This is a genomic window from Pseudoalteromonas sp. SG45-1 (assembly GCF_014164135.1).
Lineage (GTDB): Bacteria > Pseudomonadota > Gammaproteobacteria > Enterobacterales > Alteromonadaceae > Pseudoalteromonas > Pseudoalteromonas distincta.
The window spans coordinates 25,123-82,793 of the sequence record NZ_JACJEP010000011.1 but is presented as its reverse complement, the minus strand read 5'-3'; the positions used below and the strand labels follow the sequence as shown (position 1 = coordinate 82,793).

The 57,671-nt window shown below is 38.2% G+C and carries 55 protein-coding genes and 1 tRNA gene (1 of these 56 running past the window's edge); 35 read left to right on the top strand and 21 right to left on the bottom strand.

Going from position 1 to position 57,671, the window contains the following annotated elements:
- The 6 genes in view from ccmE to H5117_RS11250 are tightly spaced (at most 9 nt apart) and all read left to right on the top strand, a layout consistent with a single transcriptional unit that may run on beyond the window.
- A protein-coding gene (gene ccmE, locus H5117_RS11275) for a cytochrome c maturation protein CcmE (protein ID WP_002959283.1) crosses the window boundary here: on the top strand, positions 1–330 show its 3' portion. The gene continues 150 nt to the left of window position 1, outside the view; only the last 330 of its 480 coding nucleotides appear in the window; the start codon falls outside the window, past its left edge; the stop codon is at positions 328–330.
- 2 nt (positions 331–332) lie between these two features.
- Positions 333–2,303, top strand: coding sequence for a heme lyase CcmF/NrfE family subunit (locus tag H5117_RS11270; RefSeq protein ID WP_002959282.1), 1,971 nt, complete (start codon positions 333–335; stop codon positions 2,301–2,303).
- A complete protein-coding gene (locus tag H5117_RS11265) occupies positions 2,300–2,869 on the top strand; it encodes a redoxin family protein (RefSeq protein ID WP_182737861.1) in 570 nt (189 codons plus the stop codon). The genes H5117_RS11270 and H5117_RS11265 overlap by 4 nt, the downstream gene beginning before the upstream one ends.
- A complete protein-coding gene (locus tag H5117_RS11260; RefSeq protein ID WP_002959280.1) occupies positions 2,869–3,330 on the top strand; it encodes a cytochrome c-type biogenesis protein in 462 nt (153 codons plus the stop codon). The genes H5117_RS11265 and H5117_RS11260 overlap by 1 nt, the downstream gene beginning before the upstream one ends.
- A complete protein-coding gene (gene ccmI / locus H5117_RS11255; RefSeq protein WP_182737858.1) occupies positions 3,331–4,584 on the top strand; it encodes a c-type cytochrome biogenesis protein CcmI in 1,254 nt (417 codons plus the stop codon).
- A 9-nt stretch (positions 4,585–4,593) separates the two neighbouring features.
- The gene (locus tag H5117_RS11250; protein WP_182737846.1) at positions 4,594–5,325 is read left to right on the top strand and encodes a VacJ family lipoprotein; all 732 of its coding nucleotides are present in this window, start codon (positions 4,594–4,596) and stop codon (positions 5,323–5,325) included.
- 147 nt (positions 5,326–5,472) lie between these two features.
- Here the strand turns inward: H5117_RS11250 and H5117_RS11245 are convergent, their stop codons facing one another.
- On the bottom strand, positions 5,473–6,699 hold the full coding sequence (locus tag H5117_RS11245) for an EAL and HDOD domain-containing protein (RefSeq protein ID WP_004335679.1): 1,227 nt from the start codon (positions 6,697–6,699) through the stop codon (positions 5,473–5,475).
- 331 nt (positions 6,700–7,030) lie between these two features.
- Between H5117_RS11245 and putP the strand changes: the two genes are divergently transcribed.
- On the top strand, positions 7,031–8,509 hold the full coding sequence (putP, locus tag H5117_RS11240; RefSeq protein ID WP_149602304.1) for a sodium/proline symporter PutP: 1,479 nt from the start codon (positions 7,031–7,033) through the stop codon (positions 8,507–8,509).
- Positions 8,510–8,782: 273 nt separating this feature from the next.
- Here putP and H5117_RS11235 read toward each other — a convergent pair whose 3' ends face one another.
- On the bottom strand, positions 8,783–9,100 hold the full coding sequence (locus H5117_RS11235; RefSeq protein ID WP_004335683.1) for a YebG family protein: 318 nt from the start codon (positions 9,098–9,100) through the stop codon (positions 8,783–8,785).
- A gap of 314 nt (positions 9,101–9,414) precedes the next feature.
- Here H5117_RS11235 and H5117_RS11230 point away from each other — a divergent pair, with 314 nt between their 5' ends.
- On the top strand, positions 9,415–9,711 hold the full coding sequence (locus tag H5117_RS11230) for a helix-hairpin-helix domain-containing protein (RefSeq protein ID WP_165723515.1): 297 nt from the start codon (positions 9,415–9,417) through the stop codon (positions 9,709–9,711).
- A 24-nt stretch (positions 9,712–9,735) separates the two neighbouring features.
- On the opposite strand, the gene H5117_RS11225 is transcribed toward H5117_RS11230, so the two are convergent.
- Complete coding sequence (locus H5117_RS11225) at positions 9,736–10,038, bottom strand: DUF6170 family protein (RefSeq protein ID WP_024595348.1); 303 nt, start codon at positions 10,036–10,038, stop codon at positions 9,736–9,738.
- Between the two features lies 1 nt (position 10,039).
- A complete protein-coding gene (dsbB, locus tag H5117_RS11220; RefSeq protein WP_024595347.1) occupies positions 10,040–10,558 on the bottom strand; it encodes a disulfide bond formation protein DsbB in 519 nt (172 codons plus the stop codon).
- Between the two features lie 530 nt (positions 10,559–11,088).
- Here dsbB and fadR point away from each other — a divergent pair.
- On the top strand, positions 11,089–11,802 hold the full coding sequence (gene fadR, locus H5117_RS11215; protein WP_004335692.1) for a fatty acid metabolism transcriptional regulator FadR: 714 nt from the start codon (positions 11,089–11,091) through the stop codon (positions 11,800–11,802).
- A gap of 362 nt (positions 11,803–12,164) precedes the next feature.
- Entirely contained in the window at positions 12,165–12,770 is a 606-nt protein-coding gene (locus H5117_RS11210; RefSeq protein WP_007378637.1) for a peroxiredoxin, read from the top strand.
- A gap of 87 nt (positions 12,771–12,857) precedes the next feature.
- Here H5117_RS11210 and H5117_RS11205 read toward each other — a convergent pair whose 3' ends face one another.
- Both H5117_RS11205 and smpB read right to left on the bottom strand, forming a co-directional pair.
- Positions 12,858–15,449: a TonB-dependent receptor gene (locus H5117_RS11205; RefSeq protein WP_182737844.1), complete on the bottom strand. Its 2,592-nt coding sequence runs from the start codon at positions 15,447–15,449 to the stop codon at positions 12,858–12,860.
- A gap of 425 nt (positions 15,450–15,874) precedes the next feature.
- On the bottom strand, positions 15,875–16,354 hold the full coding sequence (gene smpB, locus H5117_RS11200; RefSeq protein ID WP_004335699.1) for an SsrA-binding protein SmpB: 480 nt from the start codon (positions 16,352–16,354) through the stop codon (positions 15,875–15,877).
- Positions 16,355–16,500: 146 nt separating this feature from the next.
- Here smpB and H5117_RS11195 point away from each other — a divergent pair, with 146 nt between their 5' ends.
- Both H5117_RS11195 and H5117_RS11190 read left to right on the top strand, forming a co-directional pair.
- Positions 16,501–16,941: a type II toxin-antitoxin system RatA family toxin gene (locus H5117_RS11195; protein WP_182737841.1), complete on the top strand. Its 441-nt coding sequence runs from the start codon at positions 16,501–16,503 to the stop codon at positions 16,939–16,941.
- Positions 16,938–17,261: an RnfH family protein gene (locus H5117_RS11190; protein ID WP_138488725.1), complete on the top strand. Its 324-nt coding sequence runs from the start codon at positions 16,938–16,940 to the stop codon at positions 17,259–17,261. Before H5117_RS11195 ends, H5117_RS11190 begins: the two co-directional genes overlap by 4 nt.
- Before the next feature lie 132 nt (positions 17,262–17,393).
- Here the strand turns inward: H5117_RS11190 and H5117_RS11185 are convergent, their stop codons facing one another.
- Positions 17,394–17,753, bottom strand: coding sequence for an outer membrane protein assembly factor BamE (locus H5117_RS11185; protein WP_004335706.1), 360 nt, complete (start codon positions 17,751–17,753; stop codon positions 17,394–17,396).
- 107 nt (positions 17,754–17,860) lie between these two features.
- On the opposite strand from H5117_RS11185, the gene H5117_RS11180 reads away from it, so the two are divergent.
- Entirely contained in the window at positions 17,861–18,190 is a 330-nt protein-coding gene (locus H5117_RS11180) for a GIY-YIG nuclease family protein (protein ID WP_024594786.1), read from the top strand.
- 94 nt (positions 18,191–18,284) lie between these two features.
- Here H5117_RS11180 and H5117_RS11175 read toward each other — a convergent pair whose 3' ends face one another.
- Positions 18,285–20,204, bottom strand: a complete 1,920-nt coding sequence (locus H5117_RS11175; RefSeq protein WP_182737838.1) for a methyl-accepting chemotaxis protein — start codon at positions 20,202–20,204, stop codon at positions 18,285–18,287.
- A gap of 192 nt (positions 20,205–20,396) precedes the next feature.
- Positions 20,397–21,869, bottom strand: coding sequence for a ketol-acid reductoisomerase (ilvC, locus tag H5117_RS11170; RefSeq protein WP_004335714.1), 1,473 nt, complete (start codon positions 21,867–21,869; stop codon positions 20,397–20,399).
- Positions 21,870–22,007: 138 nt separating this feature from the next.
- Between ilvC and ilvY the strand changes: the two genes are divergently transcribed.
- The 6 genes from ilvY to H5117_RS11140 all read left to right on the top strand — a co-directional run bounded on the left by ilvY (position 22,008) and on the right by H5117_RS11140 (position 27,652).
- Positions 22,008–22,913 carry an HTH-type transcriptional activator IlvY gene (ilvY, locus tag H5117_RS11165; protein WP_024594947.1) on the top strand — a complete coding sequence of 302 codons (906 nt, stop codon included), beginning with the start codon at positions 22,008–22,010 and terminating at the stop codon, positions 22,911–22,913.
- 116 nt (positions 22,914–23,029) lie between these two features.
- Positions 23,030–24,076, top strand: coding sequence for a GGDEF domain-containing protein (locus tag H5117_RS11160; RefSeq protein WP_024594946.1), 1,047 nt, complete (start codon positions 23,030–23,032; stop codon positions 24,074–24,076).
- A gap of 401 nt (positions 24,077–24,477) precedes the next feature.
- Entirely contained in the window at positions 24,478–25,290 is an 813-nt protein-coding gene (locus H5117_RS11155) for a MipA/OmpV family protein (protein WP_182695458.1), read from the top strand.
- Position 25,291: 1 nt separating this feature from the next.
- Positions 25,292–25,672 carry a DUF3019 domain-containing protein gene (locus H5117_RS11150; protein ID WP_024594944.1) on the top strand — a complete coding sequence of 127 codons (381 nt, stop codon included), beginning with the start codon at positions 25,292–25,294 and terminating at the stop codon, positions 25,670–25,672.
- Positions 25,673–25,686: 14 nt separating this feature from the next.
- On the top strand, positions 25,687–26,379 hold the full coding sequence (locus tag H5117_RS11145) for a response regulator (RefSeq protein WP_024589922.1): 693 nt from the start codon (positions 25,687–25,689) through the stop codon (positions 26,377–26,379).
- Between the two features lie 25 nt (positions 26,380–26,404).
- The gene (locus H5117_RS11140) at positions 26,405–27,652 is read left to right on the top strand and encodes an ATP-binding protein (RefSeq protein ID WP_182695457.1); all 1,248 of its coding nucleotides are present in this window, start codon (positions 26,405–26,407) and stop codon (positions 27,650–27,652) included.
- A 91-nt stretch (positions 27,653–27,743) separates the two neighbouring features.
- Here the strand turns inward: H5117_RS11140 and H5117_RS11135 are convergent, their stop codons facing one another.
- Both H5117_RS11135 and H5117_RS11130 read right to left on the bottom strand, forming a co-directional pair.
- Complete coding sequence (locus H5117_RS11135) at positions 27,744–27,965, bottom strand: DUF3820 family protein (protein ID WP_024594942.1); 222 nt, start codon at positions 27,963–27,965, stop codon at positions 27,744–27,746.
- A gap of 350 nt (positions 27,966–28,315) precedes the next feature.
- Positions 28,316–29,890, bottom strand: coding sequence for a cation:proton antiporter family protein (locus tag H5117_RS11130; RefSeq protein ID WP_004335737.1), 1,575 nt, complete (start codon positions 29,888–29,890; stop codon positions 28,316–28,318).
- A 266-nt stretch (positions 29,891–30,156) separates the two neighbouring features.
- On the opposite strand from H5117_RS11130, the gene H5117_RS11125 reads away from it, so the two are divergent.
- Together H5117_RS11125 and H5117_RS11120 are read left to right on the top strand one after the other, a co-directional pair.
- Positions 30,157–30,900 (top strand): sporulation protein, encoded by a 744-nt coding sequence (locus tag H5117_RS11125; protein ID WP_004335740.1) that lies wholly within the window; start codon positions 30,157–30,159, stop codon positions 30,898–30,900.
- A gap of 69 nt (positions 30,901–30,969) precedes the next feature.
- Positions 30,970–31,419, top strand: a complete 450-nt coding sequence (locus tag H5117_RS11120; RefSeq protein ID WP_004335742.1) for a GNAT family N-acetyltransferase — start codon at positions 30,970–30,972, stop codon at positions 31,417–31,419.
- Between the two features lie 78 nt (positions 31,420–31,497).
- Here H5117_RS11120 and H5117_RS11115 read toward each other — a convergent pair whose 3' ends face one another.
- The 6 genes from H5117_RS11115 to H5117_RS11090 form a co-directional block, all read right to left on the bottom strand.
- Positions 31,498–32,853 carry a sodium-dependent transporter gene (locus tag H5117_RS11115; protein ID WP_138488731.1) on the bottom strand — a complete coding sequence of 452 codons (1,356 nt, stop codon included), beginning with the start codon at positions 32,851–32,853 and terminating at the stop codon, positions 31,498–31,500.
- A 204-nt stretch (positions 32,854–33,057) separates the two neighbouring features.
- Positions 33,058–34,350, bottom strand: coding sequence for a HAMP domain-containing sensor histidine kinase (locus H5117_RS11110; protein ID WP_024597093.1), 1,293 nt, complete (start codon positions 34,348–34,350; stop codon positions 33,058–33,060).
- Between the two features lie 19 nt (positions 34,351–34,369).
- Positions 34,370–35,074, bottom strand: a complete 705-nt coding sequence (locus H5117_RS11105; RefSeq protein WP_024597092.1) for a response regulator transcription factor — start codon at positions 35,072–35,074, stop codon at positions 34,370–34,372.
- Positions 35,075–35,098: 24 nt separating this feature from the next.
- On the bottom strand, positions 35,099–35,482 hold the full coding sequence (locus H5117_RS11100) for a DUF3019 domain-containing protein (protein ID WP_024597091.1): 384 nt from the start codon (positions 35,480–35,482) through the stop codon (positions 35,099–35,101).
- Positions 35,472–36,254, bottom strand: a complete 783-nt coding sequence (locus H5117_RS11095; RefSeq protein ID WP_259395072.1) for a MipA/OmpV family protein — start codon at positions 36,252–36,254, stop codon at positions 35,472–35,474. Before H5117_RS11095 ends, H5117_RS11100 begins: the two co-directional genes overlap by 11 nt.
- Before the next feature lie 478 nt (positions 36,255–36,732).
- Positions 36,733–37,536, bottom strand: a complete 804-nt coding sequence (locus H5117_RS11090; protein ID WP_182737836.1) for a hypothetical protein — start codon at positions 37,534–37,536, stop codon at positions 36,733–36,735.
- Positions 37,537–37,648: 112 nt separating this feature from the next.
- Between H5117_RS11090 and H5117_RS11085 the strand changes: the two genes are divergently transcribed.
- A complete protein-coding gene (locus tag H5117_RS11085) occupies positions 37,649–38,803 on the top strand; it encodes a serine hydrolase (protein ID WP_182694255.1) in 1,155 nt (384 codons plus the stop codon).
- Entirely contained in the window at positions 38,800–39,300 is a 501-nt protein-coding gene (locus H5117_RS11080; RefSeq protein ID WP_002963152.1) for a histidine phosphatase family protein, read from the top strand. Before H5117_RS11085 ends, H5117_RS11080 begins: the two co-directional genes overlap by 4 nt.
- An 82-nt stretch (positions 39,301–39,382) precedes the next feature.
- Here H5117_RS11080 and yhbY read toward each other — a convergent pair whose 3' ends face one another.
- Complete coding sequence (gene yhbY, locus H5117_RS11075) at positions 39,383–39,679, bottom strand: ribosome assembly RNA-binding protein YhbY (RefSeq protein ID WP_002963153.1); 297 nt, start codon at positions 39,677–39,679, stop codon at positions 39,383–39,385.
- Positions 39,680–39,767: 88 nt separating this feature from the next.
- On the opposite strand from yhbY, the gene rlmE reads away from it, so the two are divergent.
- From rlmE to H5117_RS11035, 8 genes are all read left to right on the top strand, one after another.
- Complete coding sequence (rlmE, locus tag H5117_RS11070; RefSeq protein WP_002963155.1) at positions 39,768–40,397, top strand: 23S rRNA (uridine(2552)-2'-O)-methyltransferase RlmE; 630 nt, start codon at positions 39,768–39,770, stop codon at positions 40,395–40,397.
- A 66-nt stretch (positions 40,398–40,463) separates the two neighbouring features.
- Positions 40,464–42,407, top strand: a complete 1,944-nt coding sequence (ftsH, locus tag H5117_RS11065) for an ATP-dependent zinc metalloprotease FtsH (RefSeq protein ID WP_033013425.1) — start codon at positions 40,464–40,466, stop codon at positions 42,405–42,407.
- Between the two features lie 79 nt (positions 42,408–42,486).
- Positions 42,487–43,332, top strand: coding sequence for a dihydropteroate synthase (gene folP / locus H5117_RS11060; protein ID WP_154903580.1), 846 nt, complete (start codon positions 42,487–42,489; stop codon positions 43,330–43,332).
- Positions 43,332–44,681: a phosphoglucosamine mutase gene (gene glmM, locus H5117_RS11055; RefSeq protein ID WP_002962765.1), complete on the top strand. Its 1,350-nt coding sequence runs from the start codon at positions 43,332–43,334 to the stop codon at positions 44,679–44,681. Before folP ends, glmM begins: the two co-directional genes overlap by 1 nt.
- A 71-nt stretch (positions 44,682–44,752) precedes the next feature.
- Positions 44,753–45,502, top strand: coding sequence for a triose-phosphate isomerase (gene tpiA / locus H5117_RS11050; protein ID WP_002962767.1), 750 nt, complete (start codon positions 44,753–44,755; stop codon positions 45,500–45,502).
- A 1-nt stretch (position 45,503) separates the two neighbouring features.
- Positions 45,504–45,857, top strand: a complete 354-nt coding sequence (gene secG / locus H5117_RS11045) for a preprotein translocase subunit SecG (RefSeq protein ID WP_002962769.1) — start codon at positions 45,504–45,506, stop codon at positions 45,855–45,857.
- 80 nt (positions 45,858–45,937) lie between these two features.
- A tRNA-Leu gene (locus tag H5117_RS11040) sits at positions 45,938–46,022 on the top strand.
- Positions 46,023–46,231: 209 nt separating this feature from the next.
- Positions 46,232–47,857: a methyl-accepting chemotaxis protein gene (locus tag H5117_RS11035; protein ID WP_024594860.1), complete on the top strand. Its 1,626-nt coding sequence runs from the start codon at positions 46,232–46,234 to the stop codon at positions 47,855–47,857.
- A 188-nt stretch (positions 47,858–48,045) separates the two neighbouring features.
- On the opposite strand, the gene H5117_RS11030 is transcribed toward H5117_RS11035, so the two are convergent.
- The 3 genes from H5117_RS11030 to H5117_RS11020 form a co-directional block, all read right to left on the bottom strand.
- Complete coding sequence (locus tag H5117_RS11030; protein ID WP_182732702.1) at positions 48,046–48,453, bottom strand: phosphate ABC transporter substrate-binding protein; 408 nt, start codon at positions 48,451–48,453, stop codon at positions 48,046–48,048.
- 12 nt (positions 48,454–48,465) lie between these two features.
- Positions 48,466–49,596, bottom strand: a complete 1,131-nt coding sequence (locus tag H5117_RS11025; RefSeq protein WP_182737115.1) for a porin — start codon at positions 49,594–49,596, stop codon at positions 48,466–48,468.
- A 320-nt stretch (positions 49,597–49,916) separates the two neighbouring features.
- The gene (locus tag H5117_RS11020) at positions 49,917–50,507 is read right to left on the bottom strand and encodes a LuxR C-terminal-related transcriptional regulator (protein ID WP_182737832.1); all 591 of its coding nucleotides are present in this window, start codon (positions 50,505–50,507) and stop codon (positions 49,917–49,919) included.
- Between the two features lie 408 nt (positions 50,508–50,915).
- On the opposite strand from H5117_RS11020, the gene H5117_RS11015 reads away from it, so the two are divergent.
- The 4 genes from H5117_RS11015 to H5117_RS20690 form a co-directional block, all read left to right on the top strand.
- Positions 50,916–53,138 carry a TonB-dependent receptor gene (locus H5117_RS11015; RefSeq protein ID WP_182737830.1) on the top strand — a complete coding sequence of 741 codons (2,223 nt, stop codon included), beginning with the start codon at positions 50,916–50,918 and terminating at the stop codon, positions 53,136–53,138.
- A gap of 265 nt (positions 53,139–53,403) precedes the next feature.
- Complete coding sequence (locus H5117_RS11010) at positions 53,404–54,525, top strand: 4-phosphoerythronate dehydrogenase (protein WP_024594856.1); 1,122 nt, start codon at positions 53,404–53,406, stop codon at positions 54,523–54,525.
- Positions 54,526–54,573: 48 nt separating this feature from the next.
- The gene (locus H5117_RS11005) at positions 54,574–55,590 is read left to right on the top strand and encodes an aspartate-semialdehyde dehydrogenase (RefSeq protein ID WP_024594855.1); all 1,017 of its coding nucleotides are present in this window, start codon (positions 54,574–54,576) and stop codon (positions 55,588–55,590) included.
- A 354-nt stretch (positions 55,591–55,944) separates the two neighbouring features.
- The coding region (locus H5117_RS20690) for a FimV/HubP family polar landmark protein (RefSeq protein WP_310737172.1) at positions 55,945–57,671 on the top strand (1,727 nt) is incomplete at its 3' end.

The following is a 57,671-nucleotide window of genomic DNA, read 5'->3' as shown; positions in this document are numbered from 1 at the left end:
AAAGAAAAACCACATATAGGTCAAAAGTTACGTATTGGCGGCATGGTTGTGCCAGGCACGGTTGAGCGTAATGAACAAAGCTTACAAGTAAGCTTTAAGCTAATAGATACAGGCCCATTAGTGACTGTGCGTTATCAAGGCATATTGCCAGACTTGTTTCGTGAGGGGCAAGGCATTGTAGCGCAGGGCGTATTAGTCGAGCCTAATGTTATTGAAGCATTTGAAGTGCTTGCAAAGCATGACGAAGAATATATGCCAGCAGAAGTTGCAGAGGCAGTTAAAGGTATTAAGCACGAAAAACCAAAATACAACTTAGATAGTGGTAATTAGCTATGATCCCAGAAATTGGTTATTTTTCTTTAACGCTTGCTATGGTGCTAAGCGTTTTACTGTGTATTTTTCCTCTTTGGGGCGCGCATACTGGTAATCTTCGGTTAATGCGTGCGGCTCCATCTTTAGCAATAGGCCAGTTTGCTTTTGTACTAATCTCTTTTGCTGCACTTATTTATGCAAGTTTAACAGACGACTTTACCGTATCTTACGTAGCGTATCATTCAAGTAGTACGCTGCCTTGGTACTATAAAATCACCTCTACGTGGGGCGGTCATGAAGGTGCTATTTTATTATGGTTAGTAATGCAAGCGGGTTGGACTGCTGCTGTAGCAGCGCGTTCTAAATCATTACCTTGGGTATTACGTGCTCGCGTACTGGGTGTACTTGGTTTTTTAGGTGTAGGTTTTATGATGTACACCTTACTGCTTTCAAGCCCGTTTGAGCGCCTACTTCCTTATTTTCCGGTAGAAGGGCGTGACTTGAATCCGCTGCTTCAAGATCCAGGTATGATTATTCATCCACCATTACTGTACATGGGTTATGTGGGGCTGTCGGTTGCTTTCTCTTTTGCTATAGCTGCATTGTTAACAGGTAAACTTGATAACACATGGGCTAAATGGTCACGCCCGTGGACGATGACTGCGTGGGGTTTCTTAGGTTTAGGTCTTACTATTGGTAGCTGGTGGGCGTATTCAGAACTAGGCTGGGGCGGCTGGTGGTTTTGGGATCCAGTAGAAAACGCAGCGCTTATGCCTTGGCTTGTTGCAACCGCATTACTGCATTCATTAAGTGTGACAGAAAAGCGCGGTATATTTAAATCATGGACCGTATTACTCGCAATTGCAGCATTCTCTTTAAGTTTGCTAGGTACGTTTATTGTACGCTCGGGTATTATTGTATCGGTACATGCGTTTGCTACAGACCCCGATAGAGGCTTATTTATACTCGCCTTTTTAGGCATCGTTGTCGGTGGTGGCTTGGCGTTATATGCAATGCGTGTGTCACAAGTTCACAGTGAAGGACGATACAAGCTGGTATCGCGCGAAGTGGCGTTATGGCTCAATAATATATTTTTAGTTGTTGCTACATTAATTGTTATGTTAGGTACATTGTTGCCAATGGTTCATAAAGAAATGGGCTTAGGTAGCATTTCTATTGGCGAACCGTTTTTTAATAAGATGTTTGCAATAATTTTAGTACCATTTGCTATTTTGATGGGTATCGGACCACTTTTACGTTGGAAGCAAAACAAGTGGGCTTTTTTGCAAAACAAAATATTAATGGGCGTATTAGCAAGTGTTGTGATTACCTGCGCTTGGTTATTCTCAAGTTACGATTTAGTAAAACCACTTACGTTATTAGCGACAACACTGGCGGTTTGGATTGCAATATCAACAGGGATTGATATTTACACCAAAGCAGCTGTGCACGGGAGCTTAAAAGAAGGCTTAAAACGCTTTACTGTAAGTTACTGGGCTATGGTACTTGGGCATATTGGTATTGCATTTATTATTGCGGGCGTAACACTTACCTCTGCTTATTCAGTAGAGCGAGATGTATCGATGAAACCGGGTGAAATAGCACAGCTTAATGAGTATGAATATCGCTTTGATGGCGTTAAAACTATTCGTGGGCCAAACTACAGCGGTCATGCGGGCGTTGTATCTGTGCTTAAAAATAATGAGCTAGTAACACGTTTACACGCCGAAAAACGTAAATATGACATTGGTATGCAGTTTATGACTGAGGCGGCAATAGATGCCGGTTTTAAACGTGATTTATATTTAGCATTAGGTGAGCAATTAAGTGGTGATGCATGGTCACTTCGCATTTATCATAAACCATTTGTACGCTGGATATGGATTGGTGGCGTGCTTATGTCATTTGCAGGTTTCATGATTTTGTTTGATAAACGTTACCGTACATCAGCTAAAACAGCCCGTAAAGATGTACCGGAGAGTGTTTTATGAACCGTAAAATTTTAGCTATTGCGCCGCTTTTAGTGTTTGCTTTTGTGTGTGTATTTTTATACCAAGGTCTTTTTGCCAACCCTCGTGAAATTCAAACAGGGCGGATAGGTCAAGAAATGCCAGCGTTTAATTTACCTGATTTAATGCAAGACAATAAGCAGTGGGCCAACGAGTCGTTAAAAGGTGAAGTTTACTTATTAAATGTATGGGGTACGTGGTGCCCAACATGTTTAGTCGAACTTGGTTATTTAACTAAGTTACGTGAGCAAGGCGTTAAAATTATTGGACTATATTACGTACAAGGTTACGACTCTGATTTTGATGGCCCGTTTGATATGCAATCACTTCGCAGCGAAGTCACTGATATGCTGCAACGTGCAGGTGACCCTTACCAATTTAATATTTTAGATTTACACCGTACTTTGTCGTTGGATTTAGGCGTGTCGGGTGCGCCAGAAACTTTTTTAGTCGATAAAAACGGCACTATTTTGTTACATCACACCGGTGATATAAATCCGCGAGTATGGCGAGCTAAATTTGCGCCAATTATGCAGGAGCTTAAATAATGAAGTGGTTACTACTTACGCTTAGCCTTTTTGTAAGCATGGGTGCGTTTGCACAGCAAGATCGCTATCAATTTGATAACAACAAACAAGCAATATTGTTTGAAGAGTTAACCAAAGAGCTACGTTGCCCTAAGTGTCAAAATCAAAACATTGCGGACTCCGACGCTGTTGTTGCTAAAGACTTGCGCGATAAAGTACTCGTATTGGTTAAAGAAGGTAAAAGTAAAGACGAAGTGATTGATTACATGATAGACCGCTTTGGTTATTTTGTTCATTACGACCCACCTGTTACACCCGCTACTTTAGTACTTTGGGTATTACCTGTATTAATTGTAATTGTTGGCTTTGGCTTTATTGTTATTCGCCAACGAAAAGCATCAGTAAAACAAACATGGAGCAGCGACGATGAAATGCTGCTAGCGAAGCTAATTGAACAAAATAAACGTCAGGAGCAAAGCTAAATGATTTTAATGTGGGCGTGTTTTGCCTTACTCACACTGGTTGCTCTTAGCTTTGTTATGATACCTTTTTTAAAAAAAGAGCGCGTTCAAACAATTACTCATAATGCCAATGCTGAGCTAATTAGCATTTATGAGCAGCGTTTAGTTGATTTACAAACTGATTTAGATAATCAACGTATTGATGGCGTAAACCACGCAGAATCAATTGTTGAATTAAAACGTCGCTTATTGAATGAGTTATCACCAGAAAAATCACTAAACAGCAAAGGTAATAACCGTATTTTTGCTTTAACAGGCGGTGCATTTGTTCTTGCACTTACAGGGATTTTTTATAGTTTTACAGGCAGTCAGCAGCAAATTTCGGCTTGGCATGACGCAATGGATAATTTAGCTGAATATGGCGAGCGTGCTGTAATGCAAAAAGGTGAGCCGCTTAGTCAAAATGAGCTGCAGGCTTTTGCATTGGCGCTTCGTACTAAACTTAGCCGCTCTGGCGATGATGAAGTTGCTTGGATGCTACTTGGTCGAGTGGCTATGTCGCTTAATGAATTTGACATGGCGCAGCAGTCATTTGATAAAGCACTACGTATGAACCCTGATAATATGCAGGTTCTTATTAGTTACAGTCAGGTTTTATTACTTGAAGGTAGCGAAGCTAATATGACTCGCGCGGCAGGTATGCTTTCAAAAGTGCTAAACGTTGAGCCTACTAATTTAGATGCTATTTCGTTACTAGCGCTGATAGCGTATGAGCGTAAAGATTGGCCGCAAGCTAAAACTGCATTTGAAGTTTTATTGGCGAGCATGGAAAAAAATGATTCACGTTATAACATGATCTCAGAACGTATTGCTGATATTGAGCAACAAATGCAAAGTGAAGGCTCAGTTATGCCAGTTACTACTACAACGGGTGCTATTGCAGTTACAGTCGACATTGCAAAAGAGCTTATTGATAAACAGCCAAAAGACGGTATTTTGTTTATATTTGCAAAAGCTGCAACTGGCTCACCTATGCCATTGGCTGCTGTTAAGCTTACTAAATATTCATTTCCAATTACAGTTGAGTTGAGTGATAGTAGTGCAATGGTTGCAGGGCTTAACCTATCTAGTGCAGAAAATATTATTATTTCGGCGCGTATTTCTATCGATGACTCTGTTATGCCAAGCTCTGGTGAGCTAGAAGGTTATTCACAGGCGTTAAAGCGTGAAAGTGTAAGTGACTACCAACTTCAAATTGATACATTAATACCTTAAGGACGTTAGATGTTAAAACACAGTTTTACTTTTTTATGTTTATTGATACTAGCCGGCTGTGCTCAAGTCCCTCAAAGCAAAGTAGATGAAAGAGATCCGCTGCAAAGTATTAATCGTCCATTATATGACTTTAATATGGATGTACTGGATGCTTATTTGTTGCGCCCAGTTGCTGTAGGTTATGTTGAAGTAACGCCTGTACCGGTAAGAAACGGTATTGTTAATTTTACAGGTAATATCACCGCACCTGTAGATATGATCAATGCGGGTTTGCAAGGTAAACCGGGTAATGCAAGCGTGAGCTTAGCACGCTTTTTAATTAACTCTACTGTCGGTCTTTTTGGTATCTTTGATGTTGCAAGCTCACTAGGTCTTGAAATAGTCGATGAAGACTTTGGGCAAACGTTGGGTGTATGGGGCGTAGGTGATGGCGCCTATTTAATGCTACCAGGTATGGGGCCAACAACAGCACGTAACCTGACCGGTGATGTAGTCGACAACTTTGTATTACCTGAAGTTGCGCTAACGACTCCACAAACTATTTTAGTATTTGTTTTAAAAGCAGTTGAGGCGCGTGCATCTTTAATACCACAAGAAGGGCTATTAAATGATTCACTTGATCCGTACTTATTTGTAAAAGATATTTACTTCCAGCGTCAAATTTATGAGCTGTACGATGGCAATCCACCAGTTAAAGAAGAGCCAGCTGATTTTGATGAAGACTTTTTAGAAAGTTTATAATTGAAGCCACTAATAAAAACGCCAGCTAAATGCTGGCGTTTTTATTTACTGTTTATATAGAATCTGAACTTTGGCTAGAGAAAAATAAACTTAGATATCATTATGATTCAATATATTAGTAAATGTTTTAACCAGAGTTCGGGTTACTTATTTTTCGTTAACTATTAACTGCATTTGCTCATTAACCCAAGTCAGTGCTTCATGATAGGCATCAGGAACTTTTTCACCTAGGTTTAGTTCTTTCGTTAATTCGTTTGCGGCTGACCAGTTAGCTTGTTCATAATACTTAACTAAGTTTAAATATTTTGCCAGCAAGCCTTCATCGTTTAATAACGCTGCTTTTATGTCATTCGAAAGTGGAAGCTTTTTCATAACGCTTTCCATACTCTCATCTAAAATAGCATCCATAAGAGACATCATACCGGTTAAAAATGCCATGCCGGTATCTTTAAATTGTCCATGGGATATAGCGAGTAACTCACCAAAACGAGCGCGCGTAAGCGATAGCCTAATTAGCTCTACAGGTTTATCTGCTGATACTTGCGCTGCAAATAATAATGATAATAGTTTTTTAATTTCGTTAGCACCAAGCACTATAAGGGCTTGCTTAATGGTACTTATTTCAGCACGCCTTGCAAAGGCAGCAGAATTTGAATACCTAAGTAATTTGTAAGATAGGTTTACATCACGCTCAAACACATCAGTGATTTTTTTAAGATCCATATCAACGCTTGATGTTTCGTAAAGTAATTCAGCTAATGCCATTTCTGAAGGCGGTAGAGCCTTACTTTGTACCATTTCCGGTTTGGAGAAGAAAAATCCTTGGAAATAATCAAAACCAAGCTCTAGAGCTTGTTGGTAAATTTCATAGGTTTCTACTTTTTCGGCAAGTAACTTAATATGCGAGTGCAGTTTTAAATCATTAAGAACCGTTTTTATTGTATCTATATCAGATGCTAAAAAGTCTATTTTAATAATATCAATAAATGGATAAAAGTGGCGCCAAACAGGCTGATGAATATAGTCATCAAGAGCAATAGTGTAACCTTTATCTTTTAGATCTTTCACTATGGCTAATAATCGCTTCCCAGGTTGCACAGTTTCAAGGATTTCTACAACTACAGTATCTTTGCCCAGTAGTGTTGGGTAGCCCTTTGATAGCGTTTCTAGGGTGAAATTTATATAGGCGGGTTTATTGTCGGTTAAATCTTCTAAGCCGAAATTAAACTGACTACCTTCAATTAGTCGTGTAGTTGCCTCGTCACCGTCTATATCGGGAAATACGTTATCAACGCCATCGCGAAATAAAAGTTCATATCCGATGAGCTTTTTATCTCTGTCTAAAATAGGTTGGCGTGCAGCGTAAAAATACATAAACAGTTCCGTAAGAGTAATCTAATTAGTTATTGTAATAATATATGGCAAAAGACTCAAAATAGCATTACGTATATTTGCTAGATTAATAAATTATCATTAAAAATTAAGGTCTTTCTAGTATTTAATTTATTATATTTCACCAATTCGCTTTAAAATTATTCAACATGAGTATTTTTGTATCAGGTGAGGGCAACAAGTTGGAGATTTTATTATCAAGCATGATATAGTCAGCGAGAATGGTTTTTACCCCAATAGTGTCTTAACTATAAAATTTTAAGAGTCATTATTTGGATTAAAGCCTATTATTAATAATTATGCGGAGGCTAATTTGGAAACAGGAATGATTATTTCACTAGCATTATATTTTATTGTAATGTTAGGTATCGGACTATATGCATATAAGCAATCTACTGACGATGTATCTGGTTACATGTTAGGTGGACGAAATCTATCTCCAAGTGTAGCTGCACTGTCTGCAGGTGCATCTGATATGAGTGGCTGGATTTTAATGGGCCTACCTGGTGCGATGTTTGTTACTGGTTTTAGTAGTACATGGATAGCAATTGGCTTGGTGATTGGTGCTTGGTTAAATTATCTGTTAGTTGCACCGAGATTACGTGTTTACACTGAAAAAGCAAATGACTCTATAACCATCCCAGACTACTTTTCAAATCGCTTCAATGATAAATCCAACCTATTACGTGTTGTATCAGCTGTGGTAATTATTGTTTTCTTTACTCTTTATACTTCATCTGGTGTTGTCGCTGGTGGTAAATTGTTTGAAAGCTCATTTGGTTTAACTTATGAAATGGGTTTATACATTACAACGGGCGTAGTTGTTTTATATACCTTGTTTGGTGGTTTTTTAGCTGTAAGCTTAACTGACTTTGTGCAAGGTTGTATTATGTTCATTGCACTTATTCTAGTACCAACGGTTGCATACTCTTTGCTTGAACAACCTTTAGAATCAACTTTACATAGCGTAAATCCAGATATGCTTAACTGGATTGGTGCAGGTTCTGCATTAGGTATTATTTCTGCAATGGCTTGGGGTTTAGGTTATTTTGGCCAACCACATATCATTGTTCGTTTTATGTCGGTACGTAGTGTTAAAGATATGCCTAAAGCACGCCGTATTGGTATGACATGGATGATTGTTGCTGCCATTGGTGCTGTTGGTACTGGTATATTTGGTGCAGCTTATACTTATGAGAACAACATTGTAGTTGAAGACCCTGAAACAATTTTCTTAATTCTTTCTGAGTTGCTGTTCCATCCACTTATTGCTGGCTTTTTACTTGCTGCAATTTTGGCTGCGATTATGAGTACTATCTCATCTCAATTATTGGTTAGTTCAAGTTCATTAACAGAAGATTTCTATAAAACATTCTTACGTAAAGATGCCAGTGATAAAGAGCTAGTTGCTGTTGGCCGTATTAGTGTTGCCGTAGTTGCTATGTTCGCTATTTATTTAGCTTACGACAGAGATAGCTCTATTTTAGACCTAGTAAGTAATGCGTGGGCTGGCTTTGGTGCTGCGTTTGGACCTCTTGTATTGTTTAGCCTTTATTGGAAACGCATGAACTTTGCTGGTGCGTTAGCTGGTATGTTAGTAGGCGCATTTACTGTGCTAATTTGGATATATGGACCATTTACTATCAATGGTGAAAGCTTAAGTAGCTTTATGTACGAAATAGTACCGGGCTTTATTTTAGCGAGTATTGCAATTGTTGTTGTTAGCTTAGTAACAAAAGAGCCTGAGCAAAACATCACTGCTTTATTTGATGAAGTAGAAAAAGAGCTTTAATTAGCAATTACTATTTATTTTAAAATGAGTAGTAATTAATACCAATCCGCAATAATACTTAATCATTTTGCGGGGCTAAACGTGTTGCTACCGGCGTTAAAAAATTCTCATTTAGAACAACTAAATATCGAATTTTTGCCTAGCTATCAACACGTTTTTCCACCCTCAAAGAGATCATTTAATTAAGCGAATTGGTATAATAAAAAAGGGAGCAACTTAGTTGCTCCCTTTTTTATTTAGTTTGTCCCGTTCGAGGAGGGAGCATTCTATGAATTAACTTACTTTTTTATCGTTGTTATCTTCAATTGATGCAACGTTATCTGACTTTTTACTTTTTGCTGGCGCTTTGGTAACAGCTGGATCTTTGCCACCTTTTAATATGGTCATAAAATCATCTTTGCTTTTCGCTATTTCTAAAGCAAGTGATTCAATTTGTTGCTCACTAAGCGGTACGTCTACCTTTTCTAGCATCAGCTCAAGTGATTCTGCTATATCGAGCATCTTGTCATAAGCATCCGCTTCTTTTTTGGTAGTAAACGTCATACGCTCGACTCCGTTTCGTTCTACAACATATTTAACAACAACAGCCATGATTTCTCCTGCAAAATTGCTTGGCACCGTGGTTTTTAAAAAACCATTAGATTACTGTTTTTATGTACAGTAATGGTTTGTAAGTAAATTTGCAAGCGCGAAGTATTAATTTTTAGGTGTCTTAAATTTGACAAAAAACGGTAACTTTACTTTAGTTAAGCAATCACTTTGTTGTACCAGCTGCATTTTCAGGATTTCGGATCATAGTGATAATGCGTTTAGGTACACTTTAAGTGATGAACTTTACAGTTCCTTATTTATTGATTTCCTGAGCAATACTCAAAATTAAGAAAAGAAGAATAAGGGCAAGTTTAATGAAAACGTTAAAAAATTTACTCATCATAAGTTTATTATGTTTACTACCCGCGACTACCGCGTATGCACAATTATCAGAAGTAACTAAGCAAATGCCTCAAGCTGAGACAATTAGTATAAATAATGCTGATGCAGAGATGCTTGCTAAGTTACCTGGTATAGGTAAGAAAAAAGCGCAGGCAATTGTGGATTATCGTGAAGAAAATGGCGAATTTAAAAGCGTTAGTGATTTATCGCAAGTTAAAGGGATTGGCAAAAAACTTTTAGCTAAATTAGAGGGGAAACTTTCACTTTAATATTTCTAAAAAGTAATCAGGGTGCTAGGCGCCCTGATTAAATTGTTTTAGCGCATCGCTTAAGTGCTTTTTAGCAAAGTTAATTTCAATAGGTGTAGTTAATAGTGGATAGCACAATCCGCCAAGTATCAAAAATGGTATTAATATCCAACCTTTAAATACAGTGAATATTAAAAATAGTGGGCTAAGTAATAGCAACTTTATAATACGCAATAGAACTTTATCAGTTGGCGATAGCTGACTTAATGCAAGCGCAATTACGTCTTGACGCTGGCGTACTTTTAAATGCTTAAGCTGGTCTAATTGGCTTGAAAAAAATGTAAACATATCAAATCGACTTTTTAATTGATAAACGGGCAATAATTATAATAAATAGCGTTAGTGAGAAAATCCCAAATATCACTTCCATCCAAGCAGGCATGCTCATGCCAACAAACTGCCAATCTATATTTCCACAATCCCCGGTAGCTTGAAAAAAGCTAGGTATCCATTCATGTAGTGGCATAAATGATGGGAAATTTGGTTCAAACTCGCAGCTAAATGCAAAAGGGTCTGTGGTGGTCTGCATATCAATATGTTCGCGAGCAATTAAGTATCCCCAAACACTCGATATTCCCCAAATAACATACGCTATCATACGCACAGTTTTACTTTGTGGTTTACTTGAGCCTACAATCCCTGCGCCTAATAACCCCAATACTGCAGTGCGTTGATATATACACATTATGCAAGGCGCTAACCCCATTTTGTATTGAAAGAAAAGAGCGGTAACTTCAAGTAAAAAAACGATAGCTGTAAATAAAAGCCACGGGGTTCGTTGGGTAGGTAATTGTGCAAGCCAGTTCATAAAAATTCCGCGTTTTAATAGGACGTTAGATTATGACGTAGGATAAAGTATGCAGCAACAAAAAGGAAAAAAAAGCTACCGAAGTCGCTTTTTATAAGATGAAATTAATGACTACTCAATTCAGCCTTAGCAAAGGTTAAATGACGTTCTATTATTTTCCCATCGATACATAAGCTCAGTTATATTGCTTACTTATACTAAGGTGATGCATCATCTAAAGAATTTTTTATGGTTGCACTTTTTTGTACTTTTTCTTATGGCAAGTGCGGGATAAGTTAATTAAGCTCAGGCGCTGCGTAAATAAAAATATCTCCATAATAACAATGTACCTACAATGAATATTACTCTAGATATTCATGCATTGTAGCTAAATTAGAGAAACCCAAATTTAATTATTTATTAATTTTAAATTTCTACCCATTTGCTTTATTAATATATATTACTTTACTTGTTAGTTGTGCTTCGTCTGGTACAATCAGTCAGTTATTCGTGTAAAACGATGAGTGTTGATTAATTCGAGTGGGAACTGGATGAGAATTTTTAAAGCGAAAAGCCCAGCAGGATTTGCTGAAGAATATATAGTTGAGTCCATTTGGAACGGCGATTTCCCTCCAGGTTCAATTTTACCTGCCGAGCGAGAACTTTCAGAGTTAATTGGTGTTACAAGAACAACCTTGAGAGAAGTACTACAGCGTTTAGCGCGTGATGGTTGGCTAACAATTCAGCATGGTAAACCTACTAAAGTAAATAACTTTTGGGAAACGTCTGGCTTAAACATTCTTGAAACATTAGCGCGCTTAGATGAAGACAAGATGCCAGAGCTGACAGATCAGCTTTTATCTGCACGTACTAATATTAGTGCTATTTATACACGTGCTGCAATTAAGTTAAATCCTGAACGCGTAATTGAAATTTTATCACAAAGCCATGAGCTAGAAGACACCGCTCAAGCATTTGCCGACTATGATTATAAAGTGCATCACGAATTAGCCGTTGCGGGTAATAACCGTATTTATGTATTAATACTTAATGGTTTTAGAGGCTTTTATTCAAAGATTGGTTGTCATTACTTCTCTGATGCCGGAACTCGTGAACTTGCTCGTCAGTTTTATAAAGATTTAACCATTTTGGCAGAAAATAAAGAGCATGATGGTGCTATTTCGATGATGCGTAAATACGGTCATCAAACAGGTGAGATTTGGCAAAAAATCCGTGGTGATATGCCCTCAGATATAATGGACTAAGTCTAAGCGAGAAACCTGCATTTGCAGGTTTTTTTATATCTATAAAATTTAGCGCCACCGTATATGAAATTCTAAAAAGTTTAATGTATAAACCACTTCGATATTTTTAAAATTTCTACTTAGTTACAACGCAACTTACCCTTTAAAATAGACCTATTATTTAAGCATATTAGTGCAAGTTGCAAGTGTTCGTTATTTTCGATTGCTCACATCGTTAAATGCGATTGTTCTTTTGCAGTGAATAACTTTAGAATGCCAATTAATTATATGTATGCGCTATTGGTTTTTAATTTTTAGCGCCCATATAAGTACCAGCATTGCGAAAGCAATTGAAAACAAACTCAAAATATTTGGAGAATAAAATGGGTGTATTAGTAGGCCGCCAGGCACCAGACTTTACCGCTGCAGCTGTTCTTGGTAACGGTGAAATTGTAGATAGCTATAACCTTCATGAAACAATTAAAGGTAAAAAAGCAGTTATCTTCTTTTACCCACTAGATTTCACGTTTGTATGTCCTTCTGAACTTATTGCATTTGATAAGCGTTTTGAAGAGTTTCAAAAGCGTGGCGTAGAAGTAATTGGTGTTTCTATCGATTCACAATTCTCACATAACGCATGGCGTAACACTGCTGTTGCAGACGGCGGTATTGGTAAAGTTCAATACGCACTAGTTGCAGACGTTAAACACGAAATTTGTAAAGCATATGACGTTGAGCATCCAGAAGCGGGTGTTGCGTTCCGTGGTTCTTTCTTAATTGATGAAGAAGGTAACGTACGTCACCAAGTAGTGAACGATTTACCACTAGGTCGTAACATAGACGAAATGCTTCGCATGGTTGACGCGCTAGCGTTCCATACTGAGCACGGTGAAGTATGTCCTGCTGGTTGGACTGAAGGTAAAAAAGGTATGGACGCAAGCCCTGAAGGCGTTGCTAAGTTCTTATCTGAAAACGAAGGCGAGCTATAATTTAGCCCTTAGTTTTAAATAAAAAAACCGCCAATTGGCGGTTTTTTTATTTGTAGCGTTAGCTCACTTTAAAATAAGCTCGCAAAGTTAAAACGAGAAACTAACTTTAGTGTAGAAGTATCGGCCTCTAGGGTTGTGTACACCTGAGGCATAACCGTATAGATCAGCGTCGCCATCACCAATTGCAAATGGTGGCTCTTCATCAAATAAGTTATTTACACCTAGCGATACTTTAGTTGAGTCAGTAACACGATAAGATGTTTGTAAGTCTACCAATGTTTGCGAATCAATCATACGTGATGTATTGCTATCAAAGTCTAAATTACCGTCAAAATCAATATCAGGGGTATCTTCAAACTCACCTACATAACTGATGTTTACGTTTGTATTAAACTCGCCAATTTCCCAGTTTGTAGAGAAAATCCAGCGGTGCTCTGGATAGCCATACTCACCGGTGTAATCGCGGCCATCTTTTTCAAATTTATTTTGGTATGCCCATTCTAAATTAAATTTCAATAAACCTAAGTCATCAAGTGAGTGATTGTAGTTAGCTGAAACATCAACTCCAGATACTTCTTGCGAAGAAACGTTTTCAAATGTGCTGTAAATTTTTTGAATTGTTCCTAAGCTATCGCCACCTGTAGGTGTTAAGCGCACACATACAGTACTATCTTGGTTATTACACTCAGAGTTATAAATTGGACCAAACTCTTGCTCATCAATTTTGTTATCTTGAGTGATGCTCCACACATCGACACTTAAACCAAACTCAGCAGAAGGCGCCCAAATAAAGCCGACATTCCATGATTCTGATTCTTCAGCTTCAAGGTCAGGGTTACCAGCAAATTCAATGTTGTAATCAAGTGCATCACAATCAAGGCCCGTTGCTTCACATCGGTATGTATCTACAAAGAATTGGCTTTCTTGAGATGGACCTAAACCAACTTGTGCCAAAGAAGGCGCTCTAAAGCCTTGTGCCCAAGAGCCACGCACTGTGATTTCATCAGTAGGCGCCCAGCGAAGAGCTACTTTAGGGTTTGTTGTTGTACCGAAGTCACTGTAGTCATCGTAACGGCCAGCAAGTTGTAGCTCTAAATTATCAGCAAGAGGGATAGAAAACTCGACATAGGCTGCGTATTGTTCACGATCTGCAGATGCAGATACAGACTCTGTGCCAAATATTAAACCACGTTGAAATTGATCATCTGGAATGTCATTAACGTCTTCTTCACGGTACTCAATACCTGCAGCCATCATTACTACATCATCGCCAAAACTAAATGCTTCACCTGTAATGTTTGCATCAAAGGAAGTCATGTGAGACTCACCACGACGCACTAAGCTTGTTGTAATACGATCAATTACAGCAGGGTCGTTGTATGTGCCACCAAATGGATTGTAGTTTCCTGCATCAATTTCTTGTTGTAAGAAATCAGTACGCACCCAACCTTGTGTTCTATCACCTGTTTGCAAAGATTTACTTCGGCCTTTTTGTACAGCGGTTTCCCAACTCCAGTCATTAAACTCACCTCTAAGCCCTGCAACAAAGCGAAGAGTATCTGATTCAATATCCCACTGGCGTGCGCCAGCATCAACTGTACGGTAACGACCAATTTGAATGTCTTCACCAAATGGATTGTTAGGGTGGCTAGCTGGGACAGTTAAGCCTGCATCTTCATCAAGTGGAGTAGGGGCTCCGGCCGCAACAGACGTATTGTGCTGTACTGCCATTTCTAAAAAGCCCGTAATGCCATTATCAAAGTTATATTCAAATTGAGAAATAGCACCCACGCGTTCAGACGCTGGTGCGATATAACCGTAGGGGCCGTAATCAAATAAACAACTGCCGCTTGAAGTTGCATTTTCAGCAGGACAAGCCGGATCAATTGTTTTAACACCGTCTACATAAAAATATCCAGGGAAGCCACGAGATGAGCGAAAATCTTCACCACCATAAGGTGATTGATTTGCTGTACCTAAGCTGCCCATTTCATCAGAAGAAAGAGATGTATTTTTAAAGTAATCGATAATAACTGATGCGCTACTTTTCTCGCTAGTAGTACCCCATACTAAACTTGCTGTTGTTTCTTCATAATTGGGACCATCAGTACCACCGTAGCCCAAATTAACTTCAACACCGTCAATGTCTTTTTTCAAGATAACGTTTACAACACCCGCTACTGCGTCTGAGCCGTAGATAGCTGAAGCACCATCTTTTAGTATATCGATTCGCTCAATGGCAGAAACTGGGATACTGTTAATATCTACAAATGAGTTTGTGATACCTTCGGCAAATGCACTAATAGATACACGACGGCCATTGATTAGTACGAGCGTAGCATCAGCACCTAAGCCACGTAAACTAACAGCAGCAGACCCATTTGCAGTTGAATCTTGGTTGTTACCACGTGTTGAGAAAGTACCGCTACCCGCGACAGGCATTCTTTCGAGGAGTTGTTGTAGGTTGTCATAACCCATGTTCTCAATATCAGCTCTTGCGATTGATTGAACCGGAGAAGGTCCTTCGATATCTGAACGTTTGATTCGTGAGCCAGTTACTTCAATGCGCTCTACTTTTTTAGCTTCTTCAGCAGCGTAAGTTGTTGTTGTAAAACCTGCTGAAAGTGCGATTGTAGCACCTGCAATTAAGCTAGGTGTAAATGCAGTTGATTGCTTCATCCTTAAGTCCTTGTTGATATGTTATAAATTTAGTTGCTCTATACCAATCCTTTTTAAATTGTTAAATAAATCCCATATTTAAGCGGATTGATATAACAAGCGACGACATTAATATCATGTAACTTAAGTGTTAGCAATTAGACTGAAATGTGATTTTAGTATGGTTTTTTGTGTGTTTTTGGATGATTTTAAAACAGATGTTATGCGCTGAAGAAGGTTGAAATAGGCGCATATGCTTTATTTTGGAAATAACAAATACAGCCTAAATGCGAGTAATAATTAAATTAATTAATTCACAATAAAATTGTAATAAATTATTTACATGTATATTCTGAATGAATAGTAATCTTGTTGTATATTAATAAAACAAATAATAGTTGGTTTTTTAATAAAAAAACGCCTAACTTGTTAGTTAGGCGCTGTGCTTATACTTTGTGTTTCATTAAACGTTCTTTTTCGCGAGACCAATCTTTATTTTTCCCGTCGTCACGTTTATCGTGCAACTTTTTACCTTTTGCTAGATGAAATTCAAGTTTTACCCAACATTTTTTCCAGTACATAGCTGTAGCTATTAATGAATAGCCATCTCGCTCTGTTGCACCGAGTAGACGGTCAAGTTCGCGTCTGCTTAATAGTAACTTACGATAACGCAACGGATCGCAAATTACATGGGTTGATGCACTATTAAGTGGCTGGATTTGCGCGCCAAGCAAAAATGCTTCGCCATTTTTAAGATGAATATAAGTTTCGGTGATGTTTACCTTACCTGCTCGGATACTTTTTACTTCCCAGCCTTGTAGTTCAACACCTGCTTCAAACTTATCGTGTAAAAAATACTCATGTCGCGCTTTTTTGTTTAGCGCGATGGTATTACTTGTCGATTTTGATGAATTTTTCTTAGCCATAGTGCCCTATAATATACGTAATGTGAGATGTTTTACATCGATTTTTTAATAATGCTTTTAAAAATTAAGCTTTAATTTAAGCAGCATGAAAATTTGGGGAAACGCGCAAAGCTTGCTAAAATTCGCCCACACAGTTGGGAGTGAGTATGCCACAAATAGAAAAAAGTGCGCTGGTTATGTACAGCACTAAAGAGATGTTTGATCTAGTTAATGATGTAGAAGCTTATTCGCAGTTTTTACCAAATTGCTCAGACTCAAGAATTGTTTCACAGCATGATAATAACATGACCGCGAGTTTAGAAATATCCAAGGCGGGTATAAAAAAGTGGTTTACCACCGAAAACACCTTTGTTGATGAGCAAACAGTGTTACTAAGCCTTGTTGATGGACCATTTAAGATGTTAAAAGGACGTTGGCACTTTCAAGAGCTTGACGCCAAAGCATGTAAAGTTCACTTGCAACTAGAATTTGAATTTTCAAGTAAGTTAATAGAGCTTGCCTTTGGTAAGATTTTTAACGATGTTGCAAAAAATATGGTGAGTGCATTTACTCAACGTGCAAAACAGGTTTATGGAGCGAGAGCATGATTAATGTTGAGGTGGTATTTGCATTACCAACCACGGCCACGTGTTTATCAATTGAAGTGCCACTAGGGACTACAGTCGAGCAAGCTGTTATTCAGTCAGGTATTATACAAAAGTGCCCTGAGATAGATGCTACATCGCTAACTTTAGGTGTGTGGAATCGAACTGTAAAAGCTAACTATGAGTTAAAAGACGGTGACCGTATAGAAATATATCGTCCATTAATTGCAGATCCTAAAGATGCGCGTAGAAAGCGTGCAGAAAAAGCTAAAGAAGAAGGGCGTGCAAATAAAATAACGGGTGGCCGCCCACTCGAAAAGTAACGAAAATCGATATAAACGTGGAAAATTTAACGGATTAAATCACACGCTGACGTTGTTTAAAATGGTAAAAGCTTTTAAATAAACCAATAAAAAAGGTGAGCCATGCTCACCTTTTTTTACCACTTGAGAAATTTATTGCTCGAGCGGTGTAGTAAAGTTTTCAGGTTGGTCATAATCACCTGAAATTGAAACTAACTTTTCATTTTCAAAGTTAATTACTAACTCTTTATTTTGCTCGTTTTTACGGCCTTTATTGAAGCTGTAAATATAACGCCAAGTATTGTTATCAAAGGCGTCTTCGGCAATAGGTCTGCCTAATACGTAAACAACTTGCTCTCGAGTCATATTTACACGAAGTTTTTCAACATCCGATTGCTCTAAAAAGTTGCCTTGTGGGATGTTAATTCGGTATACCCAGCTAGAGCAACCTGCTGCTGAGCTAAGTGTTAAAGCAACGATAAGCCAAAGAGAAAAAGTTTTTAACGACTGCATTGTTAGTTGTGATCCTTATTTTTTATAATCTGCATGATACCGATTAGTCACTGAAGGTAAAACCCTTTTAAGCAATTGTTTTATGTTAAGGGCGTTAAGGTAATGTTTTGACCATAAATAATGAAAAAAGTTTACAGCACATCGAAACGAATATTTTAAAAACGGAGTCTACTTGGTTTTTATATATAGTTGAGACACGATTTGGTCATTGGTACACAGGGATCACGACTAATGTTGAAAAACGCTTTGCAACTCATCAAGCCGGCAAAGGGGCCAAAAACCTTAGAGGGAAAGGGCCGCTTTTACTTATTCATCAACAACAAGTTGGTAATAAAAGTGAAGCAAGTAAACTTGAGTATCAATTAAAAAAGCTCCCTAGAGCCAAAAAAGAAGCATACGTTTTAGCATTTAATACCGGCGACACTAAAATCATTTAGTTAATTTATTTAGATTAAACCGTATTCGCTGTGGGCAAAAGCTAGCTTTTAATATAGCTTTTGCTCACAAAGGAAATATAGCAGTTATAGCTGCTTAGCGATGTTTTTCAAAGGTAGCGACAAGTGCATCGAGTGTTTGAGCGCTGTTTGCCAAGTCACGAATAGCTTGCTCTGTATTGATTTGCTCGCTCATTGCTTTATCGCTAATTTCACTTATTTGCTCTATGTTACGACCTACATCAGCAACCACATTACTTTGCTGCTCAGTTGCAGTTGCAATAAGCGTAGCCATATCGTTTATTTGATTAGCTGTTTCGGCTATCGCATCGAGTAATTCTACTGAGCTTTGCATGGCTCCAACGCTTTGCTGCGCTTTATCTTTTGATTGGCTAATATCGTTAACTACATCATCAGATATTCTTGTAAGCTCTTCAATCATAGATTGAATTTCGGTGGTTGATTGCGATGTACGGTTTGCCAGAGCGCGTACTTCATCAGCAACAACAGCAAAGCCTCGGCCGTGCTCACCTGCGCGAGCAGATTCAATTGCCGCGTTTAAAGCAAGTAGATTAGTCTGATCCGATATCCCTCTAATTGAATCCACAATACTTGCTATATCAACCGTTTTTTTAGAAAGCAAAGTAACTTGCTCTGTTATGCCATCAATATCGCTAGCTAGGGCTGAGATAGTTGCCTGGCTTTGTAATACTTGTTTGTGGCTTTGAATGGTGTTCTCACGGCTGTTATCGGTTAACTTAGCTGTATTCGCTGCGCTTTGTGCTATTTCTTGCACTGTAGCGCCCATTTCGTTGATAGCTGCTGCGACAGATATTGTTTGCTCTTTTTGATTATCAATTGCTTGCGAGTTTCGTTTTGCCTGTTCAAATACATGATCAGAACTTTGGCGAATATCGTGGCTTTCACTGGCAACTTGAGTAATCGCTGTTTCTATTTTATTTATAAACTGGTTAAAGCCATTGCTTAGATTGTTGAGCTCTGGTTGGCTTGATTCTGGTAAGCGGTACGCTAAGTTTGCATCGCCAGAGCCTAAGCGTGAAAATAACTCAGCCATTTTAGAAAGTGGAGATGAAAGAGAGCGAGCAAGTAAGTAACTAATCAAGCTAGCAACTAACGCGGTAATTACTGTAAAAGTAAATATTTGCCATTGTAGGGTGTTTACACTTGCGAATACTTCACTTTTTGGTACTTGAGCTACAACATATAAGTCAGTGTTTTTAATTGGGGTTGCAGCTATAAGAGTAGGTTCGCCATTTAAGCTAATTTCTTCTAGTGCAAAGCCATTACTATTAAATAGTTGGCTGTGAATATTTGCAGTATATAAATCGTCAATATTTGCTTTTGCTACTTTATTTGCATCTTTATGAAGTTGAATTAATCCATTTTTATCTGCAATAAATACAAAACCTGTTTGCTCAATTTTAAATTGCTGTAATAGCTTTTGCATATCAGTGATGCTTTTTGCAAGACCTGCTAAACCAGTACCATTAGCTTGCTGATGATTTACAAACATTTTCACATCATTGGCTGACTCTTGATAAATACTGATAGAATAAGGTTGTTTTGATTGTTTGAACGCAAAAAACCAGCCATCAGCTGTATCGTTTTTTAACACACGCAAAAAACCATTTTGGTTCCAGTACTGTGCAGTGTCTCTATTTGCCCAAGATGCTGTTGCTAAATCGTATTGCTGGGCAACACGATTTAATTCTTTTAATAATAAAGTGTCGTCTTGATTACTAGACTGAGCCCATTGTAAAACAAATTCGTTTGATGATAGTTGCTGAGCAGCACCAAGTAACTCGTTAATTTCACCGCCTATATGATTACTGATTGTTTGCAGTTTACTAGGTAGCTCTGACTCGATCATACGTTGCTCAATTATGTCTTTAGAGCTGTATAAAGAGGTCAAGCCAATCAGTGCCGCTACGCATATAGCAATAACACTGCCTAAAGCTGTGATTTTTTGAGTAATAGAAAGGTTTTGTATCGTCATGATATTAATTAATTTTACAACTGAGTAGAGGACTATACTAGCACATTATTTATTTAGAGCTAGATATTGCCTACTGTGAAATGAATAGAAGGTAGCGTGTTATGGTTAAAATTTTATGGATATGCATAAAAAAGCCCATAAGCAAAGCATATGGGCTTGGTTTCTAACAAGCGAAACATTTATCGTTTAGGGTTAAACAATCTTTTTCATTGCTGACATGTAGCCACGTAATTTAGCACCTACTTTTTCAACTGGGTGTTCACGAAGGGCGGCGTTAATTTGAATTAATGTTTGGTTATCAACTTGGTTACTGTGCTCGCCAAGGCCTTTACCAATAACATCTGTATCAATTTTTTTCATAAAATCTGCAAGTAATGGTAAACATGCATGGTTATATAGGTAACATCCATACTCTGCAGTGTCAGAAATTGTACGGTTCATTTCAAAAAGCTTTTTGCGTGCAATAGTATTAGCAATTAATGGCGTTTCATGTAAAGACTCGTAGTAAGCTGACTCTTCAATAATACCGGCTGCTGTCATGGTTTCAAAAGCAAGTTCAACACCTGCTTTTACCATTGCTACCATTAAAATACCGTTATCAAAAAATTCCTGTTCTGAGATTTCTACATCGCCAGCAGGGGTCTTTTCAAAGTTAGTCTCTGCTGTTTCAGCGCGCCATTTAAGTAAGTTTACGTCATCGTTATTCCAGTCTTCCATCATAGTGCGTGAGAAAGTGCCGTCGATGATGTCATCTTGATGCTTATTATAAAGCGGGCGCATAATTAGTTTTAGCTCTTCGCTTAGTTCGAACGCTTTTACTTTTGCAGGGTTTGAAAGGCGGTCAAGCATGTTTGTAACGCCGCCGTACTTAAGTGCTTCGGTAATTACTTCCCAGCCGTATTGAATTAGCTTTGATGCATAACCCGCATCAACGCCTTTTTCTATCATTTTATCAAAACATAAAATAGAGCCAGTTTGTAACATGCCACATAAAATGGTTTGCTCGCCCATTAGGTCTGACTTAACTTCAGCAATAAATGATGATTTAAGTACTCCTGCACGGTGTCCGCCAGTCCCTGCTGCATACGCTTTAGCTTGTGCTAAACCATGACCTTGAGGGTCATTTTCTGGGTGAACAGCAATTAGAGTTGGTACACCAAAACCGCGTTTGTATTCTTCACGTACTTCAGAACCAGGACACTTAGGCGCAACCATGATTACAGTAATGTCTTCACGTACTTGCATGCCTTCTTCAACAATATTAAAGCCATGAGAGTAGGCAAGTGTAGAGCCTTTTTTCATAAGCGGCATAATTGCACTTACTACAGCAGTATGTTGCTTATCTGGTGTTAAATTAAGAACTACATCAGCTGTTGGGATTAGTTCTTCGTAAGTGCCAACAGTAAAGCCGTTTTCAGATGCGTTCAAAAATGATTGGCGACGCTCAGAAATAGCTGATGCGCGTAATGTGTAAGAAACATCTAAACCAGAGTCACGTAAGTTTAAGCCTTGGTTTAAACCTTGTGCGCCACAGCCTACAATAACTAGTTTTTTACCTTTAAGTGCATCAACGCCATCGGCAAATTCGCCTGCGTCCATAAATTCACATTGCGCTAATTGCGCTAATTGCTCGCGTAAAGGTAAGGTATTGAAATAATTCGCCATTGTTAGTGTCCTATAAAGTCATGTTTGTTAGATGCGCAATGTTTACTGCGCTTACAAACACCATATGTAAAATCGTTGCTTGCGTAAAATGATATATTTGAATTAAAGTGTTTCATAATATGAAATGCAGGGGGTTGGATGGAACATAAGCACTTAAACTACTTTTTAGCGTTGGCTAAAACACTTCACTTTGGGCGCGCAAGTGAGCTTTGCCACATAAGCGCACCCACTTTGAGCCGAAATATAAAACATTTGGAAGAAGAAGTTGGAGTAGCATTGTTTATCCGCGATAACCGAAGCGTTAAATTAACGCGTGAGGGGGAGTCCTTTATTGATTACGCAACGGCAACGCTTGCTAATTGGCAACGTTTTAAAACGAATGTAAAAGACCCACAACAGCATATTTACGGCAAAGTAAGTATTTATTGTTCTGTAACTGCATCTTATAGTTTTTTACATCAAATATTAGAACAACTTCGTGCGCAGCATCAGTACATAGAGATAACATTAAATACAGGCGACCCAGCACTTGCTATAAATCGTGTGCTTGATGGCCACGAATTAATGGCAATTGCAGCTAAGCCTAATAAATTACCGTCGCAAATTGCCTTTGTTGATATTGGGCACTCACCACTTTTATTAATTGGCCCAAAAATTCAATGTCCGATCACACAAAAGCTTACACAAAATAGTGATGATATTAATTGGTCTGATTTAGAGTTTATTGTCCCAGAACAAGGTTTTTCTCGCCAAAGGTTAGAGCATTGGTGGCGCAAAAATAATATTCACGGAAAAATCTACGCTCAAGTTGCAGGACATGAAGCAATGGTATCTATGGTGAGCTTAGGACTAGGTGTCGCTATGGTCCCTAAAATAGTGCTAGATAACAGCCCGCTGCAGGATAAGGTACAAATACTAACACCAAAAATGCAAGCACCTGAAGGGTTTGATATCGGTTTGGCGGTATTAAGAAAAGAGTTAAATGACCCTGCAATCAGTGCGTTGTGGAATATTGCGCAAACTTTAGAAGCAAAAGCAATTTAATATACACACAGAGCAAGTAAATTAGTTAAATAGTATTAATATAGGTTGCGTATGAGTTTACTATTACTTAACATTGAGTGCTAATAATAAAAACAATGACGCTTGAGAGTTTATTTATGAACCACGCCGTATCACTTGCTCATTCTGCTCAATGCCTTAAAAAGGCGATTCCTTTGATGGTAAAATACCGCATGCCGGTTACGCCTATCAACTATGCAATTTGGTACTGTTACATTCAAGGGAGTAACCCTTCATTAAATGCTGAATTAGACCATGTTATTGCTGAGCAACAAACATGCTCACAAGACAAAGCAAAAGAAATTTTTGATAAGCATTTAACGCAAGACGATCTGGCTTTCTTTCAAGAAATGACTGAAAAGTTCCATACAACCATGGAGCAAGTCCAGCAAGATATAAGCACCACGCTTGAACATTCCAAAAGCTTTACAACAAGTTTAGTTGATTCACAAAATGAATTAAATATGCTTGCTGATGTAAATTCTTATAATGAAATATTAGGTTGTGTAGAGCGCTTAACCGACGATTCTATTGCTATGCAGGATTATGCTAGAGAATTTCAAACTAAGTTAGCTGTTGCTTACAACGAAATAAAAGATTTAAAAGAAGCACTTAATATTTCAAAAGAAGCAGCTGATACCGACACGCTTACGGGGTTTTATAACCGAGGTAAGTTTGATTCAGATATCGTAAAATTTTGTTTTGAATACTCAGAGAAAGCACAGGAAGATTCTCTTGCCGTACTAATTATGTTTGATATTGATCACTTTAAACGTTTTAACGATGACTTTGGTCATCAAAAGGGTGACGAAGTGTTGAGGTTAGTTGCCAAAAAAGTGAGAGAAAATACAACTGAAACAGCAAATATATATAGATACGGTGGCGAAGAGTTTTGTATAACAGCTTATTTTGACACTATTAACGATATAATAGCGTTTGCCGATTGTATACGTTTAGCTATTGCGAAATTAGCGATTCGTAAAAAGCATGATATAACAGCTAAACGTGCTATTTCTGCAAGTTTTGGTTTAGCTATTTTACGTCCATTTACTAATAGCTCAGTTTTAGTTGAGCGTGCAGATAGAGCCTTATATATCGCAAAAACGCATGGCCGAAACCGAATAGAAATAGCCCCTGATATTTAATAAGCATCAGAAGCTTGATTTATTAAGGCTAAAGCCGCTATTAACTTTGGTAACCTAGTAGCTTGTAAGGTTAATAAAAAAAAGTTGTTAGAGTTGGCTTCCTGCAGATTTTATTTGAATTAAAGCATTTGCGAGGTTATCCCTCATTTCCAAAGTTTCTCAAAGCAGTGCCAGCTTAGCCAACGCACATAACTAATTTGAAGGGTTTGTCACTTCAAAAACACAAAAGTTAACATTTGTGTATACAAATTGTGAATAATTGTAACCAGCTAGAGCTAGTTTAAAAAGACCTTGCTAGTATGGGGAACTTACTTAATTTAATACTTTGATGTACGCTGATGCGGTATTCCTTCTCCTTATTAACTGCTCTATGTTTTAGCACTTTGTTTGCTTGCCTTTCGGTGCAAGCAACACAGGCAAGCAAGCATGCTGACGATTATACAGAGCAAGATATAACAACTGATCGCCTGCATTTGAGTTTAAGCGTTGGGGCTGGAGTTATAACCAACCCTTTGCATGGTGGAGATAATATTCCGCTTGTGCTTATTCCACAAATTGCGTTTTATGCAGAGCAATGGTTTTTTGATAATGGCCGCCTTGGCTATTCATTTTCACAATCCCCAAAGCATCACTTTAATCTAGTTAGTGAACTCAACTCTGAATCTCGCTTTTTTATAGACTGGCACCCTAAAAATGTATTTGCATTGCAAAGTAGTGCTCTTAATAATCAGTTTGTAATGCAAAATGAAGCCTCGTCCTCTCGCTACGCTGATATTGATAATTTGCATAAACGGCAAATTGCCTTGGATGCGGGTGTTGCATATCACTATGTAAATGATGACCATGTTTTTTCAGTTCAGGCTCTGCATGATATAACCGATGTTTATCGAGGTGTACGCGGTGCATTGCAGTGGCAATATCATACTGTGCTAGGAAAGCTTAAAATAAAGCCAACACTTGGAATAAACTATAAATCTGCGGAACTAAATAGCTATTTTTATGGACTTAATGAGGGTGAAACTCAATTTGGCAAAATAGACGTTGGTAGTAGTTGGCAACCTTATGCTAAAATCGACGCCCGTTGGCCACTGAGTAAGGCTGACTCTCTTCGTTTTCATGTAGCATATTACGACTATTCGGCTATGGATGGCAGTCCGCTCTTTGAACGTACTTATTCAATGACTGCATTTATAGGATTCGATCGTACTTTTTAATATGAAGTATTCAATATTAGTTGTGTTTATTACCACTTTTTTTAGTGGTTTTAGTGTGGCACAAACCCCTGTTTTTAGTGTTTCTCCAAAAGTCTGCGTGGTTTCCGAACAGCAGGATTTTTGCGATCTTGATTTACAGTTTAAATGGCTATTAAACACCTATAGTGATGTCTGTTTGTATCAACAAGAACAACTACTTCAATGCTGGCAGCAGCAGCGTTCTGGGCAATTTAATTATAAAGCGCGTGTTCAGGTGGAGACCATATACTCCTTAATCAATCCTCATACGGGTGTGTTAATAGCAAAAACACAGGTTGAAGTACAAAGCGCCCATGCTAAAAAAAATAGGCGTAGGCTTCGCTCTCCGTGGAGCTTTTTTTAATTTAGGAGCAACTAATGCCAAAAATTTTACTTGTTGAAGATGATCTCGGTTTACAACAGCTAACAAAAGATTACCTTGAACATAATGGCCTTGAAGTCGAAGTGTTAGAGCGTGGTGACGAAGTGTTTAATTACCTAGAAAACAATACACCCGATTTAATGATTCTAGACGTTATGCTGCCAGGTAAAGATGGCTTTAGCGTTTGCCGCCAAGTAAGAGATAAATTTACTCTACCAATTTTAATGTTGACTGCTAAAGGCGAAGACTTCGACCAAGTGCTTGGTTTAGAACTTGGTGCTGATGATTATGTAATAAAACCAGCAGAGCCACGTGTATTACTAGCGCGGATCAATGCATTACTACGACGTGGGCAACCAATAGTAAAGTCTAGTGAAGAACTGCAGTTTGGTGATTTAGTCATCGATAAAACAAGCCGTATTGTAAAACTAAGTGATTCAGAGATTGTATTAACTTCGCACGAGTTTGAACTACTATGGCTATTAGCGTCAAATGCGGGTGAAGTACTAAGCAGAGAACATGTGCACCAACATATGATTGGCCGTCAATACGACGGACTTGATAGAACTGTGGATGTACGCGTATCACGAATTCGTAAAAAATTAGGCGATAATAGTGATAAGCCGTATCGTATAAAAACCGTATGGGGACAAGGCTATTTATTTGTTTCTGATGCATGGGATCTTTAGAACTATTTAAGGTTAATCGGCTGTAATGGGAAAACTGTTTACCAGCTTATACTTATATATCATTGTTTCATTATTTGTTGTAAGTGGTGTTATTGAGCAGCTGTGGCCCTATGAAGAGTCGCAGCAGCAGGTCTTCTTAGACGATGAGTTTGGGCAATCACTGTGGTTGCTTTCACAAACCCCAAATGGTCTTAAAAAACTAAAGCATAACTTTGAAAGTAAAGTGATTGAACGACGTGATTTAATACTTCCTCAAAAACAACAATCGCAGCTAAATCAAAACCACTACTTATATTTGTATGATAAGCAACAACGCATTGTTTGGTATGTAGATCTCGGTAATGATTCATTACTTCAAGTAGGACCGGTAGGCGTATTAACGCAGCAATCATCTTCTGTTTGGCCGTATTTATTACTACTTATTATTGTAGGTATACCAGTTGGGCTATGGAGCTTTTTACTCTGGCGTGACTTTGAAAAGCTACGTAAAGCGTGTGAAGCGGTAGAGGGTTTGCAAGACTTTCAACTAAATGACTCTTCTAAGTCTTTCTTTTTACCTATAACTGATACTTTAAAGGTAATGCAGCAACGTATTGAGTTTTTACTTAGTGCGCAGCAAGAACTTACCTCATCGGTGTCGCATGAGTTTAGAACACCACTAGCACGTTTAAAGTTTGCAATAGTCATGCTACAAGAACAAATGCTTGACGAAAAAGGCGAAAAATACCTAACAAACATGCAAACAGATATTAGTGAGCTTGAGTCACTAGTTTCTGAAATGCTTGAATACGCGCGATTAGACTCTCAACAACCAAGTTTACAGCCAATAAACTGCGATTTAGCTGGGCTGGTAAAAACCACTGTTGAAAAGCTAAATTTTGAAGCTAGAACAACGCTCTCTATAAACCTCCCTGAGCATTTAAACTACTACTGTGATAGCCACTTTATGGCGCGAGTATTTCAAAATTTAATTGGCAATGCGCTCAAATACACTCATCAACAAGTCAAAATTTCATTGCTACAAGAGGCAACTCACATAGTATTGATTGTTGAAGATGATGGTGAAGGGATTGACCCCGTTGAGCGAGAAAACGTATTTAAGCCTTTTACTCGATTAGATAAAAGTAGAGGCAAGGACACTGGTGGCTTTGGTTTAGGGCTTGCTATAGTTGCTAAAATTGTGTCGTGGCACCAAGGAGAGTGTAAAGCAGAAAGCTCAAGCTTAGGTGGTGCTAAATTTATTGTATATTTACCTCTCAAATTTAAGACATAAAAAAAGCGCCTAAGGCGCTTTTTTTGCGGTTAAAAACCAAAATCAACAAGTAGCAATATAATAGACCGCAAGTATTTAAAAAAGTTCTCAATTATTTTTTATTTTTTTCAAGTAATGGCATTAACATTTGCTCAAGGCCATTTAGTTTAACCTCATACATCATCGCTAGTTGGCTACCAAGTTTCGAGTTAGGAAATCCCTGCTGTTTGAACCACACCAAATAAGGTTCTGGTAGTAGTAATAAAGGGCGCCCAGCATATTTCCCAAAAGGCATCGTTGTATTTACAGCTATTTTTAATTGTTTTGGATCCATAAGAGTTACTTAGGTTTTAAAGTCTGCATAAGTGTAAGGGATTTTAGAAATATAAAATAGGCTGTGACGGGCAAGAAACAGCCTATTTTGCGAGGGAGTAGGCCCTCTGATTTAATAATTTTTTGTTGATTAATATAAACCTAGTTGAACTTTAATTAGCTGGGATCTAATTAAGTTATTATTAGAACATGGGGTTTTATTTAACCAACATGGATAGTCTACCTGTTTTTTATGGTCGTGGTGAAATGGCTTGTAAAGGAATGTAAATAGAATTGCTTTTCATTTAAAAACTAATAACAAAGCCTTAATGATTTTAAGGCTTTGTTATTTATAGACGTTATAAAAAGTGATTATTCGTTAAATAGCTCTTGTTTAACGTGCTCTGCAAAACCACTACCTGCTTCTAAGTAAAAGTTATAAGTAGAATGAACACCCATTTCTTCTAGCTCTTTTTGTTGATCAGGGTAGTTTGCAATAGCTGTTACTTGGCCTTTATAACCTGAGGCTTGTAGTTGCTCTAGCGCAAAAATATTTTGCATATGCTTTGGCATTGCAAGCATGACCATTTCTACTTGCGAATGATTTACTCGTTGCCAAAAGTCAGGATCTGTTGCATCAGCAATTAATACGTTGCGGCCTCTGTTAACGTGCTTATCTACCACTTCAGGTTTTATATCTATGCCTGCAACAACATTTGGGTGAGTCGCGTTGATTGTTTCATAAGCACCAGTACCAATACGTCCCATACCAAAAATGACTATTTTAGTATCGTTTAGGTTAACAGGTAGCTCTTCAGCTAAACGAGTTTTGCTTTCAAACTTTAATAGCCAGTGCTCTATTTTTACGTATAGCTCGTTTGAGCGCTTATTTAACGGCGAGGCAATTACAAAGGTAATAGAAACAGCAATTGCCATTACGGCCAGCCACTCAGAAGTGATCATGCCTGTGCTAGCTGCTACTGCACATACAATTAACCCAAATTCACTGTAGTTAGATAAACTAAAGGCGGTAAGTAATGATGTACGTGCGCGTAGTTTGAATATATTTGTGAACACGTAATAAAGCGCTATTTTAATAGGTAAAACTAAAACAAGTATGATAGCAACGATTAATGAGCTAGTGGTTAGCTCTGCGCTCAAGCCAATACTTAAGAAAAAACCGACTAATAATATGTCTTTTAAATTAAGCAGAGATTTTGATAGTTCTCCTGCTTTTTTATGTGGTGCAAACATCATCCCAATTATGAGTGCGCCTAGGTCGCCTTTTAATCCTGCAAATTCAAATGCATGATAACCAGCAACTAAAGCAAAGAAAAAACCAAATAATGGTAATAGTTCACCATGTTTAGAGCGATTTAATACGCCATACATGACAGGTCGTAATAAAGGCAGAGCAATTATTAATGCAATTGCCCATACATTTGGAATTTTACCTGTACTAATCGCTAAAAAGATAACAGCAAAGATATCTTGCATGACTAGTATACCAATGGCTATTTTACCGTGAAGGCTTGCCATTTCTCCGCGTTCTTCAAGCACTTTTACTGCAAATACAGTACTTGAAAAACTAAGCGCAAACCCAACTAATAAAGCACTTTGCCAACTTAAATCAATAAACAGTGGAATAGCGAAAACACCAAGCAATAACATAAAGCCACTAAAAAGCGCGCTGCTAAAAATAATATGCAATGTTGCAGGCGCCCACACTTGGGGTTTAATTAAACTGTTTACCTTTAGCTTTAAACCAATACTAAAAAGAAGAAGGGTTACGCCAAGTGCTGCTATTGTATCGAGCAACTCTGTACTTTTATAACCCGATAAATTTAAAGCAAAACCTGCTAATAAAAATCCAATAAGAGGAGGCAGCTTTAACTGATAAACAGCAAAGCCACACACAAACGCGGCGGCAAAATAGATTAGTTCCATAATTCTTAATATCACTTCATTTGGGGTTGCAGTGTAACGAAAAATTTATACCATTGAAAATAAAAATAGACCTAAAAATGAACGCGTCTAATCAAATACTTGCCTAGCTGTGTATAAAAAATGCGCATCAAACATATATTTAATCGTAAATAGCATGTAAATAACATTTTTTCACTGACATTGGCTTTTAAATATGGTTAAGATGCGATAACGAAGAAGTTTAAGCAAGAGCAAATAATAGAACCGCTCAGCTTAAGGAGAAATATATGTTTAAAAAGATTTTAGCGTCGGTAGGTATTGGTGCTGCAAAAGTAGATACTGTTTTAGAGACTGAACACCTACAACCTGGTCAGCTTTTTAATGCACAAATAGTCATTACCGCAGGTGATGTTAGCCAAGATATTGCAGGCTTAGATTTATTACTTATGACCCGTGTTAAAGTGGCAGGTGATGATGGCGATTATTTTACCAATCATGTGATTGACCAATGGCGAATTACAGATATAGGTACAATTGAGCCTGGCGAAGTTAAAAGTATCCCTTTTGAAGCACGTCTTCATTCTGAAACACCTATTACAGAAATTAATGCAGGTTACAATCAATCCCATGTGTGGCTTGAAACAGGTTTAGATATTGATTTAGCACTTGATCCGAGCGATAAAGACCATTTACATATTTACCCTAATGAAGCTGTTAAAACGTGCATGCAGGCGATGGAAAAGCTAGGTTTTAGCTTAATGAAGGCTGATGTAGAAAAAGGCCATTTGCGCGCTTCAACATTTCAATCGTTATCGGGCTGTTATCAGGAACTTGAATATAAGCCAAATAGCCGTAGTTTATTTGGCATTCAAGAGATCGAGTTGTCATTTGTACCAGAGGCACATAAAACACACGTGCTTATAGAGCTAGACAGGGCCTTTAGAGGCGATGGTTATGTAGATTTAACGATAGAGCATGACCACGTGAATTTATCGCAGTTGTGCGACCAACTAGAGCGCTTATTTGCTTAATATAAACTAACAAGTGAATAATTTTATTAAACCCGGCCTAGGCTGGGTTTATTGTTTATAGGATTTAAAATGCAATTTAAATGTGAGCAGTTTAATGCTTTAGATGCGCATACTCTTTTTACTATTATGCGAGGACGTGTAGACGTATTTGTTGTAGAGCAGGCGTGCCCTTACCCTGAACTTGATGATGTAGATATTGATTTAAATACACAGCATTTATATACACTAGACAATGGGCGGCTACACACTTATGCCCGATGCTATGAAAAAAATGAGCAATACAGCGCAATAGGACGCGTACTGGTAAGTAAAAGTGCGCGTGGCAAAGGCGACGCCACTGTACTTGTAAGTAAAGCTATAGAATGCTGTAAAGAGCGGTGGCCTGAACGAGATATTTATATTGGCGCACAAACCTACTTACTTGATTTTTACCGCTCCTTTGGCTTTGAAGATTACAAAAGTGAATATCTAGAAGACGGTATACCTCATCAAGATATGATTTTAAAACTCACTCAATAAATCCAATTTAAGCAGCTATAAAAAAGCCCACTAATGTGGGCTATTTTATTTAAAACTATTTTAAGGCTAAGGTATCATTTAGCTCAATAGTGAATGTAAAAACACCATGCCAATAGCAAGTGGACATACAAACTTAGTATACCAAGGCCATATTTTCCAAAACAATGTATTGTGAACTTCAGGGTTACCCTCTTGAATTGCTTTTAGTAATGAGCCTCTATACCAAATCCAGCCTACAAATATACAACACATAAGACCAAGTAAAGGCTGAGCTACTTTTGTAGTGAGAGTGATTACTAAGCCAAATAAGCTGCTAAGGTTACACACAATTGTAATACTGACGATAGCGATTAGCGCCCCAATTAACCACGTTGCTTGAACGCGTTTCATCCCAAAGCGCTCTACGGTGTATGATACTGGCGCCTCTAACATTGAAATAGATGATGTTAAAGCGGCAATACTCATTAACGCAAAAAATGAAAAACCCACAAATAAGCCAACTTCGCCCATTCCATCAAATAAAGCGGGGAGTACCTGAAACACTAATGTATCTTCAGAGAGTAGCTTACCGGTTGTGGCCGAGAATATTTCAACGCCTTGAGCTTGTGCTACGTACATAGCCGGAATAATCAGTAAACCTGCAACAAAGGCTATAAATACATCAATAAGGGTTACATAGGCACCTAAAGAAACGAGGTTTTCTTTTTTACTAATGTACGAGCCGTAAATAATCATTACGCTAGTGCCAAGCGATAGTGAGAAGAAAGCTTGCCCTAGTGCACTTACTAATAGTTTTGCGTCAAAAATAGATGAAAAGTCAGGAACTAAGTAGGCTTTTAAGCCTTCCATAGCACCATCTTGCGTCATCACATAAGCAATAAGTGCAAATAAAATGCCTAAAAGTGCAGGCATTAAACGCTTAGACCACTTCTCAATACCGTTTTCAACGCCTCTACTTATAATAGCGACTGTTAGTACGATAAAGATCATAGTGAATATAATATTTCGAGTAAGTGATTGCTCGCTTAACCATGTAGATGCTGTGTTGGCACCAACTAAAGTGGCTATGGGTTCAGCTGTGGCGCTGAGCATCCAACCGGCAACAATGGCGTAAAAGCTTAGTATAAAGCCAGCACATAAAATACCGCCAAAACCAACAGCAAAGGCAAAGTGTTTTTGCCATGGCTTATTAGATATTTTTTGAAGTGATGACACTGCGTTTGCTTGGCCATGACGTCCAATCATAAGTTCAGCCATTAAAGCAGGGTAGGCTAGAAAGAACGCAAGCACTAAATATGCGACTAAAAATGCAGCACCGCCATTACTTGCTGTTTGTGTAGGGAATCCCCAAATATTGCCCAAACCAACGGCAGAACCCGCGGCGGCCATAATAAAACCAAAGCGAGAGCTAAACTCGCCTCTAACTGCGCTCATATTATTGTACTTCTCTATTGTGTGACGGCGGTGACAATCTACTGGAAATGTAAAAAAATAAAAAGTGCTTATTTGCTGATCTAGCACAAATTAATAAGTAAAGTGTATGTTATAACCATCGATTTTAATTGTTGTTATTAAGTCGTTTAAAATAACGAGTTGATTTTGTTTAATAATTGTTAATTACAGTCTGTAACTATTGCTTTACGGATTATGGTGCTGTGCAATAGTGAGAGTAAAGCACGCCCCCCCTAACTGGGTGCTTTTACTTACTTTAACGCTGCCATGATGCCAATCAGCTACCTTGGTAACAATGGCTAGGCCAAGGCCATAACTCTTATCGGCTCTGTTACGGTGATCTTCCTCTCTAAAAAATGGGCTAAATACATTACTAAAGTTCTCTTGTGCGATACCTGGGCCGTCATCTTCTACCGTTATTATAAGCTGTTGCTCGTGTAACTTTGCACTGAGGTAAATATGTTGGTTTGCAAAATCACATGCGTTAGTTAATAAGTTAGTAATTGCACGGGCCAGCCAGTGAAGATCTGCATTTATTATTTTATCTGTACTATTGAGTTGTACGTTGAGCATTTGCATTTCAAGTTTTGGTGCAAGTTGAACTAAAATATCTTCAAGGTAGGATTTAATATTGGTTGATGAATAGGTTAGTTTATTCGCGTTTTGCTCTAAAGTAGCAAATGCTAAATAGCTACTAAGCATCGATTCCATATGATCTAAATCGTTTTCCATACGGGTTAAATACTGTTTTACTTTTTGCTCATCATGGCTATCTAATGCCGCATCTAAACCAAATCGCAGGCACGCGATAGGAGTGCGTATGTCGTGAGACAAGCTTGAGGCCATTAGTTTGTTTTCGGCGACAAGTTTCTCTATTTGGCTAGCCATGCGGTTAAAAGTAAGTTCTACATCTTTTATATAGGTAAAGTGCGATACCTTTATTCGGGCATGAACATTACCAGAGGCAAACTTTTTAGCGGCTTCATTTAAGACAGTTAGCCGTTTAGCTAAGGGCGCGATAATAAACCCCATAAATACACATAGGCCTGCGTAAAATAGTAGAGTTAATATAATGTCGTTATGCTGCTCGCTATCAAAAATTTTATCTAAGCGCATTGATAAGTGAAAAGGATTTAAAACGTCGCTACTATAAAGCATATAAAAGCCTTGCTGATCTTCTAAAATCAGCCCACCTGGCGTGTGCATTTGTAATAATAAAGAAGGTGGTAAAGCGAGTGACTCATTTGGCTTGTAGTCAATTAAAACATCAAACTCTCGGGCTAGTTGTTTTACATAATCGCTGCGCTCAGATGTAGGTATGTTAGCTAACTGCTTATTAAAACCCATGATCATTTTACTTTGCTGACTAAATTCATCTTGTGGGGTATGCGCTTGTTGACTAAAAGCATCAATAAGCCAGCCCAATACCACAATAGATAAAAGTGCACTGCCTAGAAGCGATATATAAAACTTTTTCATTTATTTATTCATCGCTCTATTACCACGCGGTAGAAACAAGTAAATATCCACGGCCCCAAATAGTTTTAATTTTTTCAGGGTTTTGTGGATCATCATTAAATTTTTTACGAAGTGCAGAAATAAGTACATCAACACTTCTATCAAGCCCATCGTATTCTCTACCTTTCGTAGCTTTAAATACGGCATCGCGTGAGACAACTTGACCTGCATTGCTTGCAAGGTAGTGTAATAATAGATATTCGGCGCTTGATATGTTTATATCTTGCTCGTTAAGGGTCACATTTCTAGATTCGGTATTAATACTAAGTGCACCAACTTGAATAACGCTTTGGCTAACCTGCGGCTTATTTGGCTCATTATTTTGACGCAGTGCTGCTTTTATTCGCGCTAGCAATGCACGTGGACGCACCGGTTTCATTATGTAATCGCTTGCGCCAACTTCTAAACCAATAACTTCATCCATCTCTTCATCGCGTGCGGTGAGCATTATAATAGGCGAATTATAAAAGCTACGAAGCTCTCTACATACGCTAATACCATCTTGCCCCGGGAGCATAATATCAAGGAGCACAATATTTGGGTTTAACGTTTTGACCTGGCTAACAACTTCGTCACCACGATGACAAACATGCGTTGTATAGCCTTGCTCTGTTAAATATTCAGCAACCCATTGCGCTAGTGATGCATCGTCTTCAACAAGTAAAATAGTGCCGTAGTTATCCATAAAATATCCCTAATACGATTGGTATTAAAATAGTCGCCAGCGGCGTTTTTTTTGTCTGTTTTGATAAACCCATTGTAGTTTTACTTCTGCTGTACTGATGACTTTGGATGTATTGCTATCAAATAGTTCAAATGAAATGCTTTGCTGTGAGTCAAAAGCATAATTAAAAGTACCACTTTGTTGCTTTAGCCAACATTGCATAATGTACTTTGAAGTTGCATCGCGTAGGCAGTAATTACCAATGATAGGCTGCTCCCACGTAAGTGTAACATCGGCATAGCAATTACGCCCTTCGCGCAGTGCAACGCAAGTGTCGGGTAGTGCTATGAGTGCTTCAGGGGGGTCCTGCGCTTTAACAGTAAAGGTACTGGGAAAGATCAGTAATACCCAGATCCATCTAAAATACATAACGTAGGCCTACCTTGGCTTTATGTTGATATCCTTGGGAAATAATTGGACTGTCGTCAATTTCTTTTGAAAACCATGTAGTAAGCCAACCGGATAAAAACACCCAATCTTGGCTTATTGGATATTCAGCATGGAACTCAAAGATGATACTAGTACTGGCATTGCTGCTATAAATCGGGCGAAGGCTGGTGGCTTCATCGCTATCAATGCCAAAGTAATAATTGGTAAAGTCAGCAGAGTAGGCGCTTAAACCAACACCAGATCTAAACTCCCAGTTTCGCCATGGCAAAATGTGGGTAAAAAAGCTATTTATAACCCAGCCATTATGGGCACCAGATACGTCATGAAGGTATTCAAAGGAGAATTGTGAATTTTCAAATCGGCGCGAGAGCCTAAGACCAACATCAAAATCGTAATTACGTTTTTTAATACCTTGGAGTTCTTTTATAACACCGTGGTTATAAAACCCGAGGCCTTTTTCGTCAAACCCGGCTTGAGTATTTGTGCCAAGTATATCTAAGCCCCAATCAAATTTATCTATAAGGCTGTAACCAATTACAAGACCACCGCTGAGTTGATTGTGATCAAAATCAAGATAAAATTTATCGTAAGAAACAGCAAGACTTAAATCAAGCTCAACGCCTTTATCGTAAGATTCGATACCGATTAGGTAAGAATCTTCAATATAAAAGCCCGCACCTGCACTCCAATCCCACGCAAAGCCTTGGGTTGGTTCTAACGTATTGTCTGCATAATAGCGATTACTTGCCATACTTGTGGTGCTAAAAATAAAGCAAAAAAGCAATGTTATGCTAACTAAAGTATGGTTAAGCAAAGTGTTTTTCATCCCTATGGGGCCTAATTATTATTTGTTATTAAGCGTAGTATATTGTTAATTCGTTCCTTTAATCTGTAAAAAAATGTAGTAAGTGTTAGGTCTGTTGAACTTTCAAGGTTAAATTTTCAGCAGCCTGTTTGGTATTTAGGCAAGGCAGAGCCTATGCAGTGTGGCTATTCCCCATAAATGGGCGATAACGTAGCATTAATGCCAAACAGGCGCTGCCCAAAGTGTTTTTCCTAAGGGCTATTTACGCTTTGTTGCTCGGTTTTTACTTATTCTTACATGGATGTAAGCCATTAGAATAACGCAGGAGCAGTTATCGAGCCCACTAGGTTACAAACCTAGCGCCGCGATTAAATAGCCCCTAGTTTGAACAAATTTTAATTCGTAAAGATCAACAGACCCTAATTTACTGAACTTTAATTTTATCGATTAATATACTGCTTAAGTAAAACTGCATCATAGGCGTTAATGCGCTTACTTCTGTTCTGTTACATGGACCACTAAGCTTGGCAAGGCTAGATAACTTTGACAACGTTTTGTACTGAGGAATTTGAATGTCTTTTCCAAGTCTTTCCATGCGGGCTTCATCAGTATTTTGCTGATGGACAAAAGCGACAACCTCAAGCTCATTAGTTATTTTTTGCTCTTCGGTGAAACTATAAACTAGTGGCTCACGATGAAAACTTGCACTATCAATAGAAGATTTAGCAAACCAAACAACATCACCTGATGCTTTGTGTGTGAGGCGCATACTTACTTGTGCAAATATTGCAGCGCATTCCTGAGTTGGGTATTGCTGAGCAATATCTGAATATAATGTAAAAGGGTTCTCAGGTTGCTTTATTGCGTACTTAACATCGTCAGTGAAAGTTAAATCAAGTTGCTGAATAGTTAGTGTGTAGTCGCTGTTATTTTTAGTGGTTACTTTTAGCTGTTTATCGTTAAGTGCTTGGCTAATTTGCGATAAAAGTTTATTGGTTACACTTGCCTTATCGGTAATAATTTTTACAGTTTGGTTTCTAACTACCTTATGTGCAGGAAGTTGAACGGATTTAACTTTTGGGGATGAGTGTTCTGTGGTGTACTCAAGCTGGTAGGTCTGACTTTTTAATGTTGGCTTTAATGGCATAGCCAGTGGCTCGGCCGGCTGCTTTGTAAGAGTACAACCAGTTGATAATATAAAAAAAAGTGACACAACTAAAAAACGCATAAGTACTAAACACTCACTAAAAACCAAATAATCGTCGTATTGTACGTTAGTCCAAACAAAACTTCATGATATTATCTACATAGATGTAGTTAAAAAGATAAAATTTATAAAAATGAAGTATCTCAAATCTTTATTGTATAGCCTACCTGCTTTGTGTTTGTTGTTTAGCTCTGTGAGTTTTGCAGCAAAAGCAGATCCTGATTGGGATGCATTTGTAAAAAAGTACGGCCGTTATGCGCAAAAAAAACTGAAAAATAAAGGTATACCAGGCGCTGCACTTTCGATTGTAAGTACAAACAACTCAGACTACATCCACACCATGGGTGTAACTAAAACCCGAAATGGACAAAAAGTAAATAAGCATACCCGGTTTAGGCTCGCGTCTGTTTCTAAAACATTTGCAGGCTCGTTATCAGCTAAATTAGCCAATGAGGGTTTACTTAAATTAGATAAAGCTGTTAGCGATTACATAACTGAGTTCAAAGGGACTGTTTATCAAGATGATTTAAAGGTATTTCACCTTCTAAGTCATGCAAGTGGGTTAGTGCCTAATGCGTACGATAATTTGATAGAGTCTCGTATGGATTACCCCAGTATTGTTGAAAAATTACTTAGTGTTAAACCTATTTGCAAACCAGGCGAATGTTACGGTTATCAAAATGTTATGTTTAGCCTTATAGGTAATGTGATATTACAAAGCAGTGGTAAAAGTTACGCGCAGTGGTTACGAGAAACTATTTTTGCGCCTTTAAAAATGAGTGATGCCAGCTTAGGTTTTGAATCTATGGTTCAGGATGAAAATTACGCATTACCACACGTGCGCGGTACAAAACGTTGGTATAGCGCTAAGCTTAAAAAAAATTATTATAAAGTGGGACCTGCAGCGGGTGTAAACGCAAGCGCAAATGACATGGCCATTTGGTTAAAAGCCCAGCTAGGGCAATACCCTGATGTTTTGTCATTGGATACTCTAGCAAAGCAAACGCGTCCTTATACACATACAAAAAAAGAAATGCATCGCAGGGTGTGGAAAAAACACCTTAATGAGGCTTATTACGGACTAGGTTGGCGGGTTTATAATTACGCTGATGAAACGCTTTACTATCATAGTGGCTGGGTGCAAGGATATCGAAGCGATGTGGTTGTGTTTCCCCAATTAAATGTTGGTTTTAGTTTAATCGTTAATGCTGAAACCGGTGTAATAAATGAATTAACGACTGAATTTATCGACAGGCTATTAGAATACAAACGAGGTAAAAAAATATGAATAAAATAATATTAGCAATCACTTTTTTAGCCTTGTCATTTAATTGTAGTTTGGCATTTGCCGCACCTGACGAGGTATATTTGTTTCGTCATAGCGAAAAGTTAACGGGGAAAAACCCAGCGCTCTCAGAAGAGGGGAAGGCACGTGCAAATAATTTAGTTACTTTGTTTAAAGAACATCAAAATATACATCTTTTTAGCAGCAACTATAAACGCACGTTGCAAACAGCCGCACCTTTGCAGGCACATTTTAATACCAAATTAAATGTGTATAACGCAGGTGAGCTAGGTGATTTAAAAAATGAGTTACTCAAACTAAAGGGTGTAGTTGTTGTTATTGGGCACAGTAATACGACGCCGCAACTGGCTGAACTACTCTCCAATGAAAAAGTGCCAGCTATGAGTGAGACACAATTTACTCAGTATTTTATATTGCATAATAAGCCCAGAAGTAATGGCACTGATTATGATGTAACGCACCATACAATGAGCTTTTAAATTAAAAAGTGTTATATAACAAAAAACCAGCATTAAGCTGGTTTTTTAATTTAAACGTACTAAATCCTTTAAATAGGATTAATTAATTACGTGGTAAATGTATTTTTTTCTCAACACTTTGACGATAAAGCACAATAGTGTGACCTATCGTTTGTAGCTTAGTCGCACCAGTTTCACGTACGATTGCTTCAAAAATAAGTGCTTTTGTTTCACGATCATCAGTTGGAACTTTAACTTTGATTAATTCGTGAATTTCTAATGCACTTTGAATTTCGACTACTACGCCTTCGGTTAAACCGTTAGAACCTAGTAAAACTACAGGCTTGAGGCTATGTGCCTGACCTTTTAAAAACTGCTTTTGTTTGTTTGATAATGTCATGTTTATACAAATTTTGCTGAATATGGCTTGAATTAAGGGTATTCTAACGCCATCTAGAGAATATTACTAATTAGTTGCGTGTTAATTTATGACAAATAAAAAACAGTCAGCCAGTTCACAGCGATGGCTGAAAGAACATTTTGATGATAAATATGTTCAAGAAGCGCAAAAAAAAGGCTGGCGTTCACGAGCGGTTTTTAAATTAGATGAAGTACAAAATAGAGATAAGTTACTTCGCCCTGGTATGACCGTTGTTGATTTAGGAGCAGCTCCAGGAAGCTGGTCACAGTATTTGGCAGAAAAAGTAGGTGACAAAGGTCAAGTAATTGCCTGTGACATATTACCTATGGACTCACTTGCGGGTGTTGACTTTTTACAAGGTGACTTTCGTGAAGAAGCTGTGTTAAATGCGTTGCTAAAACGTATTGATGGTAAAAATGTTGATGTGGTACTCTCTGACATGGCACCAAATATGAGTGGTAATAACTCAGTAGATCAAGCGGGTAGTATGTATTTGGTAGAACTTGCGCTGGATATGTGTAGTCAAGTACTAAAGAAAAATGGCGCATTTATTGTTAAGGTTTTCCAAGGTGAAGGCTTTGATCAATACTTGCAAGATGTACGTAATAGTTTTAAAGCAGTGAAAATACGCAAACCTGATGCCTCACGTGCCCGTTCTCGGGAAGTATATATAGTAGCGACTGGATACAAACTGTAGTACAGTTGCTTGGCGTTTAGTTGAATTTAAATTAATTGGATACAAGAGGTTAACCCCTTGAGCGATATGGCGAAAAATTTAATACTATGGCTGGTGATTGCAGTTGTGCTGATGTCAGTCTTTCAGAGCTTTAATGGTGGCGAGCAAGTTGATCGTCAAACAAGTTACACTCAATTTGTTAAAGATGTCCGCAGTGGCTCTTTACAAGAAGTTATTATCGACCGCGGTACAGGAAATATTACTGGTACTAAGAGCAGTGGTGAGCGTTTTCAAACAACGATGCCAATGTACGATGAAGACTTAATAAATGATTTACTTAAAAATGATGTAAATGTGAAGGGTGTACAACCTGAAGAACAATCATTCTTAGCAAGTATATTTATTTCTTGGTTCCCGATGATACTGCTTATAGGTGTATGGATATTCTTCATGCGTCAAATGCAAGGCGGTGGCGGTAAAGGCGCTATGTCATTTGGTAAGAGTAAAGCCCGTTTAATGAGCGAAGATCAAATTAAAACCACGTTTGCAGATGTTGCTGGTTGTGATGAAGCGAAAGAAGATGTTACCGAATTGGTAGACTTTTTACGTGACCCTTCTAAGTTTCAAAAGCTTGGCGGTAGTATTCCTAAGGGCGTACTAATGGTTGGTCCTCCTGGTACTGGTAAAACGTTACTTGCAAAGGCTGTTGCGGGTGAAGCGAAAGTACCGTTTTTTACAATTTCTGGTTCAGATTTTGTTGAAATGTTTGTCGGTGTTGGTGCGTCACGTGTACGTGATATGTTTGAACAAGCTAAAAAAGCGGCACCTTGTATTATCTTTATAGATGAGATTGATGCGGTTGGTCGTAAACGTGGCGCAGGTATGGGCGGCGGTAACGATGAACGTGAGCAAACACTCAACCAAATGCTAGTAGAAATGGATGGTTTTGGTGGTAACGAAGGTATTATCGTTATTGCGGCAACTAACCGACCAGATGTTCTAGACCCTGCATTACTTCGTCCAGGTCGTTTTGACCGTCAAGTAGAAGTTGGTTTACCTGATATACGTGGTCGTGAGCAAATACTTAAAGTACACATGCGTAAAGTGCCATTAGGCGATAACGTAGAAGCGGCTCTTATAGCACGTGGAACACCTGGTTTTTCTGGCGCTGATTTAGCGAACTTAGTAAACGAAGCTGCACTTTATGCTGCACGTGGTAATAAACGTGTTGTAAGTATGGCTGAATTTGACGCTGCTAAAGATAAAATCATGATGGGCGCAGAGCGCAAAACCATGGTGATGAGCGAGCAAGAAAAAGAAATGACAGCATATCACGAAGCAGGCCACGCAATTGTGGGCCGTATGGTTCCTGAACATGATCCAGTTTACAAAGTATCTATTATTCCACGTGGCCGTGCGCTAGGTGTAACAATGTACTTGCCTGAACAAGACCGTGTTAGTCATTCAAAAGAACTTTTAGAATCAATGATTTCAAGCCTTTATGGTGGCCGTATTGCTGAAGCGCTTATTTATGGTGCTGACAAAGTAACAACGGGTGCAAGTAACGATATTGAGCGCGCAACTGATATTGCACGTAAAATGGTTACACATTGGGGTTTAAGTGAAAAGCTAGGTCCATTGCTTTACGCTGAAGATCAAAACGAGATGTATATGGGTGGTGGCGGAAGCCGTGCATCTAGTATGTCGGATGATACTGCTAAAATAATTGATGCTGAAGTACGCTTGTTTTCAGATCGTAACTACCAAAGAGCAGAAGAAATATTAAAAGAAAATATTGATATTCTTCACTCAATGAAAGACGCGTTAATGAAATACGAAACAATCGACGCTAAGCAAATTGATGATTTAATGGCGCGCCAACCAGTGCGTGAGCCGCGCGATGCTCATGACCGCCATGAAGCTAAGCCGGTAAAAGAGCAAGAACCTCAAGAGCCAGTGCTTGATGAAAGTCAAAAAGCGGATGATTCATCGAAAAAAGATGAAACAAACCTTGATGATAAAGCTGAATAATCGTTAAAATAGTTAGTGAAAGCCCCGAATTTCGGGGCTTTTTTGTATCAGCTATTTAGAAAAAGAATAAAGGTTGGCAATGACTAATATATTAAAGCTTCCCAGAGGACGTACGCTCAATATTGAAAAGCCTGTTATTATGGGAATATTGAATGTAACGCCAGACTCATTTTCTGACGGCGGGCAGTTTTTAGACCCCAAAATAGCGCTAAAGCGCGCAATGCAATTGTTAGGGGATGGTGCGCAAATTTTAGACATTGGGGGAGAGTCTACCCGCCCCGGCGCGCCAGATGTGAGTTTGAAAGATGAACTAGCCCGAGTAATTCCTGCTATTAAAGCGATACGTGAGTACAGTGATTGCGTTATTTCAATTGATACCAGTAAAGCACAAGTAATGGAGCAAGCAATACTCGCTGGGGCAGATATAGTCAATGATGTAAGAGCTCTACAAGAAATAAACGCCTTAGAAACGGTTGCGCAGTATGAAGATGTAGCAATTTGTTTAATGCATATGCAAGGGCAACCCCGCAGCATGCAGTGCGCACCTCATTACGACAATCTGTTTGCAGATATAAATATGTTTTTTAGTGAACGTATTAAAGCATGTGAAACAGCAGGGATTAAGTTTGAGCGACTTATTCTAGACCCTGGTTTTGGATTTGGAAAAACACTTAGCCATAACTATCAAATATTGGCTAAGTTTGATGATTTTAACAAGTTAGGTTTGCCATTATTGGCCGGATTATCTCGTAAGTCGATGATAGGTAATCTATTAAATAGAGAAACAAATGAGCGATTAGCGGGCAGCTTAGCGGGTGCGTTAATCGCGGCGCAAAATGGCGCAAAAATTATTCGTGTACATGACGTTAAAGAAACCGCAGACGTACTTGGTGTATATCAAGCCTGCGAGAAAGGAATTGCATAATGAAAGAAAGAAAATATTTTGGTACTGATGGCGTACGTGGTCTAGTAGGAACGCCACCTATTAACCCTGAGTTTGCAATGAAGTTGGGTTGGGCTGCAGGGCGCGTATTATCTCAAAGTGGTACTAAAAAAGTCATTATAGGTAAAGATACGCGTATTTCTGGCTACATGCTTGAAACTGCACTTGAGGCTGGTTTAATTGCCGCTGGTATTGATGTTGTATTACTGGGTCCAATGCCGACACCTGCAGTTGCGTATTTAGCGCAAACATTTCGTGCAGAGGCAGGTATAGTAATTAGTGCCTCACATAACCCTTATTACGATAACGGTATTAAGTTTTTCAATGGGCAGGGTCTAAAGCTTGACGATGAAGTAGAGCTTCAAATTGAAGCGATGCTTGATGAGCAAATGACATGTGTTGCTTCAGATAAACTAGGTAAAGCTTCGCGTTTAGTTAGTGCAGACGGCCGTTATATAGAGTTTTGTAAGAGCCAGTTCCCCCAAGGGTTATCTTTAGAAGGGCTTAAAATTGTTGTCGATTGCGCAAATGGCGCTACATACCATATAGCTCCTTCTGTCATGCGCGAACTTGGCGCTGAAGTTATAACACATGCATGCGAGCCTAATGGCGTTAATATAAATCATGAATGTGGCGCTACTCATGTAGATACCCTTAAACGCAAAGTGCTTGAATTTAAAGCTGACGTAGGTATTGCATACGATGGGGATGGCGATCGTGTAATGATGGTTGATCATAATGGTCGTGTATTTGATGGTGACGATTTAGTTTATATTATTGCTTGCCAAGCTGCCGAAGATGATATGTTGGGTGGAGGTGTAGTTGGCACTGTAATGTCTAACATGGGTCTTGAAAATGCTTTAAAAGCAAAAGGTATCGAGTTTGCTCGCAGTAAAGTGGGTGACCGCTATGTAATGGAATTACTACAGCAAAAAGGCTGGAAAATTGGCGGTGAAAGCTCAGGCCATGTATTAAATTTAGATTTAATTAGCACGGGTGATGGCATTATATCAAGTTTGCAAGTACTTGCAGCTATGGTTGCACAAAACCGTACACTACAAGATTTGGGTGCTGGTTTTACTAAATATCCAATGAAAATGATTAACGTGCGCTATACCGCTGGAACAGATCCGACAAAAGCGCCAGAGGTACTTTCAGCTGTAGCAGAAGTTGAGCTTGCTTTAGGGGACAAAGGCCGAGTTTTACTGCGCAAATCAGGCACAGAACCTGTTGTTCGTGTTATGGTTGAAGCCGAGCAAGAAAAAATTGTAATAGACAGCGCTCAAAAAATTGCAGCTGTTGTAGAATCTATGAGCAAACAGACTGATTAATAACAATAACCTCTTGTAACTTTGGGCGAGAAAAGTTAATATCTCGCCCGCTTTCTAATGTGGAGTGGAAAATGGCAATACGCAAGGCGATGGTCGCAGGCAACTGGAAAATGAATGGTTCGTTAGAGCTAGTTAAACAAATGTCTGATGCTATTAACGATGTAAAATCACAAGAGATGGACATTGTTTTATTTCCTCCATTCCCACTTGTACCTGCGATGATAGCTAGTGGTGTTTCTACAGGTGCTCAAACTGTTTCTGAAAATACACCTGGTGCGTTTACCGGTGAAGTAGACGGACAGCTTCTAAAAGACTTAGGTGCAACTTACGTACTCGTTGGTCACTCTGAACGCCGCAGTATTTATAACGAAAGTAATGAAACTGTCGCTGAAAAGTTTGCTAGAGCACAAGAAGTTGGGTTAACACCAATTTTATGTGTTGGCGAAAGTGAAAGTGAGCAAGAAAACGGTCAAACCGAACAAGTAGTTGCTGCACAAATTGATGCAGTAATTGAAAAATTAGGTGTAGCAGCACTGAAAGATTCTGTGATAGCATACGAGCCCGTTTGGGCCATAGGCACAGGTAAGACTGCATCGCCAGAGCAGGCACAAACTGTTCATAAATTTATCCGTGATAAAATTGCTGCACTTGATAGCACTTTAGCACAAGGGCTTTCCATCTTATATGGTGGTAGCGTTAATGAAAAAAATAGCGAATTATTATTTGCACAAACAGATATAGATGGCGGCTTAATTGGCGGCGCAAGTCTAAAAGCAGAATCTTTTTCTGCAATCTGTAACAGTGCAAAAGGGACTGTATAAGATGTACGAAATTTTATTAGTAGTTTATTTAGTTGTGGCTTTAGCTCTAGTTGGAATGGTTTTAATTCAACAAGGTAAAGGCGCAGATATGGGTTCTTCATTTGGTGCTGGTGCTTCAGGCACGGTTTTTGGTTCGTCTGGTGCTGGTAACTTTATGACAAAAACAACCACAAGCTTAGCAACAGTATTTTTTGTTTTAAGCATTGTGCTAGGTAACCTAACTGCAGGTCAAATTAAAAAGACTGACGAGTGGGAAAACCTAGAAGCAGCTCCTGCAGTAGAAACTGTAGTTCCTGTTGAAGAAGATGTTCCGGTAACATCTACGAAAGAGCAAAGCTCTGACGTACCGAACTAATTTAGCGTAATGCTATCGTTAAACGATTTATACTCCTCAAATAAATCATATGTTTAACAAATAAGCGAAAGCTTAAAAATGCGGATGTGGTGGAATTGGTAGACACGCCACCTTGAGGGGGTGGTGCTTTCGGGCGTGGGGGTTCAAGTCCCCCCATCCGCACCAAATTTAGAAACCAGTAACAGAAATGTTACTGGTTTTTTTGTGCCTGCGATTTAAATTGAATGTTATTTGTACTTTCTTTTTTTAAAGGGCAATTAGTTATGTAGAATTTTGAATTGTTTGTAAAAAAAACTAGAAATTTTACAAATTTAGTTAACACTTATGAGTAATAAGCCGATAATAGATTTAGACAATAAAATAAGGTATTCACAATGGCTTCAGGCTTCACTTTTCAAAATCTCAGCATAAGTAAAAAAATACATGCGATTACGAGTATTGCTGTCGTTGCATTTTTAGTGATTGTTCTGATCAACTATTTTGCTATGAATGATAATAGAATTGCACTTGATGAAATGGAAAAATCATCCTACAAAGTTGTTAAGTTAACATCTGCTAATGTTGGCATTTTAGAGAAGCTGGACGAACTTTACACCCAAGCCGTAACATTTGGTGAGCAAGATTTAGTCGAGAAAGCATCTGACACATACAAGCAACTTGAGTTGAATATTATTGCGATAGAAAAAATAAATGCCTCTTACATTCACAGTGACACTAAAGAGCAGCTCGCAAATTACGAAAAAATATCAGCGACTATCGCAAATGGCATGGTAAATGGAACAGCAGATTTTAGTAAAATTCAACAACAAGCACAGAGGAAAACAGCGCTTTATAACGATGTCCTAGAAAAGTTTAAGGCAGCACAAGTCAAAGCTGACGATCGTTTTTTTGAACTTGTTGCAAGCACAAAGGACCGCTCTGATTACGCCCTTACGTTAATGTTAGTTGTTTCTATTGTATCGCTTATTTTATTGCTCTTTATGGCTATTTGGATAGCTAAGCGAATTGCTTCTTCGGCAAGTGATGCGGCAAATAATTTAAGCTTATTAGCAAGCGGTAAAGGCTCGCTAAGCACTAAATTGACAGTTAACTCTGAAGATGAAATAGGTCAAGTATCTATAAACTTCAACTCTTTTATTGGCATATTGAAAAAAACGGTGTTAGAAATTATCGCGGTTTGCGAACCGTTAATGGAAAACTCTACTCGCTTAGTGCAGGGGATGGAACAAGCGGAGCGTGCAACGACTAAACAAACCACTGATGCTGAGATTGTAAAGCAATCGATGGAAGAGATGAAACAGAGTGTAGGAGATATCTCTCAATCAGCTGCAAGTGCTTCTCATGCAGCGCAAACGGCAGAGAAAGAAGTTGAGCAAAGTAGAACTCAAGTACAAACATCAGTAACCGCTTCTCGTACGTTAAGTGATGAGATTAATCACGCTGCTACAACTATCAATAAATTAGCAGACGATACAAAAAATGTGTCGCAAATATTAAATGTTATTACATCAATAGCGGAGCAAACAAATTTACTTGCGCTTAATGCTGCCATTGAAGCTGCCCGTGCTGGTGAGCATGGCCGAGGCTTTGCTGTTGTCGCTGATGAAGTTAGAGAGCTTGCATCGCGAACTGCTCACTCTACAAATGAGATTAGAGAGCTGTTGACTACTTTAACTGAAGCGGCTAACGAATCAGTTACTGCAATGACGACTGCAAGAGATATGGCTACAGATAATGCAACTGCAGCAGAAAAAACGGGTATTTCTATAGAGAAAATTGCAGAGCAAATGTTAGAAATAAATGGAATGAACTCACAAATTGCTGCTGCCACAGAAGAGCAAACATCAGTTGCTGCTATGGTTGTAGAAAACGTGACAAATATGCACGTATCATTTGAAGATACAATGGACTCGCTAACGGCTGTGAGGGATGTAGCTAAAAACCTTCATTACCTTTCAGATAACCTATTAGATGCCACGGCTAAATTTAAAATTGAGTAACGTAGCTAAATCAATTCGAAGTAATGCTTATTCAATTTGAGAGGGCAGATCAGACGCTAGCTGTATTAAAATTTCTATTGAACAGTTTTTCTCCCTCAAAATATCTTACTTAATCGAGCGAATTGTTATTAAAGTTAAGTTATAAAAAAACCACCGATTTGGTGGTTTTTTTTATTTAATAATAGCAATTAAAAGGTAGCAATCACTTTAACTTTATCAGTTGCTTTATTGCTATCTATATAGCCGATTGAATCACCATTAGCGGCAACAAAGTCAATGACAGCTTGATCTGAATCAAACTTTTCAGGCGGTGTTCCTTTACCTGTAAAAACAAGTTTTGACCAATAGGCATTTAATTGGCTGCTCGATTTACCTACCACTTTAGAATTGAATTCATCAGCAATAGCGGTACCGTTTTGAGTTGCTGGGTTGACCTTATTGCCGTTATCAAACGACTTGGCCTTTCCTAAGTAAATTTTCTTAATAGTCTCTGCATCAAGTGCATTTGCATTACCAGGATTTACAATTACTGCAACTTCAGCTAAAGCACCGAAAGAACATAATGAAAGCGCACTAGCTAGGATTAATTTTTTCATATTCCGCTCCAATTAAAATACTAAATCAACACCAACGGCGACTATATCCGTTTCAGTGTCAGTGATGTCATCATCAAATCGACTAAAGTCAATTTTAAATGCAGCTGAAGGGTGGAAGTCATAACGTGCGCCGATGGTGTATACGTTACTCTCTGCACGCATGCTCTCTAGGGCAAAGTTCACTGTAGTATTTAATAAAGGAATTGATTCAAGAGTATTAAAACGTGACGAATCATGCTTATCATCATTTTTTTCATAGGTGAAGTGAACAATAACATCGTCTATACGATAACCGGCAGAGGCATAGTATTGTGATTGTTCAGCCAAAATACTTCCCTCTACTTCAAACTGTGTATATTCAGCATCAAATAAGAAGTTATCATAGTCAATAGAGAAGCCAATACCAACAAAAGTTGTTTCATCTTCGTCAGTAGTAAGATCATTTGCTGTGCTCGTTAAACCGTTAGTATTAAGTACTTCAACAAGTCCAATTAAACCGCTGTCATTAGATGAAATGCTTGTGTCGGCCACAATATATGCAGCTCGTGCACTGAACCAGTCGTATGATAGGCTCCAGTTTATACCGCCTAAATTATTTAACTCAGCAGGTAAGCTATCTCCAAATACATCTATATCGCCATCAAAAGCGCCATAAAACCCTTGCAAAGTAGAGTCCCAATCTCCTAATTGATTGTTGTAAACAACACTCAAGCCTTCATAAGTCGAAAATGGGATACCGTATACTGAGCGAGGTGGACGTACCCAGCGATAAGCATAGCCAACATCCAAGAAATCTGAGTATTTATAGAAAGGAACACGCATTTTACCAGCGCTAAATTGCAGTTCATCGCTGTATTCATAAGTAACATATGCCCATTCGAATGTGGCGTCAAAGTCGTCCTCTCCACGCGCAATAATTTGAGCCGTAGCCGTTAGCTTCTCTTGAAGATCAGCAGATAGTTGTAAAGCGAACTTACTCTCATTTTTAAATGAGATATCATCGTCATATCCGTATAAGGTTTGATCACTGTCTAGGCTTTTACCACCCACTATAGATGCAAAACCATTAATACGTACTTCAGCGCTTGCATAGCTAGATGCAAGTACAGCACATACAGCTACTGCTACAGATAGCTTTTTCATATGTATTTCCTATTTGTTATTTAGATGTTGATTTCAATAGGATTATAGAAGTGATAGTGTTTTTTATCTAATAAATTTAGGAAGTTAATAAAAATAAATTTAGTAACGGCTTTTTAATTTTGTAACATATATATTTTATGTATGTATTAAAAGCAGAATAGTATGATTTTATTAGAATAAACTTTAAATCTAGTTAATAAGGCTTTTTAAAATGGCGGGAATATTATAACTAAATTTTCTTTTTACGTTCTTTGGTTAAGGAGTTAGAACGAATGTTGCTGGTAATTACAATAGCTATTATCAAGTTTGCTTAATCGGTTTTAACTATTGATCTTATTTAAGTTTTTTTGACACCAAAGCAATGCTTGTTGCTTGTTTTTTACAGCGATTTTTTGATACACCTTGTGTAAATGTACACGAACTGTAGCTTCACTGATAAATAAAGTGTCTGCAATTGCGCTTGAATGTAAGCCAGAAAATAATAAGTTTAATACTTTCATTTCTTTGCAGGTTAAGTTATTTGATTGCAGCGTAGTTTGTTGTTCACTCGCTAGCATTTGTCTCATCCAACCATCAGTTACCGCACGTGGAAACCAAAGTTTTCCTTGTTCTATTGCTTGTAATCCTTGCTGCAGTAGTACTTCGTCAGTGCCTTCATAAAACAAACCTTTCAAATTAGGCCACTCTTTTAATGCCAAAACATCACCGTCTTTGGGCACGTCAAAAATAACGAGTCCTTGGTGACCGTTTTTTAGCATAAACTGATTTATAAGTTCATGGTTTGTAATAACATTTAAAGCTTGATAATTGACAAGTAGGACGTTGAAGTCAGCTGCGACACAAAAAAGTGATGTGTAATTTGGGCTGGTGAAGCATGTGGGGCTTTTATTGGCTGTATTTTCACTATTCATAATATTCTATCCATAGACTACATTTTAGCACTATATTCTTATTTTTAGTTAATTTCAATGATACCTGAATGTGTTTTAGCTCTTTTTTTATACACTAAAGTACATGTATGAGTATGTTTTATGCGCTCTTTAAAGTAGTATTTATGAGATTTTTTGTTTTAAAACAGTTCATTAGTGAGGTAAATATTAGAGGGGTTTATTTATGATAATTCATCTAAAGCTAACAATGCTTAAATTACTGTCATTTTCTATGAGTTTATTTAAATAATTTATACATTTATTCACAATAATGTCATATAATACCTGTCCAGAGGAAAGATGCTATTTAGCGTCTTTTTTTATGCCTAAAATTTATATTATCAATATAAAAGCATAACAAAAATCACACGGTATCCTTTGGAGAATATTTTGAAACTACGCACACTCTCACAGTTAAGCCTAGCAATTGTCGCTGCACTATCTACTTCAGTAAATGCTGAAGAAGCTAAAACAACCGCAAAACAAGACGCGTTTGAAAAAATCGAAGTCACAGCTCGTAAACGTACAGAGAGCTTATTTGAATCTCCAACCGCTATCACATCAATTGGGGCGAACCTAATTGATAAAGCCAATATGAGTAATCTTGAAGATATTGGTAAATATGTTCCAAACTTAAACATCACCCGTTACGGTGTTGGTAATGCAGCACATGCGTCTGTGTTCATTCGTGGTATTGGTCTGCAAGATCACATAATAACTACTGATCCAGGTGTAGGCGTATACTTAGATGGCGTTTATTTAGGTCGTCAAATGGGTTCTAATTTATCATTACCTAATGTTGAGCGTGTTGAAGTGCTTCGTGGTCCACAAGGTACTTTATATGGTCGTAATACATTAGGTGGCGCTGTAAATGTAATTACAAAGCAACCTGGTGATGAAGGTATTGTAACTACTTCAGCTAAGCTGGGAAGTCGTGGACGTATTGCTGGTGATGTTTATTTTAATAACTCACTAAACGATGAACTAAGCATGTCTGCGAGTGCATCTTACAAAACACGTGATGGTGTTGGTGAAGCTGTTAATTTAGCAAATCCAGAGAAAGAAATTGGTGAGGAAGAGGAATTCAGTGGTCGTGTAGCCCTTAAATGGCAAGCGAACAGCGATTTAGCATTCACTTTTGCTTTAGATGGAGTTGATAACGAGTCAGGTCAATCGCCTTACACAATTGAATTAACTGACCCGCTAGATGCAAACGATGTGTTTAATGGCGACTTCCCATTATTGACTCAAGATTTAATTCCATCAGACCCTGATGATTTAGGTACAACCGTTGCAGGTATTGAATCAACTTCTTACTCAGGTTGGGGCACATCGTTCTCGGCTGATTGGGCAATTAACGATACTTATACTACTAAGTTTATCTCAAGCTACCGTACATCTGAGTATGAAGGTGGCCTAGATGACGATGCATCACCTTTAAACTTATCTGAGTTTCCAGAAGAGGGCGGAGCTGATCAGTACTCGTTTGAAATTCAACTAAATGCAACATTTGATAATATGGACTTTGTGTCAGGCCTTTACTTTTTTAATGAAGATGGCTTTACACGTTCAGGCCCATTTGTATTCAGCCCATTTAATACACCCAATGGCTTATTGAATGACGGAGTAACAGAATCATTTGGTGGTTACGGCGATTTTGAAATTAACCAAGAAACTAATTCTTACGCAGCCTACTTTAATGCAAGCTACGATTTAACTGACGATTTAACGGTAGGTGGTGGTCTTCGTTATTCAAAAGATGAAAAAGATGCAAATGCTGTATTCCCATCATTTCCTACTCGTAAGTATGTAAGTGCAGATTTTGATGCAGTTACGTGGGATGTAAATGCATCTTATCAGCTTAGCAATAATATGAATGTGTATGGCCAGATTCAAAAAGGCTACCAAACAGGTGGTTTTCCACCGCGCCCATTTGGTGGACCAGACCAGTTTGTATCATTTGACGAAACGAAAGCGATTAACTACGAAATGGGTCTAAAAGGCCAAGTACACGAAAATGTATCTATGATGCTTGCGGTATTTGTGACTGATTACACTGATTTAGCATTACCGTTTTCAGACCCAACAGCAGGTGGCGGTTTCGTAACAATTGTAGAAAATGCGGGTCAGTCTAAAGCACAAGGTATTGAGCTTGAAACAACCGTCGCTATTACAGATGACTTTACTATTCGCAGTGCAGTTGGTTATTTAGATTCTGAAATAACAGAAGTGGCTGAGGGTGTACAAGGTATAGGTAAAGGCGATTCACCAGCACTAACACCACGCTGGACTGTCATGGTTGCACCTTCTTACTTTATGGATTTAGAGAACGGCGCAACACTTGCATTTAATGCTAACTATTCGTACCGAAGCGAAATGCAAGGGCAATCAGTTTATAACCAAAGTGAGACAATTGACTCTCGTGAACTAGTTGGTTTTAATATTTCCTACACTAATCCATATGGCGATATGGAAGTTACACTGTATGGTGAAAACGTTCTAAACGAAGTTTACGACGTTGGTCGTCTTCAACAATCAGGTTTTGTTGGCGTAATGCGCAGTAATGATCGAAGTGAATTTGGTTTGAAATTCAAAAAAGATTTTGAGCTATAAACTAAAATCAAGTAAATAAAATATAATGTAATTGAAGTTTATTTTGCATAATAAAGGCCGAATCATGCTGTGATTCGGCCTTTGTGTATTCAATAGTAAAGTTATTATTCGCATCGTTTAAATTCCTAATTTAAATTGCTGATTTAAAACAATCCACATCCCCATTTTTGAGTGTTTGTATTAACTAAAATGCGCCTTTTTAGTTTGTGTAAAGGCTAGGTTGTTCGCTACAATGGCGCCTCTTAATTGCCAAACGGACTCTGTAATGAAAATTCTTGCCGATCAAAATATGCCTTTAGTTGAGCAGTACTTTGCAGACTTTGGTGAGGTTGAGCGTTTTGATGGTCGTAAATTAACGCCTGAACAATTAATAGATGTAGATGTTCTTCTTACTCGTTCGGTGACAAATGTTAATCATGAACTTTTGGTACAAGCTAACAAGTTGAGCTTTGTAGGTACTGCCACAATCGGCATTGACCATATTGATACGCAATTACTGCATGATAGAAATATTGCTTTTACAAGTGCACCTGGTTGTAATGCTGTTGCTGTAGCTGAATATGTAATTAGTAGCTTATTTGCATTAAGCCAAGAAAATGCGCGTCCATTGTGTGGTCAAACAATTGGTATTGTAGGGATGGGCAACATTGGTACATGTTTGGCGCAAAAATTAAAAGCATTAAACGTAGTTGTACTGCTGTGCGATCCGATTAAGCACGAACAAGGCTTACTACAAGAGCATGTAGCGCTTGATGAGTTATTAGCGCAGTCAGATGTTGTTACTTTTCACGTTCCCCTTGTTAAAAGTGGCGAGCATAAAACACTGCACATGATGGGTAAAGAGCGTTTAAAGGCACTTAAGCCAGGAACCACGCTAATTAATGCAAGCCGTGGCGATGTAATTGATAACCAAGCATTACTTGAGGTAATGGAAGCTGGGGCTGATTTAGATTTAGTACTTGATGTATGGGAGAAAGAACCCAATATTTTAACTGAATTACTAGAGCATGTTCGTTACGCTAGTGTGCACATTGCAGGGCATACACTTGAGGGGAAAGCTCGTGGTACACAAATGTTGTATCAAAAACTGTGTCAGCTCAAAGGTGTTGAGGCGATTAAATCGTTGGATGATTTTTTACCAACACCAGCCGTTACAAATGCAACTGTTACGCAAAGCCTTAATGAGCAAGATATTGCCCGTTTAGTGCATTTAATTTATGACGTTCGCCGCGATGACGGAATATTACTTCGTCGTCTAGAGAGCGACGGCTTTGATAGTTTACGTAAAAACTATCCAATAAGGCGAGAATTTAGCACTTTATTTCTACAAGGTGATAGCTCACAACTAGCAGCACTTAGCCAGCTTGGCTTTAGCATAGCTGAATAATTATTTAACTAACGATGTTGTTTTAATGTCGTTTATAGAGGAAGAAATATGTCGCAAAAATATAACGTTGCCGTACTTGGCGCTACTGGTTTAGTAGGCCGTCAAATCATTGAAACGCTAGCAGATCGTAAGTTTCCTGTTGATCAGCTTTTTTTACTTGCTAGCAGCCGCAGCGCAGGTGAAGATATAAAGTTTCGTGGTGAGACCATTGAAGTACTTGACGTTGAAGGCTTTGACTTTAGCCAAGCGCATATAGGTCTGTTTTCTGCTGGTGGCAGTGTATCTGAAAAATATGCTCCTATTGCTGCTGAAGCCGGCTGTATTGTAATCGATAATACATCGCACTTTAGAAATGATTTTGAAATACCACTCGTGGTGCCAGAAGTTAATGCTTCAAGCCTAGCTGATTTTAGAAATCGTAATATTATTGCTAACCCTAACTGTTCAACTATTCAGATGATGTTAGCACTTAAACCAATTTATGATGCTTACGGAATAGACCGTATTAATGTATCTACTTACCAAGCTGTATCGGGTGCAGGTAAAGACGCGGTTGATGAACTTGCAAAGCAAACAGCTAATTTGATGAATGCACGCCCTATGGATAATAAAGTATTTCCAAAGCAAATTGCATTTAACGTTATTCCTCAAATTGATAGCTTTGAAGATAATGGCTATACGCGCGAAGAAATGAAAATGGTAAACGAAACTCATAAAATTTTGGGTGATACCACTATTGCAGTGAACCCAACGTGTGTACGTGTTCCCGTATTTTTTGGGCACTCAGAATCAATTAATATTGAAACGCGCATGCCTTATGACTTTGAACACGTTAAACAACTTTTAAAAGACGCGCCTGGTGTCGAGCTAATTGATGATGAAGGTGACTACCCAACAGCAGTGTCTGACGCTAGTGGTAACGATACTGTGTATATAGGTCGATTACGTGCTGATATTTCTCATCCTCATGGATTAAACATGTGGGTTGTAAGTGACAACACTCGTAAAGGTGCTGCAACTAATAGCATTCAAATTGCAGAAGAGCTTATTGCCAATTACATGTAATAGTTAATTGCGCTAAACATGCTTTTGAAGCGGTAAACAGTAGTTGTTTGCCGCTTTTTGTTTATATGGCTTGTCAAATTTTTGCCGTTTAATTTTAAAAATACAAAAACTGATTGATAACACTCAATAAATTAATATTTATAAAGATGTTTTAAGGCATTTATTTTCAAGGTGTTGCGATGGATATTACGCTCTAACTGGTTTATAGTTTGTAATTGGAATAGAGCTTGCAATAAAAATAGATTGTAATAATAAATGCGAGTCAGTCATTTGGCTGATAATAGCAATAATAAACAATATTTATGCACTTAAGTTTTAGGTGTTTTATTAATATTTAAATATTAAAGGATCAGCATGCGCGGTTTAGCTACACTTATTATATTAGCGTCTGCATTGATAGTAACGCCAGTTTACTCTCAGGACAGTACCCAATTAAAGGGGCCTAAAGGCGTTGACTATGGTGCGCAAGGGCGATCAATTGGGCCAATTAAACCAACTGATACGCTTTGGCGTATAGCAGCTAAAGTGCGCCCAGACAATTCTGTCAGTATTTATCAAGTTATGCAGGCTTTGTATAACAAAAATCCCGATTCATTTTTAGAACAAAATCTTAACCACATTCAAAATGGTGCCTATTTAAAAATCCCTACCTTAGCCGAAATAAAAGCTGTAAATACGCAGCTCGCAAAGCAACGCTCTGAGCAAGATGATGCATTATGGGAAAAGAAAAAAAATGGCACGCTTACACAAAGCGAAATTAACTCAGCGCAAACAAAAGTAACTCAAGCGCGTAAAATTGATGTAGACGATGCTAAAAAAGAGATACAGAAAGAATTAAATGAAATAAAAACAGAGCAAGGTACTAAGCTAGTTGAGTTACAACAACAGTTTAAAAGCTCAGTTAGTAATGTAGAAGAGATTTTAGTTGAAAATAATAATCTTAAAAAACAGTTATCAGGAATATCAAAAGAGCTCGAAAACTTACGTTTGCAATTAGGACAAGACAGCGAAATTCAAAATCAGTTAAAAGAACTCATTGTTAAACAAAACGAGATTATTGCCCAACAAAAAAAACAAGAAGTAATACCAAAAGAGTCATTTGATTTTGGCTCATTATTTTCAAATCCCATAGTACTGGGCTTGTTAATGTTTATTCCTGGGTTACTGATTATTTTTGCAATCGTTATGTTTTTACGCAAACGAGCAAGTAATCAAGAAGAGCCGCAAAACGATGATGACTTTTTACCACAAACCCCAACCTATGCTGGCGATGATGATTTAGGCCCAAGCTTAAATGACGATCCAATTGTACCTGACCCTTTAGATGACTTGAGTGTTCAATTAGATGATAGTCTCGAAAGTGATATGTTGCCTAATGATGATTTAGACGACGGCTTAGATGATTTTTCTGGCGACGAAAATTTACTTGATCAGGATGAGCTCGAAAGCTTGCTAAGCGATGACATTGTTTTTGATGATGAAAATACCGATGACGATGATGAGCTCGATATTTTTATGCAGCAAGGGTTTGATCAACCTTCAGATGAAAACGCTGAAGATATAGATTTAGACTTATCTGATGACTCAATTAACAATGATGAAATCCTAACTAATGACGATTTAGATAGCTTGTTTGATGAAGAAGATAGTCTACCTGAATTTGATGCACCGCAAACAAGCGAAGCTTTAGAGGATGACAGCTTAGAATCTCATGATGAAATGGCGGCTTTAAGTGAAGAGCTTGCAGATGAAGATAATTTTGATATAGATGAATTATTAGATCAAACATCAACAGAATTAGATACCTCAAATAACACTTCAGCTGAACTTGATACAAGCGACGACTTTGATTTAGACGATATAGATAGCTTAATTGATGAGGCGAATGACCCAAAAAGTGATGTGGTAGATGACTCACTTGATGCAGAGTTACTCGACGAAGATGAACTTCTAGAAGAAAGCGACGACTTTGATTTAGACGACATAGATAGCTTAATTGATGAGGCTGCAGTTGATACTGCAGATGACTCATTAGTTGAGGAAAGTGACGACTTTGATTTAGACGATATAGATAGCTTAAT

Excerpts from the sequence above, each read along its gene's own strand:
- H5117_RS11270 (WP_002959282.1), top strand. The coding sequence starts at position 333 with ATGATCCCAGAAATTGGTTATTTTTCTTTAACGCTTGCTATGGTGCTA.
- H5117_RS11265 (WP_182737861.1), top strand. The coding sequence starts at position 2,300 with ATGAACCGTAAAATTTTAGCTATTGCGCCGCTTTTAGTGTTTGCTTTT.
- H5117_RS11260 (WP_002959280.1), top strand. The coding sequence starts at position 2,869 with ATGAAGTGGTTACTACTTACGCTTAGCCTTTTTGTAAGCATGGGTGCG.
- ccmI (WP_182737858.1), top strand. The coding sequence starts at position 3,331 with ATGATTTTAATGTGGGCGTGTTTTGCCTTACTCACACTGGTTGCTCTT.
- H5117_RS11250 (WP_182737846.1), top strand. The coding sequence starts at position 4,594 with ATGTTAAAACACAGTTTTACTTTTTTATGTTTATTGATACTAGCCGGC.
- H5117_RS11245 (WP_004335679.1), bottom strand. The coding sequence starts at position 6,699 with ATGTATTTTTACGCTGCACGCCAACCTATTTTAGACAGAGATAAAAAG.
- H5117_RS11235 (WP_004335683.1), bottom strand. The coding sequence starts at position 9,100 with ATGGCTGTTGTTGTTAAATATGTTGTAGAACGAAACGGAGTCGAGCGT.
- H5117_RS11230 (WP_165723515.1), top strand. The coding sequence starts at position 9,415 with ATGAAAACGTTAAAAAATTTACTCATCATAAGTTTATTATGTTTACTA.
- H5117_RS11225 (WP_024595348.1), bottom strand. The coding sequence starts at position 10,038 with ATGTTTACATTTTTTTCAAGCCAATTAGACCAGCTTAAGCATTTAAAA.
- dsbB (WP_024595347.1), bottom strand. The coding sequence starts at position 10,558 with ATGAACTGGCTTGCACAATTACCTACCCAACGAACCCCGTGGCTTTTA.
- fadR (WP_004335692.1), top strand. The coding sequence starts at position 11,089 with ATGAGAATTTTTAAAGCGAAAAGCCCAGCAGGATTTGCTGAAGAATAT.
- H5117_RS11210 (WP_007378637.1), top strand. The coding sequence starts at position 12,165 with ATGGGTGTATTAGTAGGCCGCCAGGCACCAGACTTTACCGCTGCAGCT.
- H5117_RS11205 (WP_182737844.1), bottom strand. The coding sequence starts at position 15,449 with ATGAAGCAATCAACTGCATTTACACCTAGCTTAATTGCAGGTGCTACA.
- smpB (WP_004335699.1), bottom strand. The coding sequence starts at position 16,354 with ATGGCTAAGAAAAATTCATCAAAATCGACAAGTAATACCATCGCGCTA.
- H5117_RS11195 (WP_182737841.1), top strand. The coding sequence starts at position 16,501 with ATGCCACAAATAGAAAAAAGTGCGCTGGTTATGTACAGCACTAAAGAG.
- H5117_RS11190 (WP_138488725.1), top strand. The coding sequence starts at position 16,938 with ATGATTAATGTTGAGGTGGTATTTGCATTACCAACCACGGCCACGTGT.
- H5117_RS11185 (WP_004335706.1), bottom strand. The coding sequence starts at position 17,753 with ATGCAGTCGTTAAAAACTTTTTCTCTTTGGCTTATCGTTGCTTTAACA.
- H5117_RS11175 (WP_182737838.1), bottom strand. The coding sequence starts at position 20,204 with ATGACGATACAAAACCTTTCTATTACTCAAAAAATCACAGCTTTAGGC.
- ilvC (WP_004335714.1), bottom strand. The coding sequence starts at position 21,869 with ATGGCGAATTATTTCAATACCTTACCTTTACGCGAGCAATTAGCGCAA.
- ilvY (WP_024594947.1), top strand. The coding sequence starts at position 22,008 with ATGGAACATAAGCACTTAAACTACTTTTTAGCGTTGGCTAAAACACTT.
- H5117_RS11160 (WP_024594946.1), top strand. The coding sequence starts at position 23,030 with ATGAACCACGCCGTATCACTTGCTCATTCTGCTCAATGCCTTAAAAAG.
- H5117_RS11150 (WP_024594944.1), top strand. The coding sequence starts at position 25,292 with ATGAAGTATTCAATATTAGTTGTGTTTATTACCACTTTTTTTAGTGGT.
- H5117_RS11145 (WP_024589922.1), top strand. The coding sequence starts at position 25,687 with ATGCCAAAAATTTTACTTGTTGAAGATGATCTCGGTTTACAACAGCTA.
- H5117_RS11140 (WP_182695457.1), top strand. The coding sequence starts at position 26,405 with ATGGGAAAACTGTTTACCAGCTTATACTTATATATCATTGTTTCATTA.
- H5117_RS11135 (WP_024594942.1), bottom strand. The coding sequence starts at position 27,965 with ATGGATCCAAAACAATTAAAAATAGCTGTAAATACAACGATGCCTTTT.
- H5117_RS11130 (WP_004335737.1), bottom strand. The coding sequence starts at position 29,890 with ATGGAACTAATCTATTTTGCCGCCGCGTTTGTGTGTGGCTTTGCTGTT.
- H5117_RS11125 (WP_004335740.1), top strand. The coding sequence starts at position 30,157 with ATGTTTAAAAAGATTTTAGCGTCGGTAGGTATTGGTGCTGCAAAAGTA.
- H5117_RS11120 (WP_004335742.1), top strand. The coding sequence starts at position 30,970 with ATGCAATTTAAATGTGAGCAGTTTAATGCTTTAGATGCGCATACTCTT.
- H5117_RS11115 (WP_138488731.1), bottom strand. The coding sequence starts at position 32,853 with ATGAGCGCAGTTAGAGGCGAGTTTAGCTCTCGCTTTGGTTTTATTATG.
- H5117_RS11110 (WP_024597093.1), bottom strand. The coding sequence starts at position 34,350 with ATGAAAAAGTTTTATATATCGCTTCTAGGCAGTGCACTTTTATCTATT.
- H5117_RS11105 (WP_024597092.1), bottom strand. The coding sequence starts at position 35,074 with ATGGATAACTACGGCACTATTTTACTTGTTGAAGACGATGCATCACTA.
- H5117_RS11100 (WP_024597091.1), bottom strand. The coding sequence starts at position 35,482 with ATGTATTTTAGATGGATCTGGGTATTACTGATCTTTCCCAGTACCTTT.
- H5117_RS11095 (WP_259395072.1), bottom strand. The coding sequence starts at position 36,254 with ATGGCAAGTAATCGCTATTATGCAGACAATACGTTAGAACCAACCCAA.
- H5117_RS11090 (WP_182737836.1), bottom strand. The coding sequence starts at position 37,536 with ATGCGTTTTTTAGTTGTGTCACTTTTTTTTATATTATCAACTGGTTGT.
- H5117_RS11085 (WP_182694255.1), top strand. The coding sequence starts at position 37,649 with ATGAAGTATCTCAAATCTTTATTGTATAGCCTACCTGCTTTGTGTTTG.
- H5117_RS11080 (WP_002963152.1), top strand. The coding sequence starts at position 38,800 with ATGAATAAAATAATATTAGCAATCACTTTTTTAGCCTTGTCATTTAAT.
- yhbY (WP_002963153.1), bottom strand. The coding sequence starts at position 39,679 with ATGACATTATCAAACAAACAAAAGCAGTTTTTAAAAGGTCAGGCACAT.
- rlmE (WP_002963155.1), top strand. The coding sequence starts at position 39,768 with ATGACAAATAAAAAACAGTCAGCCAGTTCACAGCGATGGCTGAAAGAA.
- ftsH (WP_033013425.1), top strand. The coding sequence starts at position 40,464 with ATGGCGAAAAATTTAATACTATGGCTGGTGATTGCAGTTGTGCTGATG.
- folP (WP_154903580.1), top strand. The coding sequence starts at position 42,487 with ATGACTAATATATTAAAGCTTCCCAGAGGACGTACGCTCAATATTGAA.
- glmM (WP_002962765.1), top strand. The coding sequence starts at position 43,332 with ATGAAAGAAAGAAAATATTTTGGTACTGATGGCGTACGTGGTCTAGTA.
- tpiA (WP_002962767.1), top strand. The coding sequence starts at position 44,753 with ATGGCAATACGCAAGGCGATGGTCGCAGGCAACTGGAAAATGAATGGT.
- secG (WP_002962769.1), top strand. The coding sequence starts at position 45,504 with ATGTACGAAATTTTATTAGTAGTTTATTTAGTTGTGGCTTTAGCTCTA.
- H5117_RS11035 (WP_024594860.1), top strand. The coding sequence starts at position 46,232 with ATGGCTTCAGGCTTCACTTTTCAAAATCTCAGCATAAGTAAAAAAATA.
- H5117_RS11030 (WP_182732702.1), bottom strand. The coding sequence starts at position 48,453 with ATGAAAAAATTAATCCTAGCTAGTGCGCTTTCATTATGTTCTTTCGGT.
- H5117_RS11025 (WP_182737115.1), bottom strand. The coding sequence starts at position 49,596 with ATGAAAAAGCTATCTGTAGCAGTAGCTGTATGTGCTGTACTTGCATCT.
- H5117_RS11020 (WP_182737832.1), bottom strand. The coding sequence starts at position 50,507 with ATGAATAGTGAAAATACAGCCAATAAAAGCCCCACATGCTTCACCAGC.
- H5117_RS11010 (WP_024594856.1), top strand. The coding sequence starts at position 53,404 with ATGAAAATTCTTGCCGATCAAAATATGCCTTTAGTTGAGCAGTACTTT.
- H5117_RS11005 (WP_024594855.1), top strand. The coding sequence starts at position 54,574 with ATGTCGCAAAAATATAACGTTGCCGTACTTGGCGCTACTGGTTTAGTA.